Below are 57671 nucleotides of genomic sequence, written 5' to 3' on the forward strand. Positions count from 1 at the left end.
GAGTGCCCACACAGATTGCTTGATTCAAATTGTTAAAGAGCGTCACGCTTGTCGCGTTGAGGAGGCGCATATTACGCTTCTCACTTCGAAAGTCAAGCGATTGTTTTCGCTTTTCTTTCGGCGCTTGCTTCGCTAGGAAGCTGGCTCATCAGGTTGGCGTGTTCCGCCGTGCTGGTAGGGGCGCATTATAGGGAGCCGCGCCGGGATGACAAGAGGAAAACTGCAAAAAATGGCACTTTTTACAGTTTTTCGGTTCAACCGTTGCTTTATTAAACAAAAGCCCCGCATCGGCGGGGCTGTTTCGGGCAAGAGACCCTTAATTCACATCACACTGCTACCTTTTTGACCAGAATTCGCGGGCAAAGCTGCGTACCTTTTCCCAATCGGTAAACTCAATGTCCTTACTGGTGTCAGTACTGCCACCGGTAATCTTCATGATCAGCTGGATGATGCGCGTCTGCCACCAGTTATAGCGGGAGTACTGCAGCGCACCGGCAAACACACCCAGGGTTTTCGGCTTCCAGGGAGAGAGGCGCAGGAACTTCTTCATATAGGCATTGGTTTGCGGCGTCTGCTTCTCTGGCTTGCGGGCCGTCAGGTTGACACAGAAGAAGGCCGCATTGGCCACCTCCAGCTGCTCCTGATGAGCATGAATAAAGCTGAACAGGCTGGGATGGAAGTTGCCATAACGAATGGAGGCGCCGATCAAGACCTTGGCATACTTGCTGAGGTTGCACATCGGCAAGGTGTGCAGGTCGTGCATCACCACTTCGCATCCCGGCATCTGCTCCAGCATGACATCGACTATTTTGCGGGTTTGGCCATCCCGAGAGGAATAAAGCACCAGAATCTTGTCCATAACAACCTCAACTACGCCAGAATGCAGGAGTAAACAGTACCAGAAGCGTAAAAATTTCCAATCGACCAAACAACATGGCCAACACCAGTACCCACTGGGCCGCTGGCGAGATATTGCCGAAGTTGGCTGATACCTCTCCCAAACCCGGGCCTACGTTGGTGAAAGCCGCAGCCACAGCGGTGAATGCGGTCACTTCGTTCAGCCCCGTCATCAGCAACAGCAGCATGAACATAAAGAAGAGAATAATATAGGTGGCGAAGTAGCCCCACACCGCCTCGACGATACGCTCGGGCACCGCCCGATTCCCCAGCTTCAAGGTATAGATGGCTCTGGGGTGAACCAACCGCTTCAACTCGCGCATCCCCTGCATGAACAGGATCATAAAACGCATCACCTTGATGCCGCCGCCGGTACTGCCCGCACAACAGCCAATAAATGCTGAGAACATCAGCAGCATGGGCAGGAACGAGGGCCAGTCGGCATAGGTGGTGGTGCTGTAGCCGGTGGTGGTACCCAGAGAGACCGCCTGGAAAAGGCCGTGGTTGAGCGCCTCTTGCCAAGTGGCGTAGTGCCCGTGGGTCAGCAAGGCGACAAAGCAGATCATCACCAGGGTTGCCTGGATGGCCAGGAACACCTTGAGTTCAGAATCGTAAAGGTAACGCCCGAGTCGAACCGGACGGTGAGAGAAAACGGTAAAGTGGAGCGCAAAGTTCACGCTGGCCAGCAGCAGAAACACCACGGTAATCAGGTTGATGACCGGACTGTTGAAGAAACCGATGCTCGCATCGTGGGTAGAGAAACCACCGACCGACAGGGTCGAAAACGAATGGCACACCGCATCGAACAGCGTCATCCCGGCCAGCCAGTAGGCCAGTGCACAGAGCGCGGTCAGCAGCAGGTAGATGAACCAGAGCGCCTTGGCCGTTTCGGCGATGCGTGGCGTCACTTTGGTATCCTTGACCGGGCCCGGGATCTCCGCCCGATAGAGCTGCATGCCCCCGATCCCCAGCAGCGGCAGCACAGCAACCGCCAGCACTATGATCCCCATCCCCCCCAGCCACTGCAGCAGCTGGCGGTAGAATAGAAACGCCTTGGGCAGATTGTCCAGCCCGGTCAGCACGGTGGCGCCGGTGGTGGTCAGGCCGGAGAAAGATTCAAAGAATGCCTCGGAAACCGACATATGCGGGGTATCGCTCAGAATAAAGGGCACAGCCCCCACGCTACCCAACACTACCCAGAACAGCACCACAATGAGGAAACCCTCTTTCGATCTGAGCTCCTTCTTGTGATAGCGGTTGGGAAACCAGAGCGCGACCCCGAGCAGCAGGGCCATGAGGAAAGATTTGATGAACTCGGCGCCGCCCCCATCCCGATAACCAAACGCAACCAGCGCTGGCAGCAGCATGGTCGAGCTGAACAGCGCAACCAGCAGGCCAACGATGCGAATAATGCTCAGGGTGTGCATTCCGGCTCCTACTTCAAAACGATAAAGAGCGATGGATTCTAGCCATCTAAAGGCTGAAGGGATACCCGCCCGTGGGTTCTGTCGGTCAATTCGCGGTCAACCCGCTCCCAGACTGCAGACTCCCACGCCACCTGCAGGATGACCTGCTGGCCGTAATCGGCAGCCAGCAGTTCGCCGTTGTGACTGCTGATCAGTGACTCGACCACGCCCATGTCGCCATAGTCACAATGAATGGAGGAAGGAGTGCGCGGCACCTTGAGTTCGGTCACCAGCTGCTTGAGGGCTGCCCCCACGCCACCGCCATAGGCTTTGACCAGTCCACCGGTGCCGAGCTGGATGCCACCGTAGTAGCGCACCACCACGGCGCAGATTTCACCAAGCCCCGACCCCATCAACTGGGCCAGGATCGGCTTGCCCGCGGTACCGGAGGGTTCGCCATCATCGCTGAAGCCGTAAACCTGACTATCTTGCGGTGCGCCCGCCACAAAGGCCCAGCAGTGATGGCGAGCGGTCGGATGTTGACGCTTGATCTCGTTGATCCACCCCTTGGCCGCCTCAACTGTCGGGGTGTGGGCAATCAGGGTAATGAAACGACTCTTCTTGATCTCTTCGCTGAGCTCCAATGGAGCGGCCGGAATGGAGTACGCTGCCGCCATCAGAGCCCTGCTTGTCTGGTCATGTTCTCCACCCCGTTGGCGTGCAGCACTATGTTGTCCTCGATGCGGATACCACCGAACGGACGCAGTGCCTCCACCTTGTTCCAGTTGACTCGCTTGCCCTGTTCGCCCTGACGCAGCGGCTCCAGCAGGCTATCGATGAAGTAGAGACCCGGCTCGATAGTGAACACCTGACCCACCTCCATCACCCGGGTGCAGCGCAGATAGGGGAACTGCTCGGGAGCCGCCAGATGGGTGCCGCGCTCATCCTGCATGAAACCACCCGCATCGTGCACCTGCAGGCCGAGGAAGTGGCCGAGACCATGGGGGAAGAAGACGTTGGTCACCCCGGTGTGGATCATCTCGTCCACCGACATATCCACCAGCTCGGTCGCTTGCAGCAGGCGCGCCAGCTTGTGGTGCATCTGCAGATGCAGCTCGCTGTAGCGACGACCCGGTTTGATCTCGCCGATGATCTCCTGCTGCTGCGCATCCAGCGCCGCGATGAGATCGGCAAACTCGCCGCGGCGCCACGCCCAGGTACGGGTGATATCTGAGGCATAACCGTGGAAATCGACGCCCGCATCGATCAGGAAGGAGTAACGCTCGGCATCAGGCACCCGCACAGCCGAGAGATGGGTGTAGTGAAGAATTGCCGCATTGCGGTTGATGGCGACGATATTGCCGTAAGGCGCCTCATTGGCCCCCTGCCCGACCGCCTTCATGTAGGCCAGATTGATTTCGAACTCGCTCGCCCCCGCCATAAAGGAGTCCTTGGCGGCGATATGGCCGCGTACCCCAATCCGGTTCGCCTCGCGCAGACACTCCAGCTCGTAGGGGGTCTTGTAAGCGCGGTGATAGTGCAGGTAGTTGAGTACCGCCTCCGGATTGGGCTGGGTCAGCCCCAGCAGTTCAGCCACTTCCAGATGGCCACCCAGATAGGCCCACTCCTGCTTGTTGGCAGGTAGATGGTCGGCCACCTGTTCCGGCCGGGTCAGGAAACGGATATCGAAGAACTCAACCCAGAAGGCATTGGGCAGATCCGCTACTTTGTGCCAGAAATCCACCGGGCGGTAGAACAGCAGGATTGGTTTGTTCACCCCGTCCACCAGCAGCCAGCAGTGGGGATTGTCCAGCACCGGCAACCAGGCCTTGAAGTGGGGGTTTACCTTGAACGGGTAATCCTGATCATCGAGGAAGATGCGGTGGGTCTGGCCGGAGTGGATGGCCAGTCCGCTGAGCCCCTGTTGTTGCAGAATGTCGCGGGTGCGCTGCTGCAAGGTATCGAGGTGCTGGGCAAAAAGTTGGCTGTAGCTGCTCATGGCGTCCTGCTCCGAGGTGAATGTGATTGCAGCATAACATCAAGCGCTTGGCGGCTCGACCCGTCAAGCTGCCGCTTCGTGAGGTAACGCATACGTTACAAACGTGTTTGTTATCAACAGAAAACCAATCATTAACAAATCAAAAACAATTCAATACACTGCCGGTAGATACATGAAGTCAGGGATTACTCATGGACAACCTCTGCCTGTGGCAACCGGATCCGCTCGGGATGCAGCAATCCAACCTCTACCGTTTTATGGCGGAGGTGAACCGTTTCCACGGCTTGCAGTTGCAGAATTACCCGCAGCTTTATCAATGGTCGGTGGAGAAGACCACCCGTTTCTGGCCGCTGGTATGGCAGCACTGCGGCGTCAAGGGCGAGCTCGGCAACATAGTGGCGGAGAACCGTCAGGATATGCAGCGCACCCGCTGGTTTCCCGACAGCCGCCTCAACTTCGCCGAAAACCTGCTGCGCCGCCAGGACGAGAGCCCGGCCATCATCTCCCGCATCGAAGGGAGCCCAAGCCGCCCCCTGAGCTGGCGTGAGCTTGGGGAACAGGTTGCCCGGCTAGCGCAGTGGCTGCGCAATCTGGGGATTGGTCGTGGCGATGTGGTTGCCGCCTATCTGCCCAATATCCCGGAAACCGTGGTTGCCATGCTGGCAACCACCAGCCTCGGGGCGATCTGGACCTCCACCAGCCCAGACTTTGGCGAGGCCAGCGTGGTGGAGCGCTTCGGCCAGACCCGGCCGCGGGTGCTGTTTGCGGTGGATGGCTATCGCTACAACGGCAAGGCCATCGATATTCAGGACAAAGTAGTAGGGGTTGTCAGCCAGATCGGCAGCATAGAGCAGACGGTGATGATCCCGCTGCTCGGCAACCCGTTGCAGCTTGGCCACAACTGGCAGCAACTGCTGGCGAGCCAGCCGGACGCCAGCCTCCAGTTCGAACCCATGGCTTTCAACGATCCGCTCTACATCCTCTACTCCTCCGGCACCACCGGCAAACCCAAGTGCATCGTGCACGGCATCGGCGGTACCCTGCTGCAACATCTGAAAGAGCACCAGCTGCACTGCGACATCAAGCCGGGGGAGCGGATCTTCTACTTCACCACCTGCGGCTGGATGATGTGGAACTGGCTGGTGAGCGCCCTCGCCTCCGGCGCCACCCTGGTGCTCTATGATGGCTCGCCGTTTTACCCGGATGGCAATGTGCTGTGGGATCTCGCCCGTGACGAGCAGGTCAGCTTGTTCGGTACCTCGGCCAAATATCTTGATGCGCTGCACAAGCAGGGCTACGCCCCCATCAACAGCCACGACTTGCCGCACTTGCGGCTGATCTGCAGCACCGGCTCCGTGCTGTCGCCGGAGGGGTTTGACTACGTCTACCAGCAGATTAAGCAGGATGTGCAGCTCAGTTCCATCTCCGGCGGTACCGACATCTGCTCCTGCTTCGTCATCGGCAACCCGCTCAGCCCTGTCTATCGCGGCGAGAGCCAGGGGCGCGGCCTCGGTCTCGCGGTGCAGGTATTCAACGAAGCGGGCCAGCCGGTGCAGGGGGAGAAGGGCGAGCTGGTCTGCACCAAGCCGTTCCCGGCTCAGCCCATCTACTTCTGGGGTGACGAGAATGGCGACAAGTACCATGCCGCCTACTTCGAGCGGTTCGACAACATCTGGTGCCACGGCGACTGGATCGAGCTGACCCCGACCGGCGGCATTCTGTTCTACGGCCGCTCCGACGCCACCCTCAATCCGGGCGGCGTGCGCATCGGCACCAGCGAGATCTACCGCTATGTCGAACAGCTGGACGAGGTGGAGGAGAGCATCGTCATCGGCCAGCAGTGGCAGCAGGACGAGCGGGTGGTGCTGTTCGTCAAGCTCAAGGCGGGTTGCAAGCTTGATGAGCCGCTGCGCGAGCGGATCCGCCAGCAAATAAAGCAGCACTGCACCGCCCGCCACGTGCCCGCCCGCATCCTGCAGGTGGATGCCATCCCCCGCACCAAGTCCGGCAAGATCGTCGAACTTGCAGTGCGGGAGGTGGTACACAACCGGCCGGTTAACAACACCCATGCCCTCGCCGATCCCGAGGTGCTGAACCAGTATCGCAACCGGCCGGAACTGGCCAGTTGATAACAAACTCACATTCATCCGAGGCGCCGTAAGGCGCCTCTCTTTTGCCCGTTTTGTGATGAAGAGCTTTTACTCGAGATCTGTTAAACAAATGTTTTAAATAGGTGTTGAAAATGTCTCCTTTTGGATCAATAGTGAGCCTCGCCCCCTGCTGGGGATAAAGGAGCACCACTCCCCACTGAGTGGGAACAAGGAGACACTCTCATGATCTACCAAGGCGAAACCCTGTCGGTCAGCTACCTCGAAAACGGCATCGCCGAGCTGAGGTTTGATGCCCCGGGTTCAGTCAACAAGCTGGATCGCGCTACCCTGCTCTCCCTGAGCGAAGCGATCGCCGCATTACAGCAACAAGCCGATTTGAAGGGTCTGATCCTCACCTCCGGCAAAGACGCCTTTATCGTCGGTGCCGACATTACCGAATTCCTGGAACTGTTCGATCTGCCGCAAGAAGATCTGCTCGGCTGGCTGAAAAAGGCCAACGACATCTTCAATGCCATCGAAGATCTGCCGGTTCCGACCCTCTCAGCCATCAAGGGCCACGCTCTGGGCGGCGGCTGCGAGACCATCCTCTCCACCGACTTCCGTCTGGCTGACTCCACCGCCAAAATCGGCCTGCCCGAGACCAAACTCGGCATCATGCCGGGCTTTGGCGGCACAGTCCGTCTGCCGCGGGTGATCGGCGCCGACAACGCGCTCGAGTGGATCACCACCGGCAAGGATTACCGTGCCGATGACGCCCTCAAGGTGGGTGCCATCGACGCCGTGGTCGCCCCCGAGGCACTGCAGAGCGCTGCGCTGCAGATGATCAAGGACGCCATCGCGGGCAAACTGGACTGGCAGAGCCGTCGCGCCGCCAAAAAAGCCCCGCTGCGCCTCTCCAAACTGGAAGCCATGATGAGCTTCACCACCGCCGCCGGCATGGTTGCCGCCGTGGCGGGCAAACACTATCCGGCGCCGATGACCGCGGTGAAAACCGTCGAAGCCGCCGCTGGCATGGGCCGTGACGAAGCGCTGGTCGTTGAGGCACAGGGCTTTATCAAGCTGGCCAAGACCGATGTAGCCAAGGCGCTGGTCGGGATCTTCCTGAACGATCAACACATCAAGGCGCTGGCCAAGCAGGCGGCCAAGCAGGCAAACAAGGCCACTGGCCACGCCGCCGTACTGGGTGCCGGCATCATGGGTGGCGGCATCGCCTACCAGTCTGCCAGCAAGGGCATTCCGGCGGTGATGAAGGATATCAACGAGAAGGCGCTGGCACTTGGCATGGGCGAAGCCACCAAGCTGCTCAATGGCCAGCTCGAGAAGGGCCGCATCGATGGCATCAAGATGGGCCAGGTGCTCTCCGCCATCACTCCGACTCTCAGCTATGACAACGTCAAAGGCGTGGACGTCGTCGTCGAAGCTGTGGTTGAAAACCCGAAAGTGAAGGCCGCCGTACTGAGCGAAGTAGAAGGGATCATTGGCGAAGACGCCGTGCTCGCCAGCAACACATCCACCATCCCCATCTCCCTGCTGGCCAAGGGGCTGAAGCGCCCGCAGAACTTCTGCGGCATGCACTTCTTCAACCCGGTGCACCGCATGCCACTGGTGGAGATCATCCGCGGCGAGCAGACATCCGATGAAACCATCAACCGCGTGGTGGCCTACGCCGCCGCGATGGGCAAGTCCCCGGTGGTAGTCAACGACTGCCCGGGCTTCTTCGTCAACCGGGTGCTGTTCCCCTACTTCTTCGGCTTCAACAAGCTGGTCGCCGATGGCGCCGACTTTGCCGCCGTCGACAAGGTAATGGAGAAGGAGTTTGGCTGGCCGATGGGCCCCGCCTACCTGCTGGACGTGGTCGGCATCGACACCGGCCACCATGCCGGTGACGTGATGGCGCAGGGCTTCCCGGCGCGCATGAGCAAGGAAGGCCGCACCGCCATCGACGTGATGTACGAAGTGAACCGCTTCGGTCAGAAGAACGGCAAGGGCTTCTACGCCTACGAGCAGGACAAGAAGGGCAAGCCGAAGAAGGTAGCCGACGCCGCTGCTTACGAGCTGCTGGCCCCCATCGCCAAGCCGAAACAGGATTTCGACAAGGACGCCATCATTGCTCGCATGATGATCCCGATGATCAACGAGGTGGTGCTCTGTCTGGAAGAGGGCATTGTTGCCACACCAGCCGAAGCCGACATCGCGCTGGTCTACGGTCTGGGCTTCCCTCCCTTCCGCGGCGGCGTGTTCCGCTATCTGGACACCATTGGTCTGGATCGCTACGTGGCCATGGCCGACCAGTATGCCGATTTGGGCCCGCTCTACCGCGTCAGCGACCGCTTACGCGAGATGGCCGCCCAGGGCAAAACCTTCTACTGATTGCGGAAAGGAGATCCATTCATGAAAGACGTAGTCATTGTCGACTGTATCCGGACCCCGATGGGCCGGTCCAAGGGCGGCGCCTTCCGCAACGTGCGTGCAGAAGATCTGTCCGCGCACCTGATGAAATCCATCCTGCTGCGCAACCCCAACCTCGACCCGAACGAGATCGAGGATATCTACTGGGGCTGCGTGCAGCAGACCCTTGAGCAGGGCTTCAACATCGCCCGCAACGCCGCGCTGCTGGCCGGTATTCCCAAGCAGGTGGGGGCGGTCACCGTCAACCGCCTGTGTGGCTCCTCCATGCAGGCGCTGCACGACGCCTCCCGTGCCATTCAGGTGGGTGACGGGGATATCTTCATCATCGGCGGCGTCGAGCACATGGGTCACGTGCCGATGAGCCACGGCGTTGACTTCCATCCCGGCATGGCCAAGTCGGTGGCGAAAGCCTCCGGCATGATGGGACTGACCGCCGAGATGCTCGGCAAGCTGCACGGCATCAGCCGCCAGCAGCAGGACGAGTTTGCCGCCCGCTCCCACCGCCGAGCTCACGCCGCCACCGTGGAAGGACGCTTTGCCAAGGAGATCGTCGGGCTGGAAGGCCATGACGCCAGCGGCGCCCGCTTCTTCTACGACTACGACGAAGTGATCCGCCCGGAGACCACGGTTGAAACACTGAGCCAACTGCGCCCGGTGTTCGATCCGGTCAACGGCACCGTCACCGCCGGCAGCTCCTCGGCCCTGTCCGATGGCGCCGCCGCCATGCTGGTGATGAGTGCAGATCGCGCCAAGGCCCTCGGCCTCACGCCGCGCGCCAAGGTACGTGCCATGGCCATCGCTGGCTGTGATGCCGCCATCATGGGTTACGGCCCGGTACCGGCGACCCAGAAGGCGCTCAAGCGTGCCGGCCTGACTGTCGGTGATATCGACCTGTTCGAGCTGAACGAGGCGTTTGCCGCCCAGTCCCTGCCCTGCGTGAAGGATCTGGGTCTGCAGGATCAGGTGGACGAGAAGGTGAACCTGAACGGCGGCGCCATTGCGCTGGGCCACCCCCTCGGCTGCTCCGGCGCCCGCATCTCCACCACCCTCATCAATCTGATGGAGGAGAAGGATGCCACCTTGGGGGTTGCCACCATGTGTATAGGTCTGGGTCAAGGCATCGCCACCGTGTTTGAACGGGTGTGATAACCAGCCGGATCGACGGGATGCACTACTGAGAGTTGTCCCTTTTCGGGGCCAGTCTGACTGGCCCCTTTTCAAGTCTGTGACGATCGCCACACGGGGTGCTCGTCAGTGGTCAGAAGCTGTCTGTTGGCCGTCCCGTTTGGGTCGGCCTTTTTTCGTTTTAATCTTATCAATAGGCTGTTATTGCCTTAAACCTCACATTAGATAGGGGGCTTGCTTGCTTTTTACTCCCCCGACAGGTTCAATCTGCACAAAAAAATGGGTGGATGCACATACATATGTCAATGAGCAAACAACTGCTGATCGTCGATGACGACCAAGAGATCCGCGAGCTGCTCAATGAGTACCTGACCCGGGCGGGCTTTCAGGTATTGACGGCGGCGGAGGGCAACGAGATGCGTCAGCAACTCGCCCAGCACAGCCCGGACCTGATTATTCTGGACATCATGATGCCCGGCGAGGACGGTTTTACCCTCTGCCAGCAGATCCGTCGTGACTCCCAGGTGCCCATCATCATGCTGACCGCCGCCTCCGACGAAGCGGATCGGGTGATCGGTCTGGAACTCGGTGCCGACGACTATATCGCCAAGCCGTTCAGCCCCCGCGAACTGCAGGCCCGCATCAAGGCACTGCTGCGCCGCGCCGAATTCCGCCAGCCGGAAAAAGAGAAAGAGCCGAGCCGCCGCCTGCGTTTTGCCGAGTGGACCCTCGATACCCTGAGCCACCAGCTGACCCATGACGATGGCAGCCTGCTGGATCTCTCCGGCAGCGATGCCATGCTGCTCGGCATGTTCCTGCAACAGCCCGGCGTGGTGCTGGATCGGGACACCATCTCGGATGCCACCCGCGGCCGCGAAAGCCTGCCGATGGAGCGCGGTATCGACGTACAGATCAGCCGTCTGCGCCAGAAGCTGGGCGACAACGGCAAGAGCCCGCGCATCATCAAGACCATTCGCGGCAGCGGCTACATGCTGATTGCCGAGGTGCACGAGCTGCCATGAGCAACAAGTGGTCCTGGGGGGCGCTGGTGCCCCGCTCCCTGTTGTCACGGATGATCCTGCTGCTGTTGCTGGCCATCCTGCTCTCCCAGACCATTCTGACCGGCATCTGGATGCAGCAGATCCAGAAGCGGGAACTTGAGGGGATGCTCAGCACCACCCGCAACCTCGCCATGTCTGCCGCCTCCACCGTCAACTTCTTCAAATCCCTGCCGCTGCAGTATCGCCATATCGCGCTGGACCAGCTGCGCAACATGGGGGGCAGCCGCTTCTTCGTCTCGCTCAACGAGGAAGAGATCCACATCAACGCCATCCCCGACAGCGAGCGCAAGACGCAGGTGCTGGAGGAGGTTCAGGGAGTGCTGACCCGCAAGCTCTCCGATGCCATGGCGATCAAGGTGGACTTCTCCCGACCCGATGACCTCCACGTCTTCAACAACGACACCTTGCTGGCGGATCTCCCCTCCTCCTGGGCCCGCTACACCCTGTCGCTGGAACCGCTCAATCCGCCGGTACTGGTGACCCAGATCGAGATTGAAAAGGGGGAGTGGCTCTATCTGGCGGCCCTGCTGCCCGCCCCCTACATGACGCTGGATGACACCGTCATGCCAAGCAACCAGGTGCGTTTCATCGCCCTGATGACGGTGTTCCTCTGCTTCTTCACCTTTATGCTGGTGCGCTGGCAGACCCGCCCGCTGCGCCGTCTCGCCAAGGCGGCGGTGAATCTCGGCAAGGATATCGATCAGCCTTCACTCAAGGAGGAAGGAGCGTCGGAAATCGTGGCGGCGACCCGCGCCTTCAACATCATGCAGCACCGCATCCGCCGTTATATCGACGATAGAGAGCGGCTGTTCAGCTCCATCTCCCACGACCTCAAGACCCCCATCACCCGACTGCGGCTGCGGGTCGAACTGCTCGACGACGAGGTGCAAATCGCCAAGTTCAACAAGGATCTCGACGAGCTGGAGCTGATGGTGAAAGGAGCGCTGCAGACGGTCAAAGAGACCGACATTCACGAGAATATCGAGGAGATCGACATCAACGCCCTGCTGGAGCAGATGGCGGAGTCGATGAACCTGCACGACGAGCGGCTGACCATCGAAGGGCACTGCAAGTGGCCCTATCGCGGCAAGCTGCTGGCGCTCAAACGCTGCATCGGCAATCTGGTGGACAACGGCATCAAATATGGCCAGCGGGTGCGCATCATCATCATGGATGACGAGGAGATGCTGATCCTCTTTATCATGGATGAGGGCCCCGGCCTGCCGGACGATCAGTTCGAGCGTATCTTCGAACCCTATTACCGGCTCAGCACCGATCAGGCCGGCACCGGCCTCGGCCTTGGCATCGCCCGCAACATTGCCCACGCCCACGGTGGCGATCTGGTGCTGGAAAACCGTCCGCAAGGTGGCCTGCAGGCCACGCTCTCCCTACCAAGGCAGTAACCTTATGAAGTGGTTGTCTTTTTCTGTCATCGCCCTGCTCACTGCTCCCGTTGCCGCCTCCCAGGTGGAGGTACTGCACTGGTGGACATCCGGCGGCGAAGCGAAAGCGGTCGAAGTGCTCAAATCCGAGTGGACCAAACAGGGCAACCAGTGGAACGACTTCGCGGTACAGGGCGGCGGCGGCAAGAGCGCCATGACGGTATTGAAGAGCCGGGCACTGGCCGCCAACCCGCCAGAAGCGGCCCACCTCAAGGGTTACGAGCTCAAGGAGTGGGCCGGGCTCGGCTTCCTGCGCGATCTCAGCCCGATGGCCGAACACCTCGGCTGGTACAGTCAGATGCCGCCCATGGTGCGTGCCACCCTCAGCCAGAATGGTGCCCTGATGGCGGTGCCCACCGGCATCCACCGGGTCAACTGGCTGTGGCTCAACCGCAAGGTGTTCGAGCGCAACAAGCTGACTCCGCCTACCGACTGGGCCCAGTTTGTCACCGTCGCCGACCAGCTTAAAAAACGGGGCATCACCCCGCTCGCCATTGGCAACGAGCCCTGGCAGCTGGCGGTACTGTTTGAAACGGTGGCGCTCGGTGAGGGCGGTAAAGAATTCTATCGCAAGGCGTTCCTCGAGCAGGACAGCGCCACCCTGACCGGCCCCGACATGGTGCGGGTGTTGACCCGTTTCCAGCAGCTGCGCGCCTATGTGCCGCAAAAATACGCCGGTCTGAAGTGGCATCAGGCCACCAACCTGCTGGAGAGCGGTGGCGCCGCCATGCAGGTGATGGGCGACTGGGTAAAAGGGGAGCTGAGTGCCGGTAACTACCGGCCGGGTGAGGATATCGCCTGTCTGCCGAGCCCGGGCAGCGCCGGACTGTTCAGCTACAACCTCGACTCCATCGCCATGTTCAAACAGCGGGATCCGGCCCAGTTGCAGGCGCAGGGGGATCTGGCCCAACTGCTGATGACGCCGCAATTCCAGGAGGAGTTCAATCGGGTGAAGGGGTCTATCCCGGCGCTGACCAATCCCGACATGAGCAAGTTCGACCGCTGCGCCGTCCGTTCCTATCAGGATTTCCTGCTGGCGGAAAAGCAGGACAACCTGCTGCCCAGCATGGCGGAAGGGATGGCGACGCCGACCAATATGCGGCAGGCGATCCTCGATGTGCTGAGCAACTTCTTCAACGACCCCAAGGCCAACCCGGAGCAGACGGCGCTGCATCTGGAGCGGGCCATGCGCTCGACCCGCTGATCCGGGCACATTGCCAAACGGCAGAAATGACAAAGGCGGAATTGCTCCGCCTTTGTTGTTGAATCGTCATCCGATTCAGGATTGATCGTTCTCGTCCTCATCCTCGTCATAGTAATCGCTGAGCTCGATCCAGAGCCCCAACCCGACCATCACCATGGAGCCGAACCAGGTACCGGTGTTCCCGATCGGGCTGCCCATCACTATCATGGCGAAGGACAAGAACCCCATGCCTGCATAGGCTTGTAATCTGCCGTAGGAGACCTGCATATTCACCTCCTTGTTGAATATGGTTCAATTTTTATATTACTCGTCCGGCGCAAGCTGGATAGGGTAGAATAACATTTCGGTTACATATGCTGGTTAATGGGGCGTTTGTTTGATTATTTTTTAGCCCTGAGTATCATTGGCAGCCGAATAGGTTGAAGGTTGATAATAGATGAGTGATTTATTCTGCGGCGCGACTCACGAGTTGGACGCAATCGGGCTTCGTTGCCCGGAACCCGTTATGATGGTTCGCAAGAAAGTGCGGCTGATGGCGGATGGCGAGACCCTGCTGGTCAGCGCCGACGATCCTTCAACCACCCGCGACATCCCCAGTTTCTGCCGCTTTATGGATCACACCCTGGTCGCCAGCGAGACAGAGCAGGCCCCCTACCGCTATCTGATCCGCAAGGGTCAATAAGCCCCTGTACCGGAGCACTCCATGACAACCATTACCCGAATCGGCACCACCCAGCGTTGGTCAGACGTGGTCATCCACAATGGCACCCTCTACGTGGTGGAAGTGCCCGTCAGCGAAGAGGCCGACATCCACCAGCAGACCCGCGAAGTGCTGGCGAGCCTGCAGCGCCTGCTGGAAGCCAACGGCTCCGGCGTCGACAAGATCCTGATGGCCAATATCTATCTCAAAGACATTGGTGACATCGCTGCCTTCAACGAGCAGTGGGATGCCTGGATTCCGGCTGGCACCGCACCCGTGCGCGCCTGCGTACAAGCCCGTCTGGCCCACGAAGGCTACAAGGTGGAAGTGCAGCTGACTGCGGCAGTCTAAGAGGCGCTTATCCCCCTCATCCCCGCCCCTTCTCCCACGAGGGGAGAAGGGAGCAAGCAACAAGGCGCCATTGCTCGCAACGGCGCCAATAGAAAGGCCCCGCCATCACTGGCGGGGCCTTTTCGTTACCGAAACCTGAACGACTTAGGCGGTCGGGGTCAGGGTAATGGTCACGCGGCGGTTCTGGGCTTTGCCAGCGGCGGTGCTGTTGGTAGCAACCGGCTGATCCGGGCCCACGCCGGTGGTCGAGATGCGGCTGCCTGCTACGCCCTGACCAATCAGCTGGGCGGCAACGGCATCGGCACGATCGCGGGAAAGCTTCATGTTCAGGTCGCGGGAACCAGTACTGTCGGTGTGACCGACCACGTTCAGGCGGGTCTTGTCGAACTCGGCAACCACCATGGCCACGCCGGAGAGGGTGTTGGCACCGGCCGCTTTCAGCTGGGAGCTGGAGCTGTCGAAGGTGACGTTGTTCGGCATGTTGAGGATCAGCTCATTGCCATTGCGGGTCACGCTGACGCCGGTGCCCTGCAGCTTCTCGCGCAGCTTGGCTTCCTGCACGTCCATGTAGTAGCCGATACCGCCACCCAGCGCCGCGCCGGCAGCAACACCGGTCAGGATGCCCTTCTTGCGGTCACCCTTGCTGGAGGAGAGCGCACCTACGGCCGCACCGGCAGCGGCGCCAGCCAGCGCGCCCCAGGCACCTTTGGAGGTCTGGGATTCACCTGTGTAGGGGTTGGTGGTACAGCCGCTCAGGGCAACGGTCAGTGCCAGAGCAGGCACCAGGATCTTGGCTCGCATGAAAAAACCTCTGTGAAAACAATCCGGCACCATGCCGGGGGCCGGATTGTAACGCGCTGGCACGCCATTGTCTGACGCAAGCCTGAACAGATGGCGAGAGTGGTGTTTTTTTGGGCAGTCGGCGGGCTGTCAGTGCGGTAATTGACACTCGGCGTGGCAAGGACAGCTGACCAGATGATCGTTCACCATCCCCACCGCCTGCATAAAGGCGTAACAGATGGTGCTGCCGACGAAGTTGAAGCCAAGCTTTTTGAGCGCCTTCGACATGGCATCCGACTCCGGTGAGGTCGCCGGAATATCGCCGTTGCCCTGCCGCTGGTTGACGATGGGGGCGCCGCCAACAAAGCCCCACAGGTAGTCGGCAAAGTCGATCCCCTGCTCCTGCAACGCCAGATAGGCGCGGGCATTTCTGATGATCGACTGCACCTTGAGCCGGTTGCGGATAATGCCGCTGTCCTGCATCAACCGCTCCACATCCTGCTCGTCGAAGCGGGCAATCTGCACCGGATCAAAGTCCGCATAGGCGCGGTAATAGCTCTCGGTACGCTTGAGGATGGTGATCCACGACAGCCCCGCCTGCTGGCCGTCGAGGCAGAGCTTGGCAAACAGCTCGCGGGCGTCATAGACCGGCCTGCCCCACTGTTTGTCATGGTATTCAATGTATTCCGGGTCTTTGGTCACCCAGGCGCAGCGCAGTTCCATTTCCTCTCCCTCGTCATTTCAGCGGTTTGCCCGACCCTGCCCACTCTGCAGGCGGCACTGCTCACATCATATACCGGACATCCCGCCCGACCAGCCAGGGCGCAGCACCATCCCGCGAATCCGCTGCAATTTCGCCTATTATCCGACCATGCCAGACGGTATACTCCCTCGGTTCACATTCAGCAAATCTTGCTCTGATTTTCACTTCGCGCGAAAAAAATTATGCAAAAATTCGATGTCAAAACCTTTCAGGGCCTGATCCTGCAGCTGCAGGACTATTGGTCCCGCCAGGGCTGTACCATCATTCAGCCGCTGGATATGGAAGTGGGTGCCGGTACTTCCCACCCCATGACCTGTCTGCGTGCCCTGGGCCCGGAGCCCATCGCCTGCGCTTACGTGCAACCGTCCCGCCGTCCGACTGACGGCCGCTACGGTGAAAACCCGAACCGCCTGCAGCACTACTACCAGTTCCAGGTGATCATCAAGCCTTCCCCCGACAACATTCAGGAACTCTATCTGGGCTCCCTGAAAGAGCTGGGCATGGATCCTGAAATCCACGATATCCGCTTCGTGGAAGACAACTGGGAAAACCCGACTCTGGGTGCCTGGGGTCTGGGTTGGGAAGTGTGGCTGAACGGCATGGAAGTGACCCAGTTCACCTACTTCCAGCAGGTTGGCGGCCTCGAGTGCAAGCCGGTCACCGGCGAGATCACCTACGGTCTCGAGCGTCTGGCCATGTACATCCAGGGCGTGGACAGCGTCTACGATCTGGTCTGGTCTGACGGCCCGCTGGGCAAGACCACCTACGGCGACGTGTTCCACCAGAACGAAGTGGAGCAATCCACCTACAACTTCGAACACGCCGATGTGGAGTTCCTGTTCCACTGCTTCGAGCAGTACGAGAAGGAAGCCCAGAATCTGCTGGCACTGGAAAAACCGCTGCCGCTGCCTGCCTACGAGCGCATCCTCAAGGCCGCTCACTCCTTCAACCTGCTGGATGCCCGCAAGGCCATCTCGGTCACCGAGCGTCAGCGCTACATCCTGCGCATTCGCACCCTGACCAAGGCCGTGGCAGAGGCATACTACGCCTCCCGCGAAGCGCTGGGCTTCCCGATGTGTCAGCGCAGTGAGAACAAGCAAGGTTAAGGAACGGACATGGCACAACATACATTTCTGGTAGAGATCGGTACTGCTGAGCTGCCGCCCAAAGCCCTGCGCTCCCTGGCCGAAGCCTTTGCCGACAACTTCAAAGCCGAACTGACCAAGGCCGATCTGGCCTTCGGCGACGTCGAGTGGTTTGCCTCACCGCGCCGTCTGGCGCTGAAGGTAAGCGAGCTGGCCGGCGAACAGCCGAGCAAGAGCGTCGAGAAGCGCGGCCCGGCCGTAGCGCAGGCGTTCGATGCCGAAGGCAAGCCGACCAAGGCTGCTGAAGGCTGGGCCCGTGGCAACGGCATCACAGTTGAGCAGGCCGAGCGTCTGGTCACCGACAAGGGCGAGTGGCTGGTTCACACCGCCAAGGTCGAAGGCCGTCCGGCCGTCGATCTGCTGGGTGAACTGGTTGCCTCTGCACTGGCCAAGCTGCCGATCCCCAAGATGATGCGCTGGGGCGACAAGACCATCCAGTTCGTACGTCCGGTGTTCACCGTGACCCTGCTGCTGGATGGCGAGCTGGTTCCCGCCCACATTCTGGGTATCGACTCTGCCCGCACCATTCGCGGCCACCGCTTTATGGGCGAGAGCGAATTCACCATCGACAACGCCAGCCAGTACCCGCAAATCCTGCAGGAGCGCGGCATGGTGATTGCCGACTTCATGGCGCGCAAGGCCAAGATCAAGGCTGACGTCGAAGCGGCTGCTGCCGCCTTCGGTGGCGTGGCCGATCTGGACGACGCCCTGCTGGAAGAAGTGACCGCACTGGTCGAGTGGCCGGTGGTGCTGACCGCCAACTTCGAAGAGAAGTTCCTGGCCGTTCCGGCTGAAGCGCTGGTTCACACCATGAAAGGTGACCAGAAGTACTTCCCGGTCTACGACAAGAACGGCAAGCTGCTGCCGAAGTTCATCTTCGTCACCAACATCGAGTCCAAAGACCCGAGCCAGATCATCAGCGGCAACGAGAAGGTGGTTCGCCCCCGTCTCTCTGACGCCGAGTTCTTCTTCAAGACCGACCTCAAGCAGACTCTGGCCTCCCGCCTGCCGCGCCTTGAAACCGTGCTGTTCCAGCAACAGCTGGGCACCGTCAAGGCCAAGGTCGAGCGTATCGAGACCGTCGCCGGCTTTATCGCCGAGCGTATCGGCGCCGATGTCACTCAGGCCAAGCGTGCCGGTCTGCTCTCCAAGTGTGATCTGATGACCAACATGGTCGGCGAGTTCACCGACACCCAGGGTGTCATGGGGATGCACTACGCCCGTCACGATGGCGAAGACGAAGCCGTGGCCGTGGCCCTCAACGAGCAGTACATGCCGCGCTTTGCCGGCGATGCCCTGCCGTCTGGTCTGGTTGCCTGCGCCGTCGCGCTGGCCGACAAGTTCGACACCCTGGCCGGTATCTTCGGCATCGGCATGCTGCCGAAGGGTGATAAAGACCCGTTCGCCCTGCGTCGCGCCGCCATCGGTGCCCTGCGCATCATGACCGAGAAGCAGCTGGACTTGGATCTGGTTGAACTGGTTGAAGAAGCGGTACGCGTCTACGGCGACAAGCTGACCAACAAAACCGTCGTCACCGACGTGGTCGACTTTATGCTGGGCCGCTTCCGCGCCGCCTATCAGGACGAAGGCATCGGTGCCGACGTGGTGCTGGCCGTACTGGCCCGCCGCCCGACCCGTCCGCTCGACTTCGATCGTCGCGTCAAGGCCGTCAGCCACTTCCGCACGCTGGATGCCGCACTGGCACTGGCTGCCGCCAACAAGCGCGTGAGCAACATTCTGGCCAAGGTCGAAGGCGAGCTGCCGACTGCCGTCAAACCGGAACTGCTGGTCGATGCCGCCGAGAAGGCGCTGGCCACCCAGGTTGCCGAACTGCAAGCCGAACTGGCCCCGCTGTTCGCCGCCGGTGACTATCAGGCTGCCCTCACCCGTCTGGCCGCCCTGCGCGAGCCGGTCGACACCTTCTTCAATGAAGTAATGGTGATGGCCGACGACGAGGCCCTCAAGGCCAATCGTCTGGCACTGCTGAACAACCTGCGCAACCTGTTCCTGCAAGTCGCGGATATCTCCCTGCTGCAGTGATTTTGGTTGAATCAGTGATATTAAAAACGGCGCCGTAAAGGCGCCGTTTTTTAAACGGTGATATATAAAAATGAATGAAAACAACCAAGAAAAACTCACTATTTCTTTAACAAAGAATGGTGCTTTAGAATTAAAGCATGAAAAGCAACAAAATACGACAGAAGCAATTATAAATGTTGTAGAAAATAACAGTCAGCCATTGAGAGTATCTTTGGAGACAAGTACTGATTGGCCAATATTTATTGCAACGCTCATAGTCGGCCTAGGAAGCATTCTCACATCTATTATTGTCGCTCGTATTAGCTACATAAATCAGCGCAGCCAAATAAGATCAAACATTGCGACGTTCAGACAAAAATGGCAAGAAGAACTACGTAGCGCAGCGACAGATTTTTTTTCCTGTGCCATGCGTGTACACTATGATAAAACACATAACAATCAACTATTAACCCCTGAAAAAATCAGTGAGCTAACACGCTATCAAGTTAGAATGGAATTTCTGCTAGATAGGAAGAAAGATAACAACAAGGAAATTGAACGTTCCATTGTACGAGTACTAGACCTTTCTCAAAGTACAGATACAAGTGCTTTTACCAATGAGATAAACAACCTCCAAATATTAGTGTGTAATACTTTGGAAAAAGCTTGGGTAGATATTAAAAATGACCTGCATGGTATATCTCCACATTGAAAGCCATAAATAGCTTATAGGCTGCATTCATGTACAGGACCTTAAGCGTTGAGTCCCTTTAAAACGCCTTCCAAGGTCCTGTCCGATTTTCTCTTCTGGGCTCGGCAAGCGTTGTTGGCCAAATAATCAGCGGCCCATTCCAGCTCGTAGGTTCGATTAGCCGTCAGGCGTAATCGGACGTTCGCGTAAATGGATTCTCCCGCCATCACAGCCAGTCGAATTTCCCCTCAGGCTGGCCGCCCCTGTTTCACGGCAACAACCGCAATCAAAGCCTCTCGTGCGTCCGATTACGCTGCGCTAATCGAACCTACAGGGCATTGGCTGGCGCTCTATGCCGGTTGATCAAGATCGGCCATTACCCTTTGCGGGCGGTGAACGGGCCAATCAGCGGCATCAGGGCACACTGCAAACATGCATAAGTAAAAATTGGGTCATTATCCGAAAACCCATAAATTCCGTTTATACCGACTACCTTGGCGGATATGGCGGCCACCAGCGACGATAACGGGTGCCAGCGGAGCATCGCCCGATCTCTGGCAAACGAGCGGAGTCATCCTCACCTGCCATTGCCACCAATCTTGCAAGAAGCCGGGTAAATGCCGGTACGTAAACCCGCAGGTTTGATTCGCCACCAGGCGTAATCGAACATTCGCGTAAATCGACTCTTCCATGATAACGGCAAGCCCTATCCCACCTCTGACTGGCCGCTGGAACAACTGTGTCTCGTGTGTCCGATTGGGCTTCGCTCATCAAACCTGCATCAGACGGTGAGATGCTGAGTATGCAAATGGGCACCGAGCGTCACGAAACTCAACATTTATCGAACATCACTCTCAACCTGCTGGTATGCAGGTTGAGTTTTTGTTGATAGATATATTTACAACTGTTGCAAATCGCTTTCTTTTTAAGCTAAAACATCCCATATTACTTGGCTCACCCTATTATCCAGTTGAACCATAATCTATAGATATATATATTAATTACATTAAATGCAATTAGGCTGCAGCATGGAAAAACTGAATTTTATCTCCTGGCAACTGGAACGAACGAGAGGAAAACGATTCGAGAATTATGTCATAACTCGAATTTGGCATTTGCTGAATGATTTGGAAATCAAAATCATCACTCAACAATATGTAGCAAGGCCATATGGTAGAGCGTTGACAGACCTATACTTCCCTCAATTATCACTACATATTGAAGTCGATGAGCCTCACCATTTGACGCAAGTTGAACAGGATCGGCTAAGAGAAAATGACATTATCAATGCCACTGGACATCAGATTATAAGAATTGACACCTCAAGAGGAATTGACAAACTCCACGAGGACATAGATCAAGCTGTTCTTCTAATCAGGAAAATGAAACAGCAGAAATCCAACTTTATTAAATGGGATATGAAAATGGAACAATCATCCAAGACATATATAGAACGCGGTTATATTGACTTAAGTGATGATGTGGCCTTCGATAAAATAGTGAGTGCAGTAAACTGCTTCGGTCATAACTATGCAGGATGGCAACGAGGAGGAGCCTCTCACGGGATAGAAGAAAATACTATCATTTGGTTTCCCAAGCTATTTCCAAACGGAGATTGGGAAAATAATATATCTGATGATGAAACCACTATTTACGAGAAGAATGTCGATAATGAAAAAGCTAAATCTCACATATTAAAAACAATTGACGATGGGATCCACACCAGAATTGTATTTGCGAAAGTAAAAGATAGTTTTGGCAAGACAAAATATAGATTTAAAGGAAGATACGTTCTTAATATAGAACAAACCAACTTCACAACGGGCTTGGTTTGGGAACGTATCGCAAGCAGGGTCAAGACATATAAACCCAAAGACTGAAAGGTTGAACGAAGTCATCCTTTCCCTCCGGTCTCCCCACGTTGGGTCAGATACGGTCCGTATCCAACGAAAAATGCAGCCAGCCGAATTTTCCCCTCCGGCTGGCCGATCCTGTTTCACGGCAACAACCGTAATCAAAGCCTCTCGATCGTCCGATTACGCTTCGCTAATCGAACCTACAGGGGGGTGATCAGCTGTTATCATTTGAGACAGTGCCCAGCGCCGCCACGCCCAAGAGGAACGTCATGGATATACCTGCCGCCCCGTCCCCCGCCATCTGCCAGCTGTGTCAGGAGAAAGCAGATCTCGACTTCGACTTCACCATGGCCTTTCAGCCCATCGTTGATTGCAGCCAGCGCACCATATTCGGCTACGAGGCGCTGGTGCGGGGGATCAACAACGAACCGGCGCAGAGCGTGATTGCCCGGGTCAACGACGACAACCGCTACCGTTTCGATCAGCTGTGCCGCATCAAGGCCATCGCGTTGGCCGCCCGGCTCGGGATGAAGGGGATGCTGAGCATCAACTTTCTGCCCAATGCGGTCTATCGCCCGGAGCGCTGCATCCGCACCACCCTGCAGGCGGCCCGCGAGCACCACTTCCCCATTGAGCAGATCATGTTCGAGCTGACCGAGGTGGAGCAGGTGCAGGATAGCCAGCATCTTCGCGGCATCGTCGATCACTATCAGGCGCTCGGCTTCAAGACGGCGATCGATGACTTTGGCGCCGGTTACTCGGGCCTCAACCTGCTGGCCGATTTTCATCCCAACATCGTCAAACTCGATATGCACCTGCTGCGCGGCATCGACCAGGACCCGACCCGACAAGCCATAGTGCGCCACTGTCTGGCGCTGTTTGCCGAGTTGCAGATCATCCCGCTGGCGGAGGGGATCGAGACCCGCGAAGAGATGGCCTGCCTGCGGGAGATAGGCATCAACCTGATGCAGGGCTACCTGTTCGCCCGCCCCGGCTTTGAAAAACTGCCGGAAGTAGATTTCGCCATCCTCTAAGCCATGTCGGCCAGGGCTGCGCAAACATCCGGCTCCATTGCGCTGGATGACAAGCAGTTTCGCCTGCGCCACTGCTATGATGCTGGCACCTGTTCATCAACGACCGAGATATCATGAAGCGCAAAACCATGGCCCTGCTGCTGGGCACCCATCTGCTGGTCGCGGCGGCAGGCTTTGCCGCCGGTGTCTACACCCTGCCGATCCTGATCGCGCCAACCGCCCCTGATACCGAGCAGGTAGCGGCCAGCCAGCAGCAAGCGAGATTCCACGGCACCTTTCGCCGGGATCTGAAAGACAGCGATCGGCTGCACTGGGGGGAAGGCAAGGTGAGCATAGGGCCGGATGCCGTCAGCCTGATGGGCAAGCTGGCCCCCGGGCCGGACTACCAGCTCTACCTCTCCCCCGAGTTTGTCGAGACCGAAGCCGATTTCGCTCGTCTCAAGGATCAGATGGTGCGAGTCGGGCCGGTGAAGACCTTCGACAACTTTATCGTGCCGCTGCCCGCCACGATCGATCCGGCCCGCTACAGCAGCGTGATCGTCTGGTGTGAAACCTTCGGCCAGTTCATCACCGCCGCCCGTTATCAGGATGAGAGTCCGGAGCAGTAACCTCGCCCCAGACCCGCACCATGAAAAAGGGCTGACATCGCTGTCAGCCCTTTGGCTATCAGGCCCGCTCGTCATTAACGCTCCGGCTTGGTCATCTCCTGCAGCAACTGATCGATGCAGCCCACTACCTGCTCTGAGTTCTGCTCGATTTCGCGGTAGAGCGCCTCCGCCTCTTCATGCTTGTGCTGATTTTTCAGCTCGATAATCTGCTGGATCACCTGATGCAGTCTGGCGTGGGGGGCGGCCATCGCCCTGAAGGCGGGTTGATCGCCGCAGCATGCCTGCCCTTCACTGAAGTACCAGTGACCAAGGCGGCACTCCTTGTCGCTGACCGCCTCGCTGCGCGACAGCCCCTCCTGCCCATCCAGATAGGCACGCACCCGGGTCTTCCAGCCCATGTGAGCGGCGCGGGCGCGACTCAGCACCATCCGCACGTTGGAACCATCCTGAAACTGTCCGGCCAGATCCCCCAGCTTGTCCACCAGGGTCGCCACATGGCTGGCGATATGGGCGGTATCCCGCGCCACCAGCGTGGTGGCCTGGGAGATCTCGTGGACGCTGACGATATTGCGGGTGATCTCGTCGCTCACCGAGGATTGCTCCTCCGAGGCCGCGGCGATCTGGGTGTTCATGTCGCGAATGCTGTTGACCGCCCCCTTGATCCGGCCGAGGGCTTCTCCCGCCTGATTGGCCCGCTCCACCGACTCCCCGGCCCGCGAGACGCTGTGTTCGATCATGGTCACCGTGGTGCCCACCGCCCGTTGCAACTGCTCGATGGTGCCGCGGATCTCGGCGGTGGAGTGCTGGGTGCGCCCGGCCAGCGAGCGCACCTCGTCGGCCACCACCGCAAAACCACGACCCTGTTCACCGGCCCGGGCCGCCTCGATGGCAGCGTTGAGGGCCAGCAGGTTGGTCTGCTCGGCGATGGACTGGATCACCGCCAGCACCGAGCCAATCTGCTCGCTGGCCTTGGCAACCTCTTTCACCGTGTTGCCCGCGCTGGCGATCTCCTCCGCCAGCTGTTCGATCATGTTGACGCTCTGCTGCACCACCTCATCGCCGGTGACCGCCTGATTGTCCGCTTCGTTGGCCGCTTCGGCCGCCTGTGCCGTGTTGTTGGCCACCTCGTGTACCGTGCTGGTCATCTCGGTCATGGCGGTGGCGAGCTGGGTGGTCTGCTCCTGCTGGCGCGTCATGCTGCCAAGATTGCCGGCCGCACTGCGCGACAACCGCTCGCTCTCGCCAGCCAGTTCGCCCAGAGTGGCGGTGAGCTGGCTGATGGTGTCGCGGATCTTGGCAACAAAGGCATTGAATGCCGACCCGAGCCGGCGGATCTCCTCCGGCCCTGCCACCGGCAGCTTGCTGCCGAGATCGCCGGAGCCATTGGCCAGCGCCTCCAGCGCCTTGACGCTGTCGAGCAGCGGACGGCTAAGACGCGCCAGCAGCAGCACCAGCGCCACCGCAATCAGAGCGGTGCCAAGTAGCGCGATCATTACCATCTGCCAGCTCTGGCGTACCAGCGCGGCTGCAACCTCACTGTGATCACGCGCCAACTCGATCACCCCGACCGCCTTGCCGGAGAAGTCGCGCAACGGTGCCGCCATCACCAGAAAATCGCTCCCCTGCTGCTTGATGGTGGTGAAGCGGCTCTCTCCCGCCAATACCTCCTGATACCAGTCCACCGACTCACCAAGCATGGAGGTACCAGTCAGCATAACGGGCTTACCCTGTTCAAACAGATAGATGGCAAAGCGACTGTCCTTGCCCAGCAGATCGGCAAACAGCGAGGTGTCGAGGGCGCGGCCAAACTCCACCGAGCCGACCGACTGACCATTGAAAGTGACCGGCACTACGCCGCGGATCCCGGTGCCCCCCTGACCGGTCTCCAACCCGCCGACCGGTTGATGATTGCGGTTCACCTCGACCACTGCCAACCGTGTAGTAGAGAGGTCGTCGCCATGATTTGCGGGCTTGTGTACCCGATAAAGGGAAGTAGCCGGGGGAATGTGAAAGTGAAACTGCTGGATCCCCTGCGCCTTGATAGCGGGCCAGAGCGGATCAAACAGATTGGCGAGGGTCTGCCAATCCTTGTCGGCCACCGCCTTGGCTGCATCCGGCCGCTGGGCGATCAGGGTCGCCGCCAGCACGGTTTCATGGCTGGTATTTTTGATCACAGCTTCCACGTTCTGGAGCTGGCTCCGCAGTGCAGCCTGCTCGGCCGCGAGCGCCCGCTGGCGATTTTCAAACAGATTAAAGGTAAGCAGCACCACGGCGAGCAATACGATGCCGCCGATTGCCAGCAGCGTGATCTGGTGACCCAGCTTGCGAGGGGGGAACATAAGACACCATCCTTGACAGTCATACCCAACCTACAGGATGGAACGGTTAAGTCGGGAGTCCATCAGAACTTAACCCTTTGTTGATATTGATCAAACGATTAACAGGCAAAATGCGAGGCAGCTCAAACGAGGGGAATATCCACCAGATAGAGGGCCATTCCCTGCTTCGTGAAAGGCCCTGCATCCAGACAATAACCAACCCGCAGGCTGGCGAGCGGATTAACGAAAACGGTGCAGGTGGTAGTCGACATGGTAGTCGTTACCATTGCGGAACATGATGGAGTAGTTGAGGAACTCTCCGCTCTCGCTGTATGAGAGCGAGGTGAGCCGCAGGATAGGGGCCCCCTGCTCGATATGGAGCAGCTCGGCAGTAACCCGATCCGCCAGCACGGCACTGAAGCACTCATAGTTACCCGCAATCGCGATGCCGCACTCCCGTTCGATGTAGTCGAATTTGGACCCTTCCAGATGGGCGACCGACAGATTGCGAAACAGTCTGACCGGCATATAGCTCTCTTCCAGCAGCAGAGCCCGACCATCCACCGAGCGGATCCGGCTGGAGTAATAGACGGGTTCATTCACCTTCACCCTCAGCTGACTGGCGATGGCCGGTGGCGCAGGCATGGTGCGAAATTCCAACACCTGGCTGGTCAACGTGCGCCCCTGCTCGCGCATCAGTTCGGTAAACCCGCTCAGCCCTTTGGTCTCATGCTGGACATCCTTTTTCGTCACATAGGTGCCGCTGCCGTGGCGCCGCTCGACCAATCCCCACTCGATCAACATGTCTACCGCTTTGCGAATGGTCATGCGGGAGACACCATACTGTTCTGCCAGCGCTTTTTCGCCCGGCAACACATCTCCCACCCGGCACTCGGCACCGTTTACCCTGATCCTGAGTCGATCAGCCACCGATTTATAGATCACTGCTAGACATCTCCTGTGGTCACAACGCCAACCATCTCATTCTCAATGAAGTGGCTAAATTGCTTAAAAACAATAACTTAACTTTCAACTAAAGCTGCAAGAACATCACAAAACCAAGAGGTACAACAATATCGCAAAAGTTAGACATCTTTGTCTAAATAACTGCATGCGTCAGATCACATTATTCCAAGATATTTCATGAGGTCTCTTTTTATCGTTGCTAATTTGCATCTGGCAACACCGGCAAGGATTCGATTAGCTATTTCAACCAAGGGACAATATATGCTCAGTCAAATTCAACGTTTTGGCGGAGCAATGTTCACTCCTGTACTGCTTTTTCCTTTTGCAGGTATGGTAGTAGGCATTGCAATTATGCTGAAAAACCCGATGTTTGTCGGTGAATCACTGGCAAACCCACAAGGATTATTCTTCCAGATCATCCATATTATTGAAGAGGGTGGCTGGACAGTATTCAGGAATATGCCGCTGATATTTGCCATTGGCCTGCCAATCGGTCTGGCAAATAAGGCTCAAGCCAGAGCCTGTCTGGCTGTATTGGTCAGTTTCATGACTTGGAACTATTTTATCAACGCCATGGGAATGACCTGGGGCAGTTATTTCGGGGTCGACTTCAGTCAGGATGTGGGGGGGGAAAGTGGCCTCGCCATGGTGGCGGGGATCAAAACCCTGGATACCAGCATCATAGGGGCCATCGTCATCTCCGGCATCGTGACGGCACTGCACAACCGCCTGTTTGATCGCCAACTGCCGGTCTTTCTCGGCATCTTTCAGGGCAGCTCCTTTGTCACCATTGTCGCCTTCTTCGTGATGATCCCCTGCGCCTGGCTGACCCTGCTTGGCTGGCCAAAAGTACAGATGGGCATCGCCTCCCTGCAGAATTTCATGCTGGTCTCGGGTCCGGTCGGGGTGTGGGTATACACCTTCCTCGAGCGGATTTTGATCCCGACCGGCCTGCATCACTTTATCTACGGCCCCTTCATCTTCGGTCCAGCGGCAGTAGAGGGGGGCATTCAGCTCTATTGGGCACAGCACATGCTGGAGTTCAGCCAGAGCACTCGCCCGCTGATTGAACAGTTCCCTCAGGGTGGCTTTGCCCTGCACGGCAACTCGAAGATTTTCGGTGCCATGGGGATTGCTCTGGCCATCTATGCCACGGCAGCCAAAGAGAACAAGGCCAAGGTGGCAGGCCTGCTGATCCCAGCCACCCTGACCGCCATTCTGGTCGGTATCACCGAGCCGCTGGAGTTCACCTTCCTCTTCATCTCGCCTCTGCTGTTTGCCATCCACGCCCTGCTGGCAGCCACCATGTCGACTGTGATGTACCTGTTTGGTGTGGTCGGCAACATGGGTGGAGGTCTGCTCGACCAGTTCCTGCCGCAGAACTGGATACCCATGTTCCACAACCATGCGGGAATGATGTTCACCCAGATCGCTATCGGGTTGGTCTTTACCGGCATCTGGTTCCTGATATTCCGCGCGCTGATTATCAGGCTCAATCTTAAAACACCGGGCCGGGAAGACAGTGAAATAAAGCTTTATTCCAAGTCAGATTATCAGGCAGCCAAAAATCAGCGTGGCAGTGATAGTGCAACACAAATTATCGAAGCGCTTGGTGGAGTTAGAAATATACGCAGTCTGAATAATTGTGCCACGCGCTTAAGAATATCGCTGGTTAACAGCAAGCTAGCCGCTGCAGATGAGGCGTTTATTAAATTAGGGGCCCATGGTGTCGTCCGCCATGGCGATAGTATCCAGGTAATTATCGGTCTGCATGTACCTCAGGTACGTGAAAATATGGAATCGATTATGAACAACAGTCATCAACAATCGTCTTTAGTAATGGAGTCATGATCATGAAAAAATTCTCTGTAGTCATTGCCGGTGGTGGCAGCACTTTTACTCCTGGTATCGTTCTGATGTTGCTGGAAAATCAACATCGCTTCCCGCTCAAGGAGATCAAATTCTACGACAACGATGGTGCCCGTCAGGAGATCATCGCCGAAGCCTGCAAAATCTTGCTGAAAGAGAAGGCTCCCGAGATCGCCTTCAGCTATGGCACCGACCCCAAAGCAGCGTTTAGCGATGTAGATTTCGTCATGGCCCATATCCGGGTTGGCAAATATCCGATGCGCGAGCTGGACGAGAAGATCCCGCTGCGTCATGGCGTGGTCGGTCAGGAGACCTGCGGCCCGGGCGGTATCGCCTACGGCATGCGCTCCATCGGCGGAGTGCTGGAGCTGGTCGACTATATGGAGCAGTACTCACCCAATGCCTGGATGCTCAACTACTCCAACCCGGCCGCCATTGTGGCCGAAGCGACCCGTCGCCTGCGTCCCAACGCCAAAATCCTCAACATCTGCGACATGCCGATCGGGATCGAGGGGCGCATGGCCCAGATTGCCGGTCTCAAATCCCGCAAAGAGATGCGGGTACGCTATTACGGCCTCAACCACTTTGGCTGGTGGACCCGCATCGAGGATCTGGAAGGCAACGACCTGATGCCGAAGATCAAAGAGCACGTCGCCCGCCACGGCTATGTGCCCAATAGCGCCAGCCATGCCGAAGCAAGCTGGAACGATACCTTCGCCAAGGCAAAGGATGTATGGGCGCTCGACCCGGATACCCTGCCCAACACCTATCTGAAGTACTACCTCTACCCGGACTATGTGGTGGCCCACTCCAACCCGGAACACACCCGCGCCAACGAGGTGATGGAGCACCGCGAGAAGCAGGTCTTCACCGCCTGTACCGACATCGTCAAGGCAGGCAATTCAGCAGCGGGCGAGCTGGAGATCGATGAACACGCCTCCTATATCGTTGACCTGGCAACCGCTATCGCCTTCAACACCCAAGAGCGGATGTTGCTGATCGTTCCCAATCGCGGCGCCATCCCCAACTTTGACCCGGAAGCCATGGTCGAGATCCCCTGCCTGGTCGGCAGCAGCGGACCTGAGCCGCTGCAGGTGGGCAGCATCCCGCTGTTCCAGCAGGGCATGATGGGCCAGCAGGTCGCGGTCGAGAAACTGGTGGTCGAAGCCTGGGTTGAGCACTCTTACCAGAAACTGTGGCAAGCCATCACCCTCTCCAAGACAGTGCCCAGTGCATCGGTGGCCAAGTCCATTCTCGATGACTTGATAGAGGCCAACAAAGCCTACTGGCCGGAACTGAAATAAACCGCCCATAAACAAAAACCCCCTCGTGACAGAGGGGGTTTTTCGTGTTGGCAACGGGCGCGGATTAACGCAACGGTTTGACCGAGCGACGGACGATCAGCTCGGGCTGTACCGTCATCGATTCCACTTCCAGCTCCTTGTTGCGGATCCGGCTGACCAGATGCTTCACCGCCAACTGGCCCAGTTCGGCCTTCGGGTGACGGATGGTGGTCAGCGGCGGACTGGAGAAGCGCGCCATCTCCACATCGTCGTAGCCGATGATGGAGATATCGTCCGGCACCTTGACTCCGGCTTCCCAGGCAGCGCAAATCGCGCCGATCGCCATGGGATCGTCGAAGGCAAAGACCGCGGTCGGACGAGGCTGCAGGGCCAGGATGCGCTGCATGGCATCGAAGCCGCTCTGGCTCTCGTAATCCCCTTCAAAGACCTGCTCATCTTTGAGGGTCAGACCGTGCTCGCCCAGCGCATCACGTACCCCGTCCAGTCGCTGCTGGGTGGTCGGCTTGGAGAGCTGGCCAGTGATGCAGACGATGTCGCGGTGCCCCAGCTCCAGCAGATGGCGAACGGCCATGCGGGCGCCGATGCGGGCGTTGTCGTTGATGACGTTGGCGAAATCGCACTCCGTGCCCCAATCCAGTACCACCTGCGGCACGTTCTTGTGGATGCGCAGCATGTCACGCAACGGGGTGTCGATATCGGTACCCAATACCAGCAGTCCATCCACCCGTTTTTCCATCAGCATTCTCAGGTAATGCTGTTGGCGAGGCGGCTGGTTTTCGGTGTTGCAGAGGATCAGGCTGTAGCCCTGTTCGAAGCAGTACGCTTCAACCCCTTGCACCACTTCTGCGAAGAAGGGGTTTACGCTGGTGGTAACCAGCATGCCAATGGTCTTGGTCGAATTTATTTTAAGACTGCGCGCTACCGAGTTGGGCGCGTAGTTGAGTTCTGCCACCGCCTCAATCACTTTCTGGGTCGCGTCTTCGCTGACCCGCCGAGTGTGGTTGAGCACATGTGAGACGGTGGAGATGGATACGCCTGCGCGCGAGGCGACATCCTTGATAGTGGCCATCTCTGTCTCCTGACTGTCAAAGGCGGAACATTAGCAGATTTCCCGAATAAAGGCTTGGTTTTAACGAGCTCTGCCACGGAATTGTCAATGCCGGCTAATTTAGGCGCTCATTTCTGTTTGCGCAAATGGATTCTGGTCAAAATGGGAGCGCTGTCAGAGTAAAATATCGCCAGATTAATCCTCTGGCGTTTGTCAGAATCACCTCTCGTTACCAAGATGTTAAGTCAACAAATCAAAATTAAGCTCTGATTAGCAGAAAATAACAGGTCATTTATTTCAAAATCCGTCCATCCAACCCCCTCTGGTTAGTATCTTTAACAGCTTGTTATTGCCCCGTGAGGAATGATAGAACCATACCTATAGCCGGATGCACGGGATGTAGATCCGGAATGGCACACGGAAATGAAACAATCCACTGATTAAGGGACGAATCAATGCATAAGTTGAGCAAAATCACAGTTGGCGCAGCGGTTTCTTTGGCTCTGTTTGGATCGATCTCCATCGCCCACGCGGCAGACACCATCAAGATAGGTATCGCAGGCCCGGTTACCGGCCCGGTTGCCCAGTACGGGGACATGCAGTTCACCGGCGGCAAGATGGCGGTAGAGCAGATCAACAAGGCTGGCGGCATCAATGGCAAGCAGATCGAAGCAGTCGTCTATGACGATGCCTGCGATCCCAAACAGGCGGTGGCCGTTGCCAACAAGGTGGTGAACGACGGCGTCAAGTTCGTGGTCGGTCACCTCTGCTCCGACAACACCCTGCCCGCCTCCGACATCTATGAAGATGAGGGGATCCTGATGGTTACCCCCGCCTCCACCAACCCCAAGATCACCGAGCGCGGTTACCAGCTGACCCTGCGTACCATCGGCCTGGATAGCGATCAGGGCCCGACTGCCGCCAAGTACATCATCGAGCAGGTCAAACCCCAGCGCGTGGCCGTTATCCACGACAAGAAGCAGTACGGTGAAGGTATCGCCTCCAGCGTCAAAGCCGCACTCGACAAGGCTGGCGTGAAGGTGGTGGCCTATGAAGGGATCACCGCCGGTGACAAGGACTTCTCTGCCCTGATCGCCAAGCTACAGAAAGAGAACGTCGATTTCGTCTACTACGGCGGCTATCACCCTGAGCTGGGCCTGATCCTGCGTCAGGCTGGCGAGAAGGGGCTGAAAGCCAAGTTCATGGGCCCGGAAGGGGTGGGTAACAAGGATATCTCCGCCATCGGCGGCCCGGCTTCCGAAGGCCTGCTGGTGACCCTGCCGAACAAATACGATCTGGTGCCTGCCAACGCCCCGCTGGTCGCTGCGTTCAAGGCCAAGGGTCAGGACTCCTCCGGCCCGTTCGTCTGGACCACCTATGCCGCGGTGCAGAGCCTGGCTGCCGGTATCGCCAAGGCGGGTGAAGATGACCCGGCCGCCGTTGCCGCCGCCATCAAGGCCGCACCGATCGATACCGTGATGGGCCCCCTGACCTGGGCACCTAACGGTGACCTGAAAGGCTTCGAATTCGGTGTATTCCAGTGGCACGCTGACGGTACTTCCAGCCAAGTCAAATAATCTGCCGATCGGGGGTGAGTACGCTCACCCCCTCCTCTCTTTGCGGGCAAGTACAGGGAACGCAGTATGTCCGAACACCTCCTTTATCTCGTTCAGCAACTGCTGAACGGATTAACCATAGGCAGCACCTATGCGTTGATCGCCATTGGCTACACCATGGTCTATGGCATCATCGGCATGATCAACTTCGCCCACGGCGAGGTTTACATGATCGGCTCCTATGTCGCTTTTATGGTGATGGCGGGGCTCATGATGATGGGCATCGACAGCACCTTTCTACTGCTGGGGGGCGCCTTCCTGGTCAGTATCATCATCACCGGCACCTATGGCTGGAGCATCGAGCGGGTCGCCTACCGGCCACTGCGCGGTGGCAACCGGCTGATCCCCCTTATCTCCGCCATCGGCATGTCGATCTTCCTGCAGAACATGATGCGGATGGCACAGGGCTCGCGGGATATCGCCATGCCCAGCCTGATCTCAGGTGGCTGGACCCTGGGGGGTGAGGATGGTTTTCAGGCCAGCCTCTCCTATATGCAGTTGATCATCTTCGTGGTGACTTTCATCACCATGCTGGCGCTGACCCAGTTCATCGGCCGCTCCCGCATGGGCCGCGCCTGCCGCGCCTGTTCGGAAGATATCAAGATGGCCAACCTGCTGGGGATCGACACCCACGTAGTCATCTCCATCACCTTCGTACTGGGGGCCGCGCTGGCCGCCGTCGCCGGGGTGCTGCTCGGCATGTATTACGGCGTCATCAACCCCTACCTCGGCTTTATGGCCGGTCTGAAGGCCTTCACTGCCGCAGTGCTGGGCGGTATCGGCAGCATTCCGGGCGCCGTACTGGGCGGCCTGCTGCTCGGCGTGGTTGAAGCCCTCACCGCCGGTTATCTCAGCACCGAGTACAAGGATGTGATGGCGTTTGCCCTGCTCATTTTTGTGCTGCTCTTTATGCCGACTGGCATCCTGGGTCGTCCGGAAGTGGAGAAAGTGTGATGAAACATCAATTTATCCACGCCTGTATCGCCAGCCTGGTGTTGCTGGTGCTCTCCTTCTGGCTGCTCGGCTTCAAGCTGGAGACCGATGGCTCCAGTCTGCAGGTAGTGAGCCGCCTCGATGTGTCGCTGGCCTGGCTGCTGGGGGGCGCCACCCTGGTGTTCTGGTTCCAGATGCTGCGCGGCCAGATTGCCAAGCTGTTTCAGGCCTCCATCAGCGGCTTCTCGGTTGGCTTCACCAAGCTGGTGCTACCGAGCCCGGAAGAGGCGCCCAAGCTCTATAACCTCACCGCCGTGCTGGTGCTGCTGTTCGCGGTGAGCTGGCCCTTTATGGCTTCTCGCGGTGCTATCGATCTCGCCACCCTCACCCTGATTTACATCATGCTGGGGCTGGGGCTGAACGTGGTGGTCGGCCTAGCCGGTCTGCTCGATCTCGGCTATGTCGGCTTCTACGCGGTCGGCGCCTACAGCTATGCCCTGCTCAACACCTACTTCGGGCTGAGCTTCTGGGAGTGCCTGCCCATCGCCGGGCTGATGGCCGCTACCTTCGGCTTCCTGCTCGGTTTCCCGGTGCTGCGGCTGCGGGGGGACTATCTGGCCATCGTCACCCTGGGTTTTGGCGAGATCATCCGCATCCTGCTCAACAACATGACCACCCTGACCGGCGGCCCGAACGGGATCTCCGGCATTCCCAAGCCGACGCTGGGGGGGCTGGAGTTCAACCGCACCGTCAAGGATGGGGGCTTTGATACCTTCCACAACTTCTTCGGCATTACCTACAACGCCAACCACAAGGTGATCTTCCTCTACCTGATGGCGCTGGTGCTGGTGGTGGTGACCCTGTTCGTCATCAACCGCCTGCTGCGCATGCCCCTTGGCCGCGCCTGGGAAGCGCTGCGGGAAGACGAGATCGCCTGCAAATCGCTGGGGCTCAACCCCACCATCATCAAGCTGACCGCCTTCACCATAGGCGCCACCTTTGCCGGTTTCGCAGGCAGCTTCTTTGCCTCGCGGCAGGGCTTTATCAGCCCGGAATCCTTCGTCTTTATCGAGTCGGCCATTGTGCTGGCGATTGTGGTGCTGGGTGGTATGGGCTCCCAGATCGGGGTGGTGCTGGCCGCTATCGTGATGACGGTGCTGCCGGAGCTGGCCCGCGAATTCAACGAGTACCGCATGCTGATGTTCGGCCTCTTGATGGTGTTCATGATGATCTGGCGGCCACAGGGATTGCTGCCGATGACCCGTCCGCATCTGGAGTTGAAGAAATGAGTACACATCAGAAGTTAATGGAAGTCTCTGATTTGTCGATGCGCTTCGGGGGCCTGCTGGCCGTCAACGGGGTAAAACTGGATATCGACAAGGGCGAGGTGATCTCCATCATCGGCCCCAACGGCGCGGGCAAGACCACCATCTTCAACTGCCTGACCGGCTTCTACAGCCCGAGCGGCGGCACCATCCGTTACAAGGGTGAAGAGATCCAGGGGCTGCCCGGCCACCTCATCGCCCGCAAGGGGATTGTGCGTACCTTCCAGCACGTGCGGCTGTTCAAGGAGATGACCGCGGTGGAGAACCTGCTAGTTGCCCAGCACCAGCACCTCAACACCAGCTTTATCGCCGGTCTGTTCAAGACCCCGGCCTTCCGCCGGGCGGAGCAGGAGGGGCTGGAGCGGGCCGCCTTCTGGCTGGATAAAGTGGGCCTCAAGGATCTTGCCAACCGCGCCGCCGGTAATCTGGCCTACGGTCAGCAGCGCCGCCTCGAGATCGCCCGCTGCATGGCGACCCGTCCCGAGCTGCTGATGCTGGACGAACCGGCTGCCGGCCTCAACCCGAAGGAGACCGACGAGCTGGACGAGCTCATCATGAGCCTGCGGGACGAATTCGGGGTCTCGGTGCTGCTGATCGAACACGATATGAAGCTGGTGATGGGCATCTCCAACCGTATCTTCGTGGTCAGCCAAGGCACCCCGCTGGCCCATGGCAAGCCGGATGAGATCCGCAATAATCCGGCAGTGATCAAGGCCTATCTGGGCGAGTCGTAAGGAAAACAAGATGTTAGAACTTCGCAACGTATCGACCCACTATGGCAAAATTCAGGCACTGCACGATGTCAGCGTCGAGGTGAAAGAGGGTGAAATCGTCACCCTGATCGGTGCCAACGGCGCAGGCAAGACCACCCTGCTGATGACCCTCTGCGGTGAACCCAAGCCCAGCAGCGGCTCCATCTGGTTTGAGGGGGAACAGATCAGCTCCCTCACCACCGCCCGCATCATGCGCAAAGATATCGCCGTGGTGCCGGAGGGGCGTCGCATCTTCGCCCGCCTGACGGTGGAGGAGAACCTGCTGATGGGCGCCTTCTTCGTCGACAAGGCTGAGCAGCATGGCCTGCTGGATCAGGTGTTCACCCTGTTTCCGCGCCTGCACGAACGGCTGGAACAGCGGGCAGGCACCATGTCCGGCGGCGAGCAGCAGATGCTGGCCATCGGCCGTGCCCTGATGAGCAAACCGCGCCTGCTGCTGCTGGATGAACCCTCGCTGGGGCTGGCCCCCATCGTCATCCAGCAGATCTTCGACACCATTGAGCAGTTGCGCCAGAAGGGGATGACCATCTTTCTGGTGGAGCAGAACGCCAACCAGGCGCTCAAGCTGGCCGACCGCGGTTATGTGCTGGAGAACGGCCACGTGGTGCTGCAAGACACAGGAGCCGCCCTGCTGGCCAACCCGGCAGTGCGGCAGGCCTATCTGGGCGGTTAACCCACTGACCCGCATGCCATATCGACAAGGGAGCCGCTGGCTCCCTTATCTTTTGTGGGGTTAGTTTGCGCCCAAGCTTGCGGTACACTGGCCCGTAATCAACCTATTCGCAGGACATCTCGATGGACCAGTTTGCCCATATCAATGCCCATGATGCCCACCAGAAACTGAGCGCGGGTGAAGCCCGTCTGGTGGATATTCGCGACCCGCAATCCTTTGAAGCGGCCCACGCGGTCGGCGCCTTCCACCTCACCAACGGCACCCTGGTGCGCTTTATGAACGAAGTGGATTTCGATACCCCGGTCATCGTGATGTGCTACCACGGCAACAGCAGCCAGGGGGCTGCCCAATACCTGCTGCAACAGGGTTATGACGAGGTCTACAGTCTGGATGGCGGCTTCGAGGCGTGGCGCCGGGAGTTTCCCATCGAGGCAGGCGAGGCATGATCCAGCTGCTAGTGCTCGACAACGCCCGCATGGCACAGGCGCTGGTGGACTATCTGGCGACCCTGGGGATCTCCTGCGAGCTGACCCAGTCCGAGCTGGGGGTCACCATCTGGCTGGCGGACGAGCAACGCCTCGCTCAGGCCCAACTGGAGGTGAAGCGCTTTCTGGCCGAGCCGGGCCACCCGCGCTATATGGAAGCCTCCTGGCAATCCGGCCACGCCGATGCCCGCATCGACTACAGCAAGGGGATGACGGATCCCATCACCGATTTCCTCCATCAGGCGGGGCCACTGACGCTGATGGTGATCATCGCCTGTCTCGCCATCTACGGGATCGAGGCCATCGGCCTGCCCATCTACGATGAACTGGCATTCCACCCGACGCTTGCCCAGTTCACCGACTGGCAGGCGTGGCGTTATTTCACCCCCGCCCTGATCCACTTCTCGGTGCTCCATCTGGTGTTCAACTTGCTGTGGTGGTGGTATCTCGGCGGCCAGATCGAGCAGCGCCTCGGCAGCGGCAAGCTGCTGATCCTGCTGCTGGTGGGCGCCGCCCTGCCCAATATCGCCGAGTTCTTTGCCAGCGGCCCGCTGTTTGGCGGTCTCTCCGGCGTGGTCTATGCCCTGCTCGGCTACTGCTGGCTGCGCAGCAAGCTACAACCGGCCTGCGGCCTCACCCTGCCACCAGCATTGATGGGCTTTATGCTGTTCTGGATGGTGCTCGGCTTCTTCGACATGCTCGGCACCAGCACGGCCAATATTGCCCACCTGACCGGCCTGCTGGTCGGCCTGCTGCAAGGCTGGCTGGATCGCAACCACCAGCCGACCTGATTATTCAGCAGTTGCAGAAACGAGAACGCCGCCCCGAGGGGCGGCGTTTTTTTACGCGATGAGCAGTTACTGCTTGATCAGGGTGTCATCGGTTACCTTGACCGCCGCGCCACCGCTCATAAAGAAGCTGGCGAACTGGGTCTGGATCTCGGTGGTGACCGCGCCAGCCTGATCGAAGTTCTCGTCAGGTGCCAGCAGCGAGCTATGGCCCCCTTTCAGGAAGCGGGCTGCATGGTGACCCGCCGGGAGCACGCCGGACCCTTTCAGCTCTTGCAAACCCAACACCCGGAACAGCGGCTCGGTGCCACCCAGCGGCGCAGAGGCGATGCTGTTGGGGATCACCTGATCCGGCAAGCTGAGCGCACCATCGCCAACAATTTCGGTGGCGAACAGCGGGAAACTCTTGGCGACACCACTGCCCAGATTGATCGGGTCCGCAGAGTCCAGCACTGACTGGGCGGCAAAGGTATAGCTCTGCAAGGTGCTCGCCGCACCCGCCTGCGTGGCCGCATCCAGACTGGGCAGGAACTCGTTGACGAAGCAAGTGGCGGCAGCCGTTTTGCAATTCGGTGCATAGGCGGTAAAGCCCGCTTTCAGCGCCGGACTGCCCGAGGTAAGCACGCTCATCTTGATGGTCGGCCCGAAGCTCGGCGAGTTGAGCAACAACGGCGCGATGCCGCCACCCGGCATCGCCAGACCACCGGTATCGAACTTGAACAGGGCATCAGCCTGAGCACTGCCGGTGGTCTGGTTGGCGACAGCCAGCAGATTGGCCCCGGTAATGGCACCGAGTGAGTGACCAAGGAAGTGAACTTTCAGACCGGCACCACCCAATTGGCCACCCAATCCCTGGGTGTTGGCCAGACCGACAGCCAGTCGCAGTCCCAGCAGATCGGCCACGCTCTGTTTCAGGTTGTCCCGCGCCACCGTCAGATAGTTGAGGTTCAGATAGGGGAGCGGGTTCTCCGATGTGGTCACCGTCGCCATGCTGTTGCTCAGGGCATAACCACGCTCGCCGTGCAGCGGATGATCGATCACTACCACAGCGACATTTTTGGCTGTTGGTGTGACTTGCAGACCAGCACCAATCTGGCCCAGCGCCAGCGCATAGGCGTTCTCCTTGATGGAGGTAACCCCGTGTTGATAGATGATCACATCGGTAATGGTATTGAGCGGTGCAGCGGCGAAGATCCGCAGCGGTACCGATTGTACTTCGGTCAGGGTCGGCAACGGGTTGAAACGGCCGATATTGCGCTCGGCATCCAGCGGCTTGCCACCAGAGGTGAGGGTCACCCCGATCAGCTTGCTTGCCTCGGTCAGCAGTTCACTCTGACGGCTCGGGTCGGCGATCAGCTCACCCAGCAATGCCGGGTCCACGCCCGCCCCGACCAGTCCACCGATCACCTCGGTATCGCCCGCTTTCAGCGCGTTGGCGATGGAATAGAGGCTGGGAATGGCGCCGTGCCAAGATTGGGTCTTGGCCTTGTCCCAGGAGCCGGCTATCGCCGGGGTTGAGAGGAAGTAAGGGAGTTTGACGGTACCGGTATACACCTTGGTCACCGCTGCAACTCCGTTTAGGGTGCCATTAGCCGCCACAGCGGCAGCAATCGCATCACGATCTTTCTGCGGCAAGAATTGCTCATTCGCCAGCTGGGTCAGAAAATCCACCCCGCCATTAAGACCGTTGATGGTATAGGTTGCTGGCAGGCTGGTGTTGCCCTTGGCATCCTGTTTCCACAGCGCTGCGGCGTCCAGGCTCGGGCTCTTCAGCACGGAAGCGGCGGCACTCTTCACCGCCAGCAGCACATCGGCACCAGATTGGGTGGCAAACCAGTCGGAGAAGATCACCCGATCGCTGGTGATCCCGGTGGCCGCCTTGAACAGACCTTCCTGCAGCGAGATCAGGCCGTTAATGGTCTGCTCCTGAGTGGTTGCGCCAGCTGTCGATTTGAAGCTGCTGTAATCGCCGCCCGCCTTGAGCGGTGTGCCACGACTGTCCTTGAGGGCATCGGTCGCCACGATCATGTAGTAAGAAGAGGGATTGAGCGGCTTGAGCGGAACCAGATTGAGCTTGCCGTCCCCGCCAGTGACCACAAAGTCGGTCCCATAAACCAGTGGCTTGCCGCCCTTGACTACGTTGGGTTGCAGAGTGACCGGATCCAGCGTGAGCTCGAGCAGGTAGAGGGGCGCAACGGCAGAAGCATACTCGCTGGCCGCCGGTGCCGGCACAGAGACACCGGTCACGGTCGCCGGTACCAGCTGGACGGGTTGGGTGGTTGACCAGCCATCCAGGGTGGAGAGGGCAGATACCGGGTTCGACAGATCAGCAGTTTCTGTCGAAAACTTCAGGGTACCGTCGCTGGCACGGGGGGCCAGCACGCTCGGGCGCACCCCGTTGGCACCACTCAGGACGTAGTCGAGGGAGCTGGTGGTGTCTCCCTTGTTGTCATCTCCACCACATCCGGCCAGCAGGGCGCTGACAACAGCTGCATAAATTAGCTTCTTCTTCATTTTTTATTCTCTTTTTATAAGGTTGTTATCCATCACAAGCCAACGGGGTCATCACGACCTCGACTGCAAAACGTTAACATAAAACCAACACCAAATAAGACTCATGCCGGACAGTTCTGGCTCAGCTTTGTGGTGCATGTCATGGTTTCAGGTTAACAAAGGGGCGCAAGGGTAGCAGTTGTGGCCCCATCACCAGACCCGACCAGCCAGCGGGCACCATCACGACTAAAAAGCCGCCGCGATCTCGGCAAAGTGAGGGAATTGTCGGTAGAATGTCCGCCAACGCTTAAGGAGGACATCATGATCGACCCGAAGAAACTGGAAGAGATCGCCAAGCAGGTGCACAACTCCCTGCCGCCCGGCATTCGCAGCATGGGTGAAGAGGCCGAGAAGAAGATGCGTCAGGTACTGCAAGCCCAGCTGGGCAAGCTGGATCTGGTCAGCCGCGAAGAGTTCGACGTGCAGACCAAGGTGCTGCTGCGTACCCGTGAAAAACTGGCCGCCCTCGAAAGCAAGCTGGCTCAGCTCGAGCAGCAGCTCGGCGCCAAAGGCGAATAACGAAAACCCCAGCTCGGCTGGGGTTTTTGCTTTGAATTGAACCTGTAAAAAACATCACACCTGAAGCAGATACCAGGCCCGCTTGCCGCGCGCCTTGGCCTCATACATGGCACGGTCGGCCACCTCCAATGCCTGTCGGAAGCTCAATGGCTCCTCCTCCCACAGGGCGATGCCGATACTCAGCCCCACCCGTTGCGGGCAACCGGGTTTGGGCACATAGCCATGCATCCGGCTGATCAGGGCGTCAGCCAGTTGCGCCAGGCCATGGCTCGACACATCCCGGTGCAGATGCACCACAAACTCGTCGCCGCCGTAACGGCCGCATAGCGCCGAGCCAGGCATAATAAGGCGCAGCCAGTCCGCCATCTGCTGCAACACCAGATCGCCGCAGGCATGGCCCAGCTGGTCATTGATCCCCTTGAAATCATCCAGATCGATAAAGAGCAGCGCCCCCGCCCCTTGCGGCTGCAGTTGGGCAAACGCCTTGCCAAACCCCTGCCGGTTGAGCAAGCCGGTCAGCGCGTCGCTGTTGGCGCGCTCCGCCAGTCGCTGCTCATAAGCCTTGCGCTGGGTGATATCGATATGGGAGCCCATGATCCGCAGCGGCTTGCCATCGCCATCCCGATCGACGACCCGACCCCTATCCCACAGCCAGGTGACCTCGCCTTGCGGATTGATGGTGCGGTATTCGGCTTCATAGAAGGGGGTTTTGCCCTCAAGGTGGGCAAAGTAGCTGCCCATGGCATGGGCGCGATCGTCGGGATGGAGCTTGGCGCTCCACTGATCGAAATGAGGGGCCATGTCACCGGCCTGAAAGTTCTGCAGATTGAAGACCCGCAGCTCGCCGGTGGGAATGTGGTGCCCTGCCAGAGACAGATGCCGGTGCCATCGAGGGCGGCATTGAGCTTCTCCTGCAACAGGCCGTTTTCATGCTGCAAAGCGGCGATCTCTGCCTGCAAACGGGCCATTTCACCGCCATGAGGGGACGGGATCAGCGTTGCGACCCGCTCGACAGAGCCGGTCTCTCCCCTGTCATCCTCCGCAGATGCCCTGCCCTCTTCACTCAACACTGCGCCTCCTTGTGCTCGCTCTATGGATGCTCTTGTCAATCCCCCACAAAGATGCCATCAGCTAGGCTCGATTAGTAGCCATTCATAGCCAAAATATTGAAAAATAATGGGATAACGCCGCGATAATCCAACCATTCGGTACGATCAGGTACTGCTGCAGCCACAAAAATAAAAGCCCCCGGCAAAACCGGGGGCTGCGTCATCCAGACGGGAATCCCGTCAGATAAATTCGTAGGCATCACCAAAGATGCGCTCCGGCTCGGCGCCAAGGATCTTGAACTCCTCACGCGCGGCACCCGCCATCTCGAAACGGCCGGCGACATAGATGTCGTAGTCGTGGAGGCTGACGAAGTCATCCATGATCGCCTTGTGTACCAGCCCGCTCTTGCCGGTCCAGTCAGCCTCAGGCTCCTGCACCACCGGGATAAAGGTGAGCGGCGCATAGTCACGCTCCCACTGCTGCATCTGCTCCAGCTCATAGAGCCAGTGAGCCTGACGCACACCCCAGTAGAAGAACACTGGACGCTTGCTGCCCGTGTCGATCAGGTACTCCAGAATGGAGCGGGCGTAAGAGAAACCGGTGCCGCCCGCCATCAGGATCAGCGGACGGGGGGATTCATCGCGCAGGAACGCCTTGCCAGCCGGCAATTCAACCTCGATCTCCCCCTGCTCGCGCATGCGGGCCAGCACCTGACCGGCGTAGGCGTTTTCGGGAGTGGCACCAATTTGCAGCTCCAGCACGCCCGGGCGGGTCGGCGAGTTGGCGATGGAGAAGGGGCGCTTGTCCGAATCGCTCATCACCACCAGCAGATACTGGCCCGGCTTGAAGCTGATAGCTTGCTGCGGCGTCAGGGCCACATGCCAGATGGTGTCGACATATTCGCGCAGTTCCTCTACGCGGCATTTGATACGTTGCATTCTTGTCCTTGTGGCGGGCTCGCTCGGCCCGCTTCGCTCATTGTTTCACTATGGAGTGACGACCAGCAGCCCTGGCCCCGTCAGTCGAGAATACTCAAATCAGTGCGGATCGCATCACTTTTTGCAGCAAAGCTGTCATGTTTGCCTCATACGAGGATATTGAGCTCATCCCAGATGGCATCAACCTTCTGCTTCACCGCCTCATCCTGAACTATGGGCTGACCCCACTCCCGATTGGTCTCGCCCGGCCACTTGTTGGTGGCATCCAGCCCCATCTTGGAGCCGAGGCCGGAGACCGGCGAGGCGAAGTCCAGATAGTCGATCGGGGTGTGCTCGATCAAGGTAGTGTCCCGTGCCGGGTCCATCCGGGTGGTGATGGCCCAGATCACATCCTTCCAGTCGCGAGCGTTGACGTCATCGTCACACACCACCACGAACTTGGTGTACATGAACTGGCGCAGGAATGACCAGACTCCCAGCATCACCCTCTTGGCGTGGCCCGGGTAACGCTTCTTGATGGTCACCACCGCCATCCGGTAGGAGCACCCCTCCGGCGGCAGATAGAAGTCCACAATCTCGGGGAACTGCTTCTGCAGCAGCGGCACGAATACCTCGTTCAGCGCCAGACCCAGTACCGCCGGTTCATCGGGCGGACGGCCGGTGTAGGTGCTGTGATAGATGGCATCGCGCCGCTTGGTGATGTGGGTGATGGTGAAGACCGGGAACTCGTCCACCTCGTTGTAGTAGCCGGTGTGGTCGCCATAAGGGCCTTCCGGCGCCATCTCGCCCGGCTCAAGATAGCCTTCCAGCACGATCTCGGCGCTGGCGGGCACCTCCAAATCGCAGCTGATGGCCTTGATCACTTCGGTACGGCTGCCGCGCAGCAGACCGGCAAAGGCATATTCGGAGAGAGTATCCGGCACCGGCGTCACCGCGCCGAGGATGGTCGCCGGATCGGCACCGAGTGCCACCACCACCGGGAATCGCTCACCGGGATGGGCCTCCTGCCACTCGCGAAAATCGATGGCACCGCCACGATGATCGAGCCAGCGCATGATCAGCTTGTTCTTGGCGATCTTCTGCTGGCGATAGATGCCGAGGTTCTGCCGCTTCTTGTAGGGGCCACGGGTGATGGTGAGGCCCCAGGTGACCAGCGGCGCCACATCGCCGGGCCAGCAGTGCTGGATCGGGATCTGGTCGAGATCGACCGCATCTCCCTCCTGCACCACCTGCTGGCAGGGGGCGGAAGAAAGGCGCTTGGTCGGCATGTTGAGCACCTGCTTGAAGATCGGCAGCTTCTCCATCAGCTCCTTGAATCCCTTGGGCGGCTCGGGCTCCTTGAGATAGGAGAGCCAGACCCCGACCTGACGCAGGGCGCCCACATCGGGCTGCCCCATGCCCATGGCAACCCGATCAGGGGTACCGAACAGGTTGGTCAGCACCGGCATGGTGTAGCCTTTGGGATTTTCGAACAGCAGAGCCGGGCCACCCGCACGCAGGGTGCGATCGCTGATCTCGGTCATCTCCAGATAGGGATCTATCTCGCGGGTGATGCGCTTGAGTTGTCCGTTTTGTTCCAGCTGCGCGATGAAATCACGCAAATCCTTGTATTTCATGCAAGTTCCCAACCGGGTTCAGGAGGTCACGCATTATAACCCTGGCTGCCCATCGGGTGTACCCGAATCGGGTAGCAGACTCGGTGCAATGGGTGGCACGTCACGATGGCCGAGGCGTCTGGCCAGTGCAGAGAGCAGCTGGGGCTCGTCCACCTCCATCAACAGACCGGCCACCAGCGCCCCGTATTGACGGTTGGAGAGTTCCGCCAGCAGGTATTTCTGGGCTTGCGGCGGCAAGGGGGAGAGTGCGCTCAGCTGCCGCAGGGCGGCTCCCTTCAACCCCTCGTTGCCACTGGCGGCAATCAGCAGATCACTTGCGGCACTGCCGTGATGAAAGCGGTTGATGGTAGAGAGTGCGCGCAGCGCATCCTGATCTGCCGGCCGCCGCCACAGCATGCTATAGAGCGCCGGTTCGCCGGTGCGCTGCAACAGATGGAACAACAGGTGATTGTCGGGCAGATAGATATTCTGGCTGGCCAGCGCTTGCGCCTCCCGCATCCAGATCGGTTGCGGCAAGGTGTCGAGGGCCAGCAACAGGGCTTGCTGCTGCATGGCGAGATCGGGGTTACTGCTGTAGTAGATGGACTTTAGCTGGAAGCTGCCCTGGGCAAGCTGCTGCCGATAGCGCTGCATCAGTGATTGCAGCTGCCACTCCCCCAGCAACTGACGGGCCTGCGCGGCAAAATCATAGACAGGTTGCTGCACCAGAAAACCGTCGACCTGCTGCTCCATGAGCCACTCGGGTGCCTTGTCGGCCTGAGCCTCGACCCACTGTTGCAACGCAGGGGATGCAGGGGAGGTAGCGGGAATATCCCGCAGCAGCTGCAACAGCAGGAACTCCCGCCGCTCGCGACTCAGGGTCGCCAGCAGAGAGTCGATGGCTGCAAATTGCCCCTCCTGCAGACGGCCCGCCAGATAGCGCTGGTGAGTCTGCAACGTCTCGGCTGCCACCGCGATCGGAGCACTTTGCGCGCAGGCTGGCATTGCACTCAGCAACCCCAGCAATAACCAGAAAACAGGCTTCATGACGTCTCCATCCATGTGACATCGGGATCTCATACTACTAGGGCGACCGGAAAACAGATAAACAAAAACCGCGACCAGGGCCGCGGTTTCGTCATTTTCTGACCGGACTTACTTCTGCTGGCGCCGCATGGCGTCAAAGAACTCGTCGTTGGTCTTGGTCATCGCCAGCTTGTCGATGAGGAATTCGATACCGTCGATCTCGCCCATCGGGTGGACAATCTTGCGCAGGATCCACATCTTCTGCAGCTCGTCACCTGAGGTGAGCAGCTCTTCTTTACGAGTACCTGAGCGGGTGATGTCGATGGCCGGATAGACACGTTTCTCGGCAATCTTGCGCGAGAGGTGCAGCTCCATGTTGCCGGTACCCTTGAACTCTTCGTAGATCACCTCGTCCATTTTGGAGCCGGTATCGATCAGCGCGGTGGCGATGATGGTCAGGCTGCCGCCCTCCTCAACATTACGCGCGGCGCCGAAGAAGCGCTTCGGACGGTGCAGGGCGTTGGCGTCCACACCACCGGTCAGTACCTTGCCGGATGACGGGATAACGGTGTTGTAGGCACGGGCCAGACGAGTGATGGAGTCCAGCAGGATCACCACATCTTTCTTGTGCTCGACCAGACGCTTGGCCTTCTCGATCACCATCTCGGCAACCTGAACGTGACGGGAAGCAGGTTCGTCGAAGGTGGAAGCGATCACTTCACCTTTTACCATGCGCTGCATCTCGGTCACCTCTTCCGGACGCTCGTCGATCAGCAGAACGATCAGTTCACAGTCCGGGTGGTTGTAGGCGATGCTCTGGGCGATGTTCTGCAGCAGCATGGTCTTACCAGCCTTGGGCGGCGCCACGATCAGGCCACGCTGGCCTTTACCGATGGGGGAAGCCAGATCCAGTACACGGGCGGTGATATCTTCGGTAGAGCCATTACCCCGTTCCATACGCAGACGTTCGTTGGCATGCAGGGGGGTAAGGTTTTCAAACAGGATCTTGTTGCGGGAGTTTTCCGGGCGGTCGTAGTTGACCTCGTTGACCTTGAGCAGTGCGAAGTAGCGTTCGCCCTCTTTCGGTGGCCGGATCTTGCCGGAGATAGTATCGCCGGTACGCAGGTTGAAGCGGCGGATCTGGCTCGGGGAGACGTAGATATCGTCAGGACCTGCCAGATAGGAGCCGTCTGCACTGCGCAGGAAGCCGAAACCATCGGTCAGGATTTCCAGCACACCGTCGCCAAAGATATCTTCACCACCCTTGGCGTGCGCCTTGAGGATTGCAAAAATAATATCTTTCTTGTGCGCCCGAGCCAGATTTTCCAACCCCATGGATTCGCCAAGCTTGACCAGCTCGGACACAGGAGTGTTCTTTAATTCAGTCAGATTCATAGTGGTGAAAGTCTGTAAGCAAGGATTGAAATGAGGAGACAGTCTGCTGGATTGATGCTGATCGGATTTGATTGCCAGGCTGTGGTTAGCAAAGAGTCAGGCAAAAAGGTTAGCAAACGAGCGATAAACTAGCACCAATCGGGATGAGCGTCTAGGTGATAAAACACAAGGAGCGCATTATTGCAATGCGCTCCTCTTTAATTATTACAGGTTGCCGTCCAGGAACTCTTTCAGCTGAGTCTTGGACAGTGCACCGACCTTGGTCGCTGCCACTTCGCCATTCTTGAACAGCAAGAGGGTCGGGATACCACGAATGCCGTACTTGGGCGGAGTATCAGAGTTATGGTCGATGTTCAGTTTGGCTACGGTCACGCGACCTTCGTACTCTTGGGCAACTTCTTCCAGGATCGGGGCAATCATCTTGCACGGACCACACCACTCGGCCCAGAAGTCGACCAGAACGGCGCCATCGGCTTTGATTACATCTGCCTCGAAGCTGGCATCGCTCAGCTGAACAATCTTGTCACTCATCTCCAACTCCAGTCAGTAATTAAGGCTTTATTGACATATCAACAAAGGCAATAGTTGCCCTATTTGAAATGATCCTGTTTATTATTGCAAGCCTAACCTGATAACCTACCGCCATGAGCAAAACACACTTAACGACCGACAAATTCGCCCAAATGGGCCTCGAACCCGAAGTTCTGGCTGGTCTGGAATCAAAGGGATTTCACTATTGCACGCCCATCCAGGCACTGTCTCTGCCACTGCTGGTAGAAGGTCATGACCTCGCCGGTCAGGCCCAGACAGGAACCGGCAAGACCATTGCCTTCCTGGCCGCGACATTCAACTATTTGCTGACTCACCCGCTGACCAAGCCCCGTCTGGTTAATCAACCCAGAGCCATCATCATGGCACCCACCCGGGAACTGGCAGTACAGATCTATAACGATGCCGACAGCATGGCCGCCTCTACCGGCCTGAAACTCGGCCTCGCCTACGGTGGCGAAGGTTACGACAAGCAGCTGGCCGTGCTGGAGCAGGGCGTCGACATCCTGATCGGCACCACCGGCCGCATCATCGACTACTTCAAGTCCAAGGTGATCGATCTGAGCAACATTCAGGTCGTGGTACTGGACGAAGCGGATCGCATGTTCGATCTGGGCTTCATCAAGGACATCCGCTTCCTGTTCCGCCGCATGCCGCCCGCCACCGAGCGTCTGAGCATGCTGTTCTCAGCCACCCTATCCCTGCGCGTGCAGGAGCTGGCCTACGAACACATGAACCATCCGGAACATGTGCAGGTAGAGCCTGAGCAGATGACCGGCGTGCGGATCAAGGAGGAGCTGTTCTACCCCTCCAACGAAGACAAGATGTTGCTGCTGCTCTCCCTGATGGAAGAGGAGTGGCCAGAAAAAGCGATCGTCTTCGCCAACACCAAGCACGTCTGTGAAGACGTCCATGCCTGGCTGGAGAATGACGGCCACCGCGTCGGTCTGCTGACCGGTGACGTGCCGCAGAAGAAGCGGATGAAGATCCTCGAGGATTTCACCAAGGGTACGCTCGATATTCTGGTCGCCACCGACGTGGCCGCCCGTGGTCTGCACATCCCTGACGTGACCCACGTCTTCAACTATGACCTGCCCGACGACGCCGAAGACTATGTACACCGTATCGGTCGTACCGGTCGTGCCGGCAAGAGCGGTCACTCCATCAGCCTGGCCTGTGAAGACTATGCCTTCAACCTGCCGGCCATCGAGGAGTACATCCACCACGCCATTCCGGTCAGCAAGTACGACCGTGAGGCGCTGCTGGATGACGTGACCCCGCCGAAACGGGTGTTCCGCAACCGTCAGCCGGTGAACCGCAACATGCGGGATCGTCAGGGCGGTGGCAACAGCAACAACCGTCGTCGTCCGCCGCGCAAGAGCTAAGGACAGGCCCGTTGCACAACTCGCCTCTCTATGCCGCTATCGACCTCGGCTCCAACAGCTTTCATATGCTGGTGGTGCGCGAGGTCGCCGGTGCCCTGCGCACCGTCGCCAAGGTCAAGCGCAAGGTTCGCCTCGCAGCCGGGCTCGATCCGGAATTTCGTCTCAGCCGTGCCGCCATGGAGCGAGGCTGGGACTGTTTGCGTCTCTTCTCCGAACAGTTGCAGGACATTCCGGCCGACAACATCCGGGTGGTGGGCACCGCAACCTTGCGGCTTGCCACCAATGTCGACGAGTTCCTCAGCGAAGCGGAACGGGTGCTCAACCACAGCATCGAGATCATCTCGGGCGAGGAAGAGGCCAAGACCATCTATGAAGGGGTCTCCTGGACCTCCGCCGGGGAAGGCAACCGGCTGGTGATCGACATCGGCGGTGCCAGCACCGAACTGGTGATCGGCGAACATAGCGAAGCAAAACTGCTCAACAGCCTGCACATGGGCTGCGTCACCTGGCTCAACAATCACTTCGGTGATGGCGAGCTCTCCGAAGCCCGTTTCGAGCAGGCGATTGCCGCCGCCAAGACGGTGCTGGAGAAGGTGGCGGAAGATTACCGCGCCCTCGGCTGGCGCACCTGCGTTGGCGCCTCCGGCACGGTACAGGCGCTGCAAGAGATCATGCTGGCGCAAGGGAAGAGCGAGCGGGTCACCCTGCCGAAACTGCAGGAGCTGATGGGTCAGGCCATCGCTTGCGGCAAGCTCGACCGGCTGCAACTGGAAGGGCTGGCGGCCGAGCGGCTGACCGTGTTCCCCTCCGGCCTCGCCATCCTGATCGCCATCTTCGAAACCCTCGATATCGAGAGCATGACCCTCGCGGGGGGCGCCCTGCGTGAAGGACTGATCTACGGTCTGCTTGGCAACAATCACGACTGTGATGCCCGGGATCGCACCGCCGACAGCCTGATCAGCCGCTATCAGCTGGATAAAGAGCACGCCGAACGGGTGCGCGATACCGCCGTCGAGGCGTTCAACCAGCTGCAACCGGCCTGGCGACTCTCCAAACGCTACGGCCGCCCAATCTTGCGTTATGCCGCCCTGCTGCACGAGATCGGCCTCTGTATCGAATACAAGAAGGCGCCGCAACACGCCGCCTACATCATCGACAACATCGACATGCCGGGCTTTACCCCTGCGCAAAAGAAGCTGTTGTCGGCCCTGCTGTTCAACCAGCGGGATGAATTCAAGCTGGAACCGCTGGAGAAACAGGGTGCCGTCACCGGTCGTCAGGCGATCCGGCTGGCCCGTATCCTGCGCATCGCGCTGATCCTCTGCATGCGCCGCACCCAGGGCACAGTGCCCAGCTTCACCCTGCAGGCAGAAGAGGAGTCATTGACCCTGACCCTGCCCAAGGGCTGGATGGATGAACACTACCTGCGCGCCAGCGAGCTGCGCTTTGAAGTGGAACGCCAGCAGAAGATGGGCTGGCCGACCCGCGTACAGGAAGCCTGACTCAGCAACTAGCCTGTTTTGGAGCCGATCATGCCGGATTATCAACCCATCAGCTGCGATCTCTACGACTGGCTCGAAATTGCTGCCAGCTGGCAACTGCCGGTGACCCTCACCAGCCGCGATGATCGCCAATGGGATGACAAGATCCGCACCATCGAAGCCAGCGAAGGGGTCGAGTATCTGCTGCTGCACAGTGGCGAGCGGCTCAGTCTGGCAGAACTGGCGACCCTGCGCCTGAACTGGCAAGGGGAAGAGAAGCTGATCCGCTTCGCGTCAACCAACTGAATCCATTACGAAAAAGGAGGGCCAACATGACGTTGGCCCTCCTTTTTTGCATCCGCAACTCGCACCGGCCGTTAACCCGCCGCCAATGCCGCCATCACATAGACATCGAAGCGGTTGCTCTTGGTCTCGATGGCCATGCTGGGCTTCTGTTCATTGAGCCAGCCGGCGTAGTCGGGGCGTTTCACCACCACCCGCTTCTCAGCCATCTTGAGCGCGGCAGGCAACAAGGCATCCGCATCGAGATCCGGACCCACCAGCGACTGGAACACCCGCATCTCCTTTTTCACCAGCGCCGACTTCTGCTTGTGGGGGAACATGGGGTCGAGGTAGATCACCTCGGGCCGCTCCGGCAGTGCCAGCAGATTGTCCACCGCCGGGCCTTGCAGCAGGTGCATCCGCTCACTGACCCAGGGGCCAATCTCGGGATCCTGTGCCGCCCGCGCCAGCCCATCCTGCAACAGAGCGGCCACCACGGGGCTGCGTTCGATCAGGGTCACCTTGCAACCGAGAGAGGCGAGCACGAAGGCGTCGCGCCCCAGACCGGCAGTGGCATCCACCACGGTCGGTGTGGCACCGGCCTTGAGCCCCACCGCCTTGGCGATGGACTGGCCGCGACCACCACCAAACTTGCGACGATGCGCCACCGCCCCTTCCACGAAGTCCACATAGACAGCACCCAGCTTGGGCTCATCCAGCTTGCGCAGCTCCAACCGCTCCGGGGTAAACACCAGGGCAAACTGGGGAAGGTCGAGCAGGGCAAGCTGGCTGGCCAGCGCGTCTGCCTGCGCGGCCTTGGCGGGGTCTTCGAGGAGGATTTGCATGGTCTTTGGATGCGTTCTAAGTTCAGTGAACCGAGTGTACCACAGCCCCTTCAAGTCGCTGTAGGGAGGAAATCCCATGAACCTGTTCATTGCCCTGCTCCTCGCCGCCCAGAGCGGCACAAACCTGAAGGTCTGCGGCGTAGACTGGCCTCCCTTTTCCTATGCCGAACAGGGCAACCTGAAAGAGGGCATTTCGGTGGAGATCCATCAAGAGGTGGCGCGCCGCCTTGGCATGAACCTCACCCTGCTTGAACTGCCTTGGGGGCGCTGCGAGCAATATGTCAGCACCCAGCTGGCGGATGGCATTCTCGACAACGCCCCTCTCCCCGGTTGCTATCACTCTGACCTTGCCACCGCCTTCTATCCTCTAGCCGCCTATGTGCGTACCGACAGTCCGTTACAGAACTTCTCGTGGGAGATGGCCAAGGGGCTGAAAGTAGGAATGGTCAGGGGGTATGACTACACGGCCAAGATCAGGCACTTCGCCGGCTGGGAACCCATCAAGGTTCACTCCGACAAACAGCTGCTACTGATGCTGGAAAAGAGCCGGGTCGATATGATCATCCTGGACTACTTCTCTGCCCCCATTCTGTCGAGAGAGCAGGACGTCAGGATCCGCGCCCTCACCCCCTTTATCGATTCGACGCCACTCTACCTCTGTTTTGGCAAACAGAAGGCTGACCTGCTGCCTGCCTACAACAAGGCGCTGCAACAGATGCAGGATGAGGGAGTACTGGATCGCATCTATCTGCGCTATCTCGGCGAGGATTACCGGACATTGAAAACCAAACAGGAACAGATGACATCGAAGGAGTAAGCGCCACTAGCTGATCTGCAGAAACATTCCTTTGTCATTGAGCTGCAGATATTCGGTGAGATCGTCATAGGCCAGCGGGCGGCTGAGCAGATAACCCTGGGTGAAGGCACACCCCTTCTGGCAGAGGAAGTTGAGCTGCTCGCGGGTCTCTACCCCCTCGATCACCACCTGCATGCCGAGGTTGTGCACTATGTTGATGATGCCGTCGAGCAGCATCCTATCCTGCTCGTTGAAGGGGATATGGCGCACGAAGGAGCGGTCGATCTTGACCAGATCGACCGGGAAGGTGCGCAGGTAGTTGAGGGCCGAGTAGCCGGTACCGAAATCGTCGATGGCCAGCTTGCAGCCCGCCTCGCGCAGGGCATCGATCCGCACTCTGTGCTGATCGCTGCTCTCCATCAGCAGAGATTCGGTGATTTCGATGACGATGTCGGCAGGATCGAGCCCGAAATGCTGGATCACCTTGAGCCACTCACTCGCCTCGGGGTCGATGGTCTGGAACTCCATGGTGGAACGGTTGATCGACATCTGCAGATCCGGGAAGCCGGATTGCTGCAACCGCGCCAGATCCCGGCACGACTGCCACAATACCAGCGCACCCAGCCCCTGAATCAACCCCGCCTCTTCCGCCAGCGGAATGAACTCGGCAGGGGAGACCTGTCCCCATTGGGGGTGATACCAGCGCACCAGCGCCTCCAGCTTGGCGCCCCGTCCGCTGCGATTGTCCCAGATCGGCTGGTAGGCCATGGTCAGCTGCTCCAGCTTGATCGCTTCGGCCAAATCCTGCTGCATCTGGTGGCGCTGGCGCACCTCTTCCCGCATGGATGAGCAGTAGGCACCGAGCAACCTTCCCTGCCGCTTGGCCGCAAACAACGCCTGTTCGGCATTGCGCAGCAGCTCGTCGCTCTCGCTGCCATCGACCGGGCAGAGAGTCATGCCGATGGTCGCGGTCACATAGAGATGCTGGTTGGCCAGCATAAAGGGCCGGGCGAAACTGCCGATCACCTGCTTGGCAAACACCTCGGCCTGACGGCGGGTGACGATGCCGGGCACCAGAAACGCGAACTCATCGCCACCGATGCGGGCCACCAGATCTTCGGTGCGCACCCGGCTCACCAGCCGATCCGACACCTCCCGCAGCAGGGCATCGCCAGCATGGTGATCCATGCTGTTGTTGACCGCCTTGAAGTTGTTGAGGTCGAGCACCATGAGCGCGAAGCGCTCGCCCCGCTCGCAGAAGCGGGTGAGGCAGCGGCCAAACAACCAGCGGTTGGGCAGGCTGGTGAGGTTGTCGTAGTTGGCCTGGGTCGCGATCTTCTGCTCGGCCACCTTGGTCTGGGAAAGATCGCTGAAAATGGCGATATATTGCTGGATTTTGCCAGCTTCGCGCAGGGTGCTGATCATCAGCTGCTGCGGATAGAGCTTGCCGTTCTTGCGCTTGTTCCACACCTCGCCACGCCACACCCCCACCCGCTCCAGCGCGTGGTACATGTCGGCATAGAAGGTCTGATCGTGCAGCCCGGACTTGAGCATGCTGGGACGCTGGCCCCGCACCTCGTCGCTGCTGTAGCCGGTGATCTGCTCGAAGGCCGGGTTGACCGAGATGATGCGACTGTCGGCATCGCACACCAGAATCGCTTCGGAGAGGTTGTCGTAGACCCGGTGAGAGAGTTTGAGCTGCTCCGCATGGCGCTTGAGGGGATCGATATTCTCCAGCAGCACCATCAGGTAGTCCGGCTGCTGCTGCTCGTCGCGGATCAGGGTGACAGTCACCCGCCCCCACAGGATCTCGCCCCCCTTGCAGAAGTAGCGCTTCTCCTGGGTGAAACTGCTGCGCTCGCCGCGCCGGATCTCTTCGTAGCACTCAAGGCTGCGCTGCCAATCCTCCGGGTGATTGATGTCGGAGATGGAGCGATGAAGCAGCTCGTCGAGGGGATAACCCAGCATCTTCTCGATGGCCGGGTTGGCCCAGAGAATGCGGCCGGTGAGATCGAGCTTGCCGATCCCCACCGGGGCCTGAAACAGCATGCTCTGCAGCACATGGGGGGTATCAGGCAAGAGTTGCGGCAGCTGGCGTTGCAGCATCAGCGCCAGTTCGCGACCGGCCAGCGGCCCCAGCAACCGGAGCAGCCCCATCACCTTGGTCATATTGGCCTGAGGCTGACGATAGAGCAGGCAGCAGATACCTATGGTTTCGCCATCCGCATCCTTGAGGGCGATCCCGGCGTAGGCCTGGGCTTGCCACGCATCGGCAAGCGGCATCGCGGGGAACAGCTGCAACAGACGATCGCTGAACCAGGCTTCCCCCTCCTGCCAGGTAATGGCATCGGGAGAGTCAGTCAGTGGCAGCGTCAGGGTATCGGGGTCAAGAGAGGAGGGATGGGCAGCCTGAACCGTCAGGTGGGTAGCATTTGATTCCCTGCTGGCGATCAGGACGACATCAGCCATCACAGCAGCGGCGATTTCACTCACAAAGGTATCGAAATATCCCTGGCCGCTCGAATGAGCCAGACTGGAGATGATTTGATAGACGGAATCGAGTGCTCGCCTCATGGCAAGTGGCTTTCTCTCCTTGAAGGTTAGAACACGACTCTACTGAAGAGCCGTGGGCAGTGCAAATATGCAATCAGCAAGATATTAAAAAGCCTTGAAAAAAGGGACCAAAAGGTCCCTTTTTGTCGCAGAAATCACGACTCGATCCCACTATGCCGCAAAACAGTGTACCTGGTTGAAGCTCACACAGGCGGCGGGTCAGGAATCTCAGGCAGCGATCCCGCTGTGTCGCAACAGCGCATCCACCTTGGGCTCACGACCACGGAAGGCTCGGAACAGCTCCATCGGCTCCTTCGAGCCCCCCTTCTCCAGAATATTCTTCAGGAAAGATTGTCCGGTGGCCGGGTTGAAGATCCCCTCCTCCTCGAAGCGGGAGAAGGCATCGGCAGAGAGCACCTCGGCCCACTTGTAGCTGTAGTAGCCCGCCGCATAGCCGCCCGCGAAGATGTGGGAGAAGCTGTGCTGGAAGCGATTGAACGCCGGTGGCGTCATCACAGCTACCTGACTGCGTACCTCATCCAGCAGCGCCGGGAGCTGTGCCGGATTGGCCGGGTCAAACTCCTGATGGAGACGGAAGTCGAACAGGGCGAACTCCAGCTGGCGCAGCATCTGCATGGCCGCCTGGAAGTTGCGGGCGGTCAGCATCTTCTCCAGCAGATCGGCAGGCAACGGCTCGCCGGTCTCGTAGTGGCCGGAGATAAAGGCCAGCGCCTCGGACTCCCAGCACCAGTTCTCGAGGAACTGGCTCGGCAGCTCTACCGCATCCCAGGCCACGCCGTTGATACCGGCGACACCGGCCACATCGATGCGGGTCAGCATGTGGTGGATGCCGTGGCCAAACTCATGGAACAGGGTGACCACTTCGTTATGGGTGAACAGTGCTGGCTTGCCATCCACCGGGCCGTTGAAGTTGCAGGTCAGGTAGGCCACCGGCTTTTGCAGCGAGCCATCCTGACGGTAGCGACGACCCAGACAGACATCCATCCAGGCCCCGCCCTGCTTGTGCTCGCGGGCGTAGAGGTCGAGGTAGAAGCTGCCGCGCAGCTCGTCGTCGGCATCGAAGATGTCGTAGAAGCGCACGTCAGGATGCCAGGTGTCGATGCCGAGGCGCTCGCGCACCTTCATGCCGAACACCCGCTTCACCACTTCGAACAACCCCTTCACCACCTTGCTGGCGGGGAAGTAGGGGCGCAGCTGCTCGTCGGAGATGGAGAACTTGTGCTGTTTGAGCTTCTCGGCGTAGTAGGCGAGATCCCAGGCGGCCAGCTCGCTCTGACCATGCTGCTCGGCGGCGAAGGCGCGGATCTCCTCCAGCTCGGCCTTGCCTTGTGGCAGGGATTTGGCCGCCAGGTCGGTGAGGAAGCTCACCACCTGTTCGGTCTTGTCCGCCATCTTGGTGGCCAGGGAGAGCTCGGCATAGTTGGCGAACCCCAGCAGCTGAGCCAGTTCGCGGCGCAGGGTGAGCAGCTCGCTCATGATGGCGGAGTTGTCCCACTTGCCCGCATTGGGGCCCTGATCGGAGGCGCGGGTGGTGAAGGCTTCGTACATCTCGGCGCGCAGCTCGCGGTTGTCGGCATACATCATCACCGGCAGATAAGAGGGGATATCCAACGTGAACAGCCACCCCTCTTTGCCTTTAAGTTCAGCCATCTGACGGGCAGCGGCACGCACGCTCTCGGGCAGACCGGCCAATTCGGCTTCATCGGCCACCAGCTTGTGCCAGCCCTGGGTTGCGTCCAGCACGTTGTTGCTGAAACGGGAGGCCAGCTCGGAGAGGCGGGCCTGAATTTCGCCGTAACGCTGCTGCGCCTCGGCAGGCAGACCGATACCGGAGAGGCGGAAGTCACGCAGGGTATTCTGGATCTCCTTGCGCTGGGCGCCGCTCAGCAGCGGGAAATCATCGCTCTGGGAGAGGGCCAGATAGGCCTGATAGAGCCCTTCATGCTGACCGACATAGGTCTGGAATTCGGAGAGCAGCGGCAGGCAGGCATCATGGGCCTCGCGCAGCGCTTCGCTGTTGAGTACGGAGTTGAGGTGGCTGACCGGTGACCAGATCCGTGACAGACGGTCATTTACCTCTTCCAGCGGGGCAATCAGGCTATCCCAGGTATGGGGATCACGCTGGGCCAGCACATCGCTGATCTTCTGCTTGCAGTCAGCAATCGCCTGAATCACGGCAGGCTGAACCTGCTCCGGCTTGATCTGGCTGAAAGGGGGCAGCGAATCCATTGTCAGCAAAGGGTTATTCATCCCGGTTACCTCTTGTTTGGTCTTGAACAGACCGCTTTAGCAGCTCTGTATGGCTTTCTAACATGTGGCCAAGCCACGCAATAATCAAGCGGGAATCCGCCTCTCGGCACTGTTTTCCCCTCTTTGTGAGCTCAAACACCTCTCTGCCAGATACTGGACGGCAACAACATGAATAATCGGTACTTTTTTGCTCTTTTTGCGGCTTTTTCAACTCTCGAACCACAAGGGTGCAGACCAAATCCAATCGACAAAAGAGTAGGTTACAGCGGCCTATCACCGGCCCTTTTCATGCTTGGAAAATAACCAATCAACAAGTTAATAACCAAAACAAATCATGCACATACGTTGATTAATTTATTTTTAAGTGCATATCATAAGCAGCCTGTTACTCAGGTCACTTGATTCTCTGTGCTGCACAGAAATCGGGTGAAAAAGGCAAAGTGACCCGAAAGGGCGCGACGCAAAGCTACCGGTCTAAGGGAGATTTCCTATGACAGCGGGGCTGCCCCCGGGAGCGTTCGGCCAAAGCTGACCGCTCCATTTTGTACTGTATGGAGATATCAAGATGAACAAACTGAAGTTATCCCTGCTGGGCTGTCTGCTCGGCATGGGCGCCCCCATGGCGCAGGCTGCCTCAGCCGGCCAGGCCATGGTCAATCCCCAGTCCGGTGTCGTGGTGGGTTACTGGCACAACTGGTGCGGTGGCGCCGGCTATCAGGGCGGTACTGCCCCCT

At 58.9% G+C, this 57671-nt stretch carries 50 protein-coding genes and 1 riboswitch (1 of these 51 running past the window's edge); of the genes, 29 read left to right on the top strand and 21 right to left on the bottom strand.

Features of this window, described 5'->3' with window-relative positions; translation table 11 throughout:
- Nucleotides 1–334: 334 nt before the first annotated feature.
- Genes hemG through pepQ form a run of 4 tightly spaced genes read right to left on the bottom strand, consistent with a single transcriptional unit; the run spans nt 335 to nt 4302 of the window.
- Nucleotides 335–859 (bottom strand): menaquinone-dependent protoporphyrinogen IX dehydrogenase, encoded by a 525-nt coding sequence (gene hemG, locus OKC31_RS18440; RefSeq protein WP_005339483.1) that lies wholly within the window; start codon nt 857–859, stop codon nt 335–337.
- A 7-nt stretch (nt 860–866) separates the two neighbouring features.
- A complete protein-coding gene (locus OKC31_RS18445; RefSeq protein ID WP_247823747.1) occupies nt 867–2324 on the bottom strand; it encodes a TrkH family potassium uptake protein in 1458 nt (485 codons plus the stop codon).
- Between the two features lie 38 nt (nt 2325–2362).
- Nucleotides 2363–2980, bottom strand: a complete 618-nt coding sequence (locus OKC31_RS18450) for a YigZ family protein (RefSeq protein WP_185228042.1) — start codon at nt 2978–2980, stop codon at nt 2363–2365.
- Nucleotides 2980–4302, bottom strand: a complete 1323-nt coding sequence (pepQ, locus tag OKC31_RS18455) for a Xaa-Pro dipeptidase (RefSeq protein WP_247823746.1) — start codon at nt 4300–4302, stop codon at nt 2980–2982. The genes OKC31_RS18450 and pepQ overlap by 1 nt, the downstream gene beginning before the upstream one ends.
- A gap of 191 nt (nt 4303–4493) precedes the next feature.
- On the opposite strand from pepQ, the gene OKC31_RS18460 reads away from it, so the two are divergent.
- From OKC31_RS18460 to OKC31_RS18485, 6 genes are all read left to right on the top strand, one after another.
- Nucleotides 4494–6431, top strand: coding sequence for an acetoacetate--CoA ligase (locus OKC31_RS18460; protein WP_247823745.1), 1938 nt, complete (start codon nt 4494–4496; stop codon nt 6429–6431).
- A gap of 204 nt (nt 6432–6635) precedes the next feature.
- Entirely contained in the window at nt 6636–8783 is a 2148-nt protein-coding gene (gene fadB, locus OKC31_RS18465) for a fatty acid oxidation complex subunit alpha FadB (RefSeq protein WP_247823744.1), read from the top strand.
- Nucleotides 8784–8804: 21 nt separating this feature from the next.
- On the top strand, nt 8805–9968 hold the full coding sequence (fadA, locus tag OKC31_RS18470; RefSeq protein WP_005355952.1) for an acetyl-CoA C-acyltransferase FadA: 1164 nt from the start codon (nt 8805–8807) through the stop codon (nt 9966–9968).
- Between the two features lie 278 nt (nt 9969–10246).
- A complete protein-coding gene (locus OKC31_RS18475) occupies nt 10247–10969 on the top strand; it encodes a response regulator (protein ID WP_005339475.1) in 723 nt (240 codons plus the stop codon).
- A complete protein-coding gene (locus tag OKC31_RS18480) occupies nt 10966–12411 on the top strand; it encodes an ATP-binding protein (protein WP_005339474.1) in 1446 nt (481 codons plus the stop codon). Before OKC31_RS18475 ends, OKC31_RS18480 begins: the two co-directional genes overlap by 4 nt.
- A gap of 4 nt (nt 12412–12415) precedes the next feature.
- Nucleotides 12416–13654, top strand: coding sequence for an ABC transporter substrate-binding protein (locus OKC31_RS18485; RefSeq protein ID WP_247823743.1), 1239 nt, complete (start codon nt 12416–12418; stop codon nt 13652–13654).
- 75 nt (nt 13655–13729) lie between these two features.
- On the opposite strand, the gene OKC31_RS18490 is transcribed toward OKC31_RS18485, so the two are convergent.
- Complete coding sequence (locus OKC31_RS18490; RefSeq protein WP_005339471.1) at nt 13730–13921, bottom strand: hypothetical protein; 192 nt, start codon at nt 13919–13921, stop codon at nt 13730–13732.
- A 169-nt stretch (nt 13922–14090) separates the two neighbouring features.
- On the opposite strand from OKC31_RS18490, the gene tusA reads away from it, so the two are divergent.
- Nucleotides 14091–14336 (top strand): sulfurtransferase TusA, encoded by a 246-nt coding sequence (gene tusA, locus OKC31_RS18495; protein ID WP_005339470.1) that lies wholly within the window; start codon nt 14091–14093, stop codon nt 14334–14336.
- Nucleotides 14337–14357: 21 nt separating this feature from the next.
- Nucleotides 14358–14705, top strand: a complete 348-nt coding sequence (locus OKC31_RS18500; RefSeq protein ID WP_021229265.1) for a RidA family protein — start codon at nt 14358–14360, stop codon at nt 14703–14705.
- A 144-nt stretch (nt 14706–14849) separates the two neighbouring features.
- On the opposite strand, the gene OKC31_RS18505 is transcribed toward OKC31_RS18500, so the two are convergent.
- Nucleotides 14850–15506, bottom strand: coding sequence for an OmpA family lipoprotein (locus OKC31_RS18505; protein ID WP_005339468.1), 657 nt, complete (start codon nt 15504–15506; stop codon nt 14850–14852).
- A gap of 129 nt (nt 15507–15635) precedes the next feature.
- Nucleotides 15636–16208, bottom strand: coding sequence for a DNA-3-methyladenine glycosylase I (locus OKC31_RS18510; RefSeq protein WP_157161659.1), 573 nt, complete (start codon nt 16206–16208; stop codon nt 15636–15638).
- A gap of 222 nt (nt 16209–16430) precedes the next feature.
- Between OKC31_RS18510 and glyQ the strand changes: the two genes are divergently transcribed.
- The 6 genes from glyQ (at nt 16431) to OKC31_RS18540 (ending at nt 23601) form a co-directional block, all read left to right on the top strand.
- Complete coding sequence (glyQ, locus tag OKC31_RS18515; protein WP_005339464.1) at nt 16431–17354, top strand: glycine--tRNA ligase subunit alpha; 924 nt, start codon at nt 16431–16433, stop codon at nt 17352–17354.
- Nucleotides 17355–17363: 9 nt separating this feature from the next.
- Complete coding sequence (glyS, locus tag OKC31_RS18520; RefSeq protein ID WP_181270036.1) at nt 17364–19433, top strand: glycine--tRNA ligase subunit beta; 2070 nt, start codon at nt 17364–17366, stop codon at nt 19431–19433.
- Between the two features lie 70 nt (nt 19434–19503).
- Complete coding sequence (locus OKC31_RS18525; RefSeq protein ID WP_247823742.1) at nt 19504–20124, top strand: hypothetical protein; 621 nt, start codon at nt 19504–19506, stop codon at nt 20122–20124.
- 1007 nt (nt 20125–21131) lie between these two features.
- Entirely contained in the window at nt 21132–21983 is an 852-nt protein-coding gene (locus OKC31_RS18530; RefSeq protein WP_247823741.1) for an AbaSI family restriction endonuclease, read from the top strand.
- Nucleotides 21984–22228: 245 nt separating this feature from the next.
- Nucleotides 22229–22993, top strand: coding sequence for an EAL domain-containing protein (locus OKC31_RS18535; RefSeq protein WP_270657380.1), 765 nt, complete (start codon nt 22229–22231; stop codon nt 22991–22993).
- Nucleotides 22994–23106: 113 nt separating this feature from the next.
- The gene (locus OKC31_RS18540; protein WP_236368289.1) at nt 23107–23601 is read left to right on the top strand and encodes a DM13 domain-containing protein; all 495 of its coding nucleotides are present in this window, start codon (nt 23107–23109) and stop codon (nt 23599–23601) included.
- A 74-nt stretch (nt 23602–23675) separates the two neighbouring features.
- Here OKC31_RS18540 and OKC31_RS18545 read toward each other — a convergent pair whose 3' ends face one another.
- Both OKC31_RS18545 and OKC31_RS18550 read right to left on the bottom strand, forming a co-directional pair.
- Complete coding sequence (locus OKC31_RS18545; RefSeq protein ID WP_236368288.1) at nt 23676–25940, bottom strand: methyl-accepting chemotaxis protein; 2265 nt, start codon at nt 25938–25940, stop codon at nt 23676–23678.
- 219 nt (nt 25941–26159) lie between these two features.
- Nucleotides 26160–26864, bottom strand: a complete 705-nt coding sequence (locus OKC31_RS18550) for a GntR family transcriptional regulator (protein ID WP_005357335.1) — start codon at nt 26862–26864, stop codon at nt 26160–26162.
- Nucleotides 26865–27146: 282 nt separating this feature from the next.
- On the opposite strand from OKC31_RS18550, the gene OKC31_RS18555 reads away from it, so the two are divergent.
- On the top strand, nt 27147–28736 hold the full coding sequence (locus OKC31_RS18555) for an alpha-glucoside-specific PTS transporter subunit IIBC (RefSeq protein ID WP_236368295.1): 1590 nt from the start codon (nt 27147–27149) through the stop codon (nt 28734–28736).
- Nucleotides 28733–30058, top strand: a complete 1326-nt coding sequence (locus OKC31_RS18560; RefSeq protein WP_206692012.1) for a 6-phospho-alpha-glucosidase — start codon at nt 28733–28735, stop codon at nt 30056–30058. Before OKC31_RS18555 ends, OKC31_RS18560 begins: the two co-directional genes overlap by 4 nt.
- A gap of 64 nt (nt 30059–30122) precedes the next feature.
- On the opposite strand, the gene OKC31_RS18565 is transcribed toward OKC31_RS18560, so the two are convergent.
- Nucleotides 30123–31127 carry a substrate-binding domain-containing protein gene (locus OKC31_RS18565; RefSeq protein ID WP_005355925.1) on the bottom strand — a complete coding sequence of 335 codons (1005 nt, stop codon included), beginning with the start codon at nt 31125–31127 and terminating at the stop codon, nt 30123–30125.
- A gap of 434 nt (nt 31128–31561) precedes the next feature.
- Between OKC31_RS18565 and OKC31_RS18570 the strand changes: the two genes are divergently transcribed.
- The 7 genes from OKC31_RS18570 (at nt 31562) to glpG (ending at nt 37702) form a co-directional block, all read left to right on the top strand.
- The gene (locus OKC31_RS18570; protein ID WP_270657381.1) at nt 31562–32683 is read left to right on the top strand and encodes a branched-chain amino acid ABC transporter substrate-binding protein; all 1122 of its coding nucleotides are present in this window, start codon (nt 31562–31564) and stop codon (nt 32681–32683) included.
- A 66-nt stretch (nt 32684–32749) separates the two neighbouring features.
- Nucleotides 32750–33676 (top strand): high-affinity branched-chain amino acid ABC transporter permease LivH, encoded by a 927-nt coding sequence (livH, locus tag OKC31_RS18575; RefSeq protein ID WP_005339439.1) that lies wholly within the window; start codon nt 32750–32752, stop codon nt 33674–33676.
- Nucleotides 33676–34944, top strand: coding sequence for a high-affinity branched-chain amino acid ABC transporter permease LivM (locus OKC31_RS18580; RefSeq protein ID WP_005355922.1), 1269 nt, complete (start codon nt 33676–33678; stop codon nt 34942–34944). Before livH ends, OKC31_RS18580 begins: the two co-directional genes overlap by 1 nt.
- Nucleotides 34941–35714, top strand: coding sequence for a high-affinity branched-chain amino acid ABC transporter ATP-binding protein LivG (livG, locus tag OKC31_RS18585; protein WP_005357323.1), 774 nt, complete (start codon nt 34941–34943; stop codon nt 35712–35714). Before OKC31_RS18580 ends, livG begins: the two co-directional genes overlap by 4 nt.
- A 10-nt stretch (nt 35715–35724) precedes the next feature.
- Nucleotides 35725–36426: an ABC transporter ATP-binding protein gene (locus OKC31_RS18590; protein ID WP_005339433.1), complete on the top strand. Its 702-nt coding sequence runs from the start codon at nt 35725–35727 to the stop codon at nt 36424–36426.
- 122 nt (nt 36427–36548) lie between these two features.
- Complete coding sequence (gene glpE / locus OKC31_RS18595) at nt 36549–36872, top strand: thiosulfate sulfurtransferase GlpE (RefSeq protein ID WP_005355913.1); 324 nt, start codon at nt 36549–36551, stop codon at nt 36870–36872.
- Nucleotides 36869–37702, top strand: a complete 834-nt coding sequence (gene glpG, locus OKC31_RS18600; protein ID WP_201914639.1) for a rhomboid family intramembrane serine protease GlpG — start codon at nt 36869–36871, stop codon at nt 37700–37702. Before glpE ends, glpG begins: the two co-directional genes overlap by 4 nt.
- Nucleotides 37703–37768: 66 nt before the next feature.
- Here the strand turns inward: glpG and OKC31_RS18605 are convergent, their stop codons facing one another.
- Complete coding sequence (locus OKC31_RS18605; RefSeq protein ID WP_270657382.1) at nt 37769–40213, bottom strand: VolA/Pla-1 family phospholipase; 2445 nt, start codon at nt 40211–40213, stop codon at nt 37769–37771.
- A gap of 300 nt (nt 40214–40513) precedes the next feature.
- On the opposite strand from OKC31_RS18605, the gene ubiK reads away from it, so the two are divergent.
- The gene (ubiK, locus tag OKC31_RS18610; protein ID WP_005339429.1) at nt 40514–40771 is read left to right on the top strand and encodes a ubiquinone biosynthesis accessory factor UbiK; all 258 of its coding nucleotides are present in this window, start codon (nt 40514–40516) and stop codon (nt 40769–40771) included.
- 54 nt (nt 40772–40825) lie between these two features.
- Here the strand turns inward: ubiK and OKC31_RS18615 are convergent, their stop codons facing one another.
- The 7 genes from OKC31_RS18615 to trxA form a co-directional block, all read right to left on the bottom strand.
- A complete protein-coding gene (locus OKC31_RS18615) occupies nt 40826–41572 on the bottom strand; it encodes a GGDEF domain-containing protein (protein WP_270657384.1) in 747 nt (248 codons plus the stop codon).
- A gap of 340 nt (nt 41573–41912) precedes the next feature.
- Nucleotides 41913–42044 carry a hypothetical protein gene (locus OKC31_RS18620; RefSeq protein ID WP_270657385.1) on the bottom strand — a complete coding sequence of 44 codons (132 nt, stop codon included), beginning with the start codon at nt 42042–42044 and terminating at the stop codon, nt 41913–41915.
- Nucleotides 42045–42060: 16 nt separating this feature from the next.
- The gene (gene fre / locus OKC31_RS18625; RefSeq protein WP_005339423.1) at nt 42061–42759 is read right to left on the bottom strand and encodes an NAD(P)H-flavin reductase; all 699 of its coding nucleotides are present in this window, start codon (nt 42757–42759) and stop codon (nt 42061–42063) included.
- 146 nt (nt 42760–42905) lie between these two features.
- A complete protein-coding gene (gene ubiD / locus OKC31_RS18630) occupies nt 42906–44375 on the bottom strand; it encodes a 4-hydroxy-3-polyprenylbenzoate decarboxylase (RefSeq protein WP_204382394.1) in 1470 nt (489 codons plus the stop codon).
- A 33-nt stretch (nt 44376–44408) separates the two neighbouring features.
- A complete protein-coding gene (locus tag OKC31_RS18635; RefSeq protein WP_216979824.1) occupies nt 44409–45401 on the bottom strand; it encodes a hypothetical protein in 993 nt (330 codons plus the stop codon).
- Between the two features lie 108 nt (nt 45402–45509).
- On the bottom strand, nt 45510–46775 hold the full coding sequence (gene rho, locus OKC31_RS18640) for a transcription termination factor Rho (RefSeq protein ID WP_005339417.1): 1266 nt from the start codon (nt 46773–46775) through the stop codon (nt 45510–45512).
- Nucleotides 46776–46979: 204 nt separating this feature from the next.
- Complete coding sequence (gene trxA, locus OKC31_RS18645; RefSeq protein WP_005339416.1) at nt 46980–47306, bottom strand: thioredoxin TrxA; 327 nt, start codon at nt 47304–47306, stop codon at nt 46980–46982.
- Nucleotides 47307–47419: 113 nt separating this feature from the next.
- Here trxA and rhlB point away from each other — a divergent pair, with 113 nt between their 5' ends.
- From rhlB to OKC31_RS18660, 3 genes are read left to right on the top strand one after another with little or no spacing between them, the layout of a single operon-like run.
- Nucleotides 47420–48709: an ATP-dependent RNA helicase RhlB gene (rhlB, locus tag OKC31_RS18650; RefSeq protein WP_270657386.1), complete on the top strand. Its 1290-nt coding sequence runs from the start codon at nt 47420–47422 to the stop codon at nt 48707–48709.
- An 11-nt stretch (nt 48710–48720) separates the two neighbouring features.
- Nucleotides 48721–50211, top strand: coding sequence for a guanosine-5'-triphosphate,3'-diphosphate diphosphatase (gene gppA, locus OKC31_RS18655; RefSeq protein WP_247823734.1), 1491 nt, complete (start codon nt 48721–48723; stop codon nt 50209–50211).
- A 30-nt stretch (nt 50212–50241) separates the two neighbouring features.
- Complete coding sequence (locus OKC31_RS18660) at nt 50242–50496, top strand: Rho-binding antiterminator (RefSeq protein ID WP_164535892.1); 255 nt, start codon at nt 50242–50244, stop codon at nt 50494–50496.
- Between the two features lie 71 nt (nt 50497–50567).
- Here the strand turns inward: OKC31_RS18660 and OKC31_RS18665 are convergent, their stop codons facing one another.
- A complete protein-coding gene (locus tag OKC31_RS18665) occupies nt 50568–51317 on the bottom strand; it encodes a class I SAM-dependent methyltransferase (RefSeq protein WP_247823733.1) in 750 nt (249 codons plus the stop codon).
- 76 nt (nt 51318–51393) lie between these two features.
- On the opposite strand from OKC31_RS18665, the gene OKC31_RS18670 reads away from it, so the two are divergent.
- On the top strand, nt 51394–52134 hold the full coding sequence (locus tag OKC31_RS18670) for a substrate-binding periplasmic protein (protein WP_247823732.1): 741 nt from the start codon (nt 51394–51396) through the stop codon (nt 52132–52134).
- A 6-nt stretch (nt 52135–52140) separates the two neighbouring features.
- Here the strand turns inward: OKC31_RS18670 and OKC31_RS18675 are convergent, their stop codons facing one another.
- Both OKC31_RS18675 and prlC read right to left on the bottom strand, forming a co-directional pair.
- A complete protein-coding gene (locus OKC31_RS18675; RefSeq protein WP_270657387.1) occupies nt 52141–54687 on the bottom strand; it encodes a putative bifunctional diguanylate cyclase/phosphodiesterase in 2547 nt (848 codons plus the stop codon).
- A 207-nt stretch (nt 54688–54894) separates the two neighbouring features.
- Nucleotides 54895–56937, bottom strand: a complete 2043-nt coding sequence (gene prlC / locus OKC31_RS18680; RefSeq protein WP_139741731.1) for an oligopeptidase A — start codon at nt 56935–56937, stop codon at nt 54895–54897.
- A 424-nt stretch (nt 56938–57361) separates the two neighbouring features.
- Nucleotides 57362–57447: riboswitch (cyclic di-GMP riboswitch) on the top strand.
- Nucleotides 57448–57502: 55 nt separating this feature from the next.
- Between prlC and OKC31_RS18685 the strand changes: the two genes are divergently transcribed.
- A protein-coding gene (locus OKC31_RS18685) for an immunoglobulin-like domain-containing protein (RefSeq protein WP_247823729.1) crosses the window boundary here: on the top strand, nt 57503–57671 show its 5' end (the start). It continues 2021 nt past the right edge of the window; the window shows 169 of its 2190 coding nt (coding positions 1–169); its start codon is at nt 57503–57505; its stop codon lies beyond the right edge, outside the window.

It is taken from the genome of Aeromonas sp. Y293-4 (genome assembly GCF_027705905.1).
In the GTDB taxonomy this organism is placed as follows: Bacteria; Pseudomonadota; Gammaproteobacteria; order Enterobacterales; family Aeromonadaceae; genus Aeromonas; species Aeromonas veronii.

Coding starts and splice junctions, on each gene's coding strand:
- hemG (WP_005339483.1), bottom strand. CDS start 859: ATGGACAAGATTCTGGTGCTTTATTCCTCTCGGGATGGCCAAACCCGC.
- OKC31_RS18445 (WP_247823747.1), bottom strand. CDS start 2,324: ATGCACACCCTGAGCATTATTCGCATCGTTGGCCTGCTGGTTGCGCTG.
- OKC31_RS18450 (WP_185228042.1), bottom strand. CDS start 2,980: ATGGCGGCAGCGTACTCCATTCCGGCCGCTCCATTGGAGCTCAGCGAA.
- pepQ (WP_247823746.1), bottom strand. CDS start 4,302: ATGAGCAGCTACAGCCAACTTTTTGCCCAGCACCTCGATACCTTGCAG.
- OKC31_RS18460 (WP_247823745.1), top strand. CDS start 4,494: ATGGACAACCTCTGCCTGTGGCAACCGGATCCGCTCGGGATGCAGCAA.
- fadB (WP_247823744.1), top strand. CDS start 6,636: ATGATCTACCAAGGCGAAACCCTGTCGGTCAGCTACCTCGAAAACGGC.
- fadA (WP_005355952.1), top strand. CDS start 8,805: ATGAAAGACGTAGTCATTGTCGACTGTATCCGGACCCCGATGGGCCGG.
- OKC31_RS18475 (WP_005339475.1), top strand. CDS start 10,247: ATGTCAATGAGCAAACAACTGCTGATCGTCGATGACGACCAAGAGATC.
- OKC31_RS18480 (WP_005339474.1), top strand. CDS start 10,966: ATGAGCAACAAGTGGTCCTGGGGGGCGCTGGTGCCCCGCTCCCTGTTG.
- OKC31_RS18485 (WP_247823743.1), top strand. CDS start 12,416: ATGAAGTGGTTGTCTTTTTCTGTCATCGCCCTGCTCACTGCTCCCGTT.
- OKC31_RS18490 (WP_005339471.1), bottom strand. CDS start 13,921: ATGCAGGTCTCCTACGGCAGATTACAAGCCTATGCAGGCATGGGGTTC.
- tusA (WP_005339470.1), top strand. CDS start 14,091: ATGAGTGATTTATTCTGCGGCGCGACTCACGAGTTGGACGCAATCGGG.
- OKC31_RS18500 (WP_021229265.1), top strand. CDS start 14,358: ATGACAACCATTACCCGAATCGGCACCACCCAGCGTTGGTCAGACGTG.
- OKC31_RS18505 (WP_005339468.1), bottom strand. CDS start 15,506: ATGCGAGCCAAGATCCTGGTGCCTGCTCTGGCACTGACCGTTGCCCTG.
- OKC31_RS18510 (WP_157161659.1), bottom strand. CDS start 16,208: ATGGAACTGCGCTGCGCCTGGGTGACCAAAGACCCGGAATACATTGAA.
- glyQ (WP_005339464.1), top strand. CDS start 16,431: ATGCAAAAATTCGATGTCAAAACCTTTCAGGGCCTGATCCTGCAGCTG.
- glyS (WP_181270036.1), top strand. CDS start 17,364: ATGGCACAACATACATTTCTGGTAGAGATCGGTACTGCTGAGCTGCCG.
- OKC31_RS18525 (WP_247823742.1), top strand. CDS start 19,504: ATGAATGAAAACAACCAAGAAAAACTCACTATTTCTTTAACAAAGAAT.
- OKC31_RS18530 (WP_247823741.1), top strand. CDS start 21,132: ATGGAAAAACTGAATTTTATCTCCTGGCAACTGGAACGAACGAGAGGA.
- OKC31_RS18535 (WP_270657380.1), top strand. CDS start 22,229: ATGGATATACCTGCCGCCCCGTCCCCCGCCATCTGCCAGCTGTGTCAG.
- OKC31_RS18540 (WP_236368289.1), top strand. CDS start 23,107: ATGAAGCGCAAAACCATGGCCCTGCTGCTGGGCACCCATCTGCTGGTC.
- OKC31_RS18545 (WP_236368288.1), bottom strand. CDS start 25,940: ATGTTCCCCCCTCGCAAGCTGGGTCACCAGATCACGCTGCTGGCAATC.
- OKC31_RS18555 (WP_236368295.1), top strand. CDS start 27,147: ATGCTCAGTCAAATTCAACGTTTTGGCGGAGCAATGTTCACTCCTGTA.
- OKC31_RS18560 (WP_206692012.1), top strand. CDS start 28,733: ATGATCATGAAAAAATTCTCTGTAGTCATTGCCGGTGGTGGCAGCACT.
- OKC31_RS18565 (WP_005355925.1), bottom strand. CDS start 31,127: ATGGCCACTATCAAGGATGTCGCCTCGCGCGCAGGCGTATCCATCTCC.
- OKC31_RS18570 (WP_270657381.1), top strand. CDS start 31,562: ATGCATAAGTTGAGCAAAATCACAGTTGGCGCAGCGGTTTCTTTGGCT.
- livH (WP_005339439.1), top strand. CDS start 32,750: ATGTCCGAACACCTCCTTTATCTCGTTCAGCAACTGCTGAACGGATTA.
- OKC31_RS18580 (WP_005355922.1), top strand. CDS start 33,676: ATGAAACATCAATTTATCCACGCCTGTATCGCCAGCCTGGTGTTGCTG.
- livG (WP_005357323.1), top strand. CDS start 34,941: ATGAGTACACATCAGAAGTTAATGGAAGTCTCTGATTTGTCGATGCGC.
- OKC31_RS18590 (WP_005339433.1), top strand. CDS start 35,725: ATGTTAGAACTTCGCAACGTATCGACCCACTATGGCAAAATTCAGGCA.
- glpE (WP_005355913.1), top strand. CDS start 36,549: ATGGACCAGTTTGCCCATATCAATGCCCATGATGCCCACCAGAAACTG.
- glpG (WP_201914639.1), top strand. CDS start 36,869: ATGATCCAGCTGCTAGTGCTCGACAACGCCCGCATGGCACAGGCGCTG.
- OKC31_RS18605 (WP_270657382.1), bottom strand. CDS start 40,213: ATGAAGAAGAAGCTAATTTATGCAGCTGTTGTCAGCGCCCTGCTGGCC.
- ubiK (WP_005339429.1), top strand. CDS start 40,514: ATGATCGACCCGAAGAAACTGGAAGAGATCGCCAAGCAGGTGCACAAC.
- OKC31_RS18615 (WP_270657384.1), bottom strand. CDS start 41,572: ATGGCCCCTCATTTCGATCAGTGGAGCGCCAAGCTCCATCCCGACGAT.
- OKC31_RS18620 (WP_270657385.1), bottom strand. CDS start 42,044: ATGACGCAGCCCCCGGTTTTGCCGGGGGCTTTTATTTTTGTGGCTGCA.
- fre (WP_005339423.1), bottom strand. CDS start 42,759: ATGCAACGTATCAAATGCCGCGTAGAGGAACTGCGCGAATATGTCGAC.
- ubiD (WP_204382394.1), bottom strand. CDS start 44,375: ATGAAATACAAGGATTTGCGTGATTTCATCGCGCAGCTGGAACAAAAC.
- OKC31_RS18635 (WP_216979824.1), bottom strand. CDS start 45,401: ATGAAGCCTGTTTTCTGGTTATTGCTGGGGTTGCTGAGTGCAATGCCA.
- rho (WP_005339417.1), bottom strand. CDS start 46,775: ATGAATCTGACTGAATTAAAGAACACTCCTGTGTCCGAGCTGGTCAAG.
- trxA (WP_005339416.1), bottom strand. CDS start 47,306: ATGAGTGACAAGATTGTTCAGCTGAGCGATGCCAGCTTCGAGGCAGAT.
- rhlB (WP_270657386.1), top strand. CDS start 47,420: ATGAGCAAAACACACTTAACGACCGACAAATTCGCCCAAATGGGCCTC.
- OKC31_RS18660 (WP_164535892.1), top strand. CDS start 50,242: ATGCCGGATTATCAACCCATCAGCTGCGATCTCTACGACTGGCTCGAA.
- OKC31_RS18665 (WP_247823733.1), bottom strand. CDS start 51,317: ATGCAAATCCTCCTCGAAGACCCCGCCAAGGCCGCGCAGGCAGACGCG.
- OKC31_RS18670 (WP_247823732.1), top strand. CDS start 51,394: ATGAACCTGTTCATTGCCCTGCTCCTCGCCGCCCAGAGCGGCACAAAC.
- OKC31_RS18675 (WP_270657387.1), bottom strand. CDS start 54,687: ATGAGGCGAGCACTCGATTCCGTCTATCAAATCATCTCCAGTCTGGCT.
- prlC (WP_139741731.1), bottom strand. CDS start 56,937: ATGAATAACCCTTTGCTGACAATGGATTCGCTGCCCCCTTTCAGCCAG.